Origin of the sequence: Streptomyces geranii (genome assembly GCF_002954775.1) — a bacterium.
Lineage (GTDB): Bacteria > Actinomycetota > Actinomycetes > Streptomycetales > Streptomycetaceae > Streptomyces > Streptomyces geranii.
Genome location: NZ_PJME01000008.1, coordinates 57,672 through 114,907 on the forward strand (window position 1 = coordinate 57,672; position 57,236 = coordinate 114,907).

Here is a 57,236-nt window from a genome sequence, read left to right on the forward strand (position 1 = left end):
CGGTTGACGGCGGTGACGCAGAGGGCGGAGGCGTAGAAGAGCCAGTCGGGGACCTGGCTCAGGATCAGGACGGCCGTCACGCACGCCAGCAGGGCGCGCAGCAGATTGCCGTACAGAAAGACCTGACGGCGCCGCCAGCGGTCGAGCAGGACGCCTGCGAAAGGGCCGACCAGGGAGTACGGCAGGAGCAGGACCGCCATGGCCGAGGCGATGGCGGCCGGTGAGGTCTGCTTCTCCGGTGAGAAGACGACGTACGTGGCGAGCGCGACCTGGTAGACGCCGTCGGCGCCCTGGGAGAGCAGCCGTACGGCGAGCAGGCGCCGGAAGTTCCGCAGGCGCAGGAGTACCCGCAGGTCACGTACGACAGCCATGGGGCACAGCCTCACATACGAGGAGGGTCCCCGGGCGGATGACCCGGGGACCCTCGACGGGCAGGAGCGACAAGCTTGTGGGAGCTGGACCGGCGCTGGACTCCTCTCAGCGCACGACCTCAGCGCTCGACTTCGCCCTTGATGAACTTCTCGACGTTGTCCCGTGCCTCGTCGTCGAAGTACTGGACCGGCGGGGACTTCATGAAGTAGCTCGACGCGGAGAGGATCGGGCCGCCGATGCCGCGGTCCTTGGCGATCTTCGCGGCGCGCACGGCGTCGATGATGACACCGGCGGAGTTCGGGGAGTCCCAGACCTCGAGCTTGTACTCCAGGTTCAGCGGGACGTCGCCGAACGCGCGGCCCTCCAGGCGGACGTAGGCCCACTTGCGGTCGTCGAGCCAGGCCACGTAGTCCGACGGGCCGATGTGGACGTTGTCGGCGCCCAGCTCGCGGTCGCGGATCTGGGAGGTGACGGCCTGCGTCTTGGAGATCTTCTTGGACTCCAGGCGCTCGCGCTCCAGCATGTTCTTGAAGTCCATGTTGCCGCCGACGTTCAGCTGCATCGTGCGGTCCAGGACCACACCCCGGTCCTCGAACAGCTTCGCCATCACCCGGTGCGTGATCGTGGCGCCGACCTGCGACTTGATGTCGTCGCCGACGATCGGGACGCCCGCCTCGGTGAACTTGTCCGCCCACTCCTTGGTGCCGGCGATGAAGACCGGGAGGGCGTTGACGAAGGCGACCTTGGCGTCGATGGCGCACTGGGCGTAGAACTTCGCCGCGGCCTCGGAACCGACGGGCAGGTAGCAGACGAGGACGTCGACCTGCTTCTTCTTGAGGATCTTGACGACGTCGACCGGTTCGGCCTCGGACTCCTCGATGGTCTCGCGGTAGTACTTGCCGAGACCGTCGAGGGTGTGGCCACGCCGGACCTTCACACCGGTGTTCGGCACATCGCAGATCTTGATGGTGTTGTTCTCGGAGGCGCCGATGGCGTCCGCCAGGTCGAGGCCGACCTTCTTGGCGTCCACGTCGAACGCGGCGACGAACTCGATGTCCTTGACGTGGTAGTCCCCGAACTGCACATGCATGAGGCCCGGGACCCTGGACGCCGGATCGGCGTCCTTGTAGTACTCGACTCCCTGTACCAGCGACGCGGCGCAGTTGCCCACGCCGACGACGGCTACGCGAACCGAACCCATTCGGTTGCTCCCTGTGTGTACGAGTGAGGCCCTGGCAGGGGCCTCACGTGGCGGTGTCGTCGGACGGACCGGTCCGGGAGTCGTCCTCCCGGGACCGGGGCAGGCCGCCCGGCGCTCCAGATGTGGTGTCCTGCGAGTCGGATTCGCCGGCCGCGGTCCCCTTGAGGTCCCGTCCGGCCCGCTCGCTCTCGATGAGCTCGTTCAGCCAGCGCACTTCGCGCTCCACGGACTCCATCCCGTGGCGCTGGAGCTCGAGGGTGTAGTCGTCGAGGCGCTCCCGCGTACGCGCCAGGGAGGCGCGCATCTTCTCCAGGCGCTCCTCCAGCCGGCTGCGGCGGCCCTCGAGCACGCGCATGCGTACATCGCGGGACGTCTGCCCGAAGAAGGCGAAGCGAGCGGCGAAGTGCTCGTCCTCGTACGCGTCCGGACCCGTCTGCGAGAGCAGCTCCTCGAAGTGCTCCTTACCTTCCGCCGTCAACCGATAGACGATCTTGGCGCGGCGCCCTGTCAGCGGAGCGGCGAGCGCGTCCTCCGACGCGCCCCCGGACTCCTCGATCAACCAGCCGCTGGCGACCAGCGTCTTGAGGCAGGGATACAGCGTGCCGTAGCTGAAGGCGCGGAAAACACCCAGTGACGTATTGAGTCGTTTGCGCAGCTCATAGCCGTGCATCGGGGACTCGCGGAGCAGGCCCAGGATGGCGAACTCGAGGATCCCGGAACGCCGGCTCATCGTCGCCTCCTGTCTTCCACGGTCCGACCGTGACGTCTCCGGCACTGTTTATGCCGAGCTGATGTATCGACTCGATACATCCAGACGATAGAACGGACCTGTGGATGCGACAAGAGGGGAAGTCGTGAACGGGATCACATCACCGATTCGTAGGAAGCAAGTTGCCTGATTTGGGGTGAACTTCGGAGCTAGACAGGTTTTGACGGTGCGTAGTCTGTGCGGCATGCAGTCCACCGGGAACCGAGTGACGTCTGGGGACGTCGTCGTGCTTGGTGCGGTACGGATGAATGCGAACACGGCCGCATCCGTACTTGGGGGGGACCGGAAACCAGCCGCCGTTTCCAGGCGCGCACGGGTGCGCCTGCCCAAGGAGTAGTCGTTCGATGAGCGAGCACCGTCGCAAACCGCCGCAGCCGCAGGGAGGCGGACGTGCCGCGGCCCGACGCGGCCAGTCCGGTTCGTCCTCCGGCCGCCGTGCGGCACCGCGGGGCGCAACCGAGTCTCCTTCCGATTCCTACGGATCGGGTTCCTACGGGTTGGGTCCCTACGGAGCCGAAGGTGACGAGCCCCAGTTCGGAAGCCGCGCCGAGTCCCGGCGCGCCGCCCAGAGAAGTACTGGCGGACGTCGCAGAGGGGCCGAGGACGGCGGACGCCGCAGCGGCCCGAACGGGCCCGGGCGTGGCAGAGGCCGCGCGGCTGGTCCCCCGCCCGAGAAGCGTTTCATCGACTATCCACGCGCGGGCAAGTACGGCGCGGCGCGCTGGATGCCGTCCTGGCGGCAGGTGACGGGGCTGTTCATCGGTTTCGTCGGCAGCCTGGTGGCGGTGGCCGGCATCGGCTACGCCCTGGTGGGCGTGCCGGATGTCGCCAAGGCCGCCAACGCCCAGAACAACGTCTACTACTGGGCCGACGGCAGCCAGATGGTGGCGACCGGTGGTGAGACGAACCGCCAGATCATCGGCTACGAGAAGATCCCGGCGGCGATGCGGTACGCCGTGATGTCGGCCGAGAACAAGACGTTCGAGACCGACAGCGGCGTCGACCCCATGGGTATCGGCCGCGCCCTTTTCAACATGGCCAAGGGCGGTCAGACGCAGGGTGGTTCGACGATCACCCAGCAGTACGTGAAGAACGCCCGCCTGGACGACCAGTCGCAGACGCTCTCGCGGAAGTTCAAGGAGCTGTTCATCTCCATCAAGGTCGGCACCAATGTCTCCAAGGAGGAGATCATGGCCGGCTATCTGAACACCGCGTACTACGGCCGTGACTCCTACGGCATCCAGGCGGCTGCCCGCTCGTACTTCAACAAGGACGCCGAGGACCTGGACCCCAGCGAGTGCGCCTTCCTGGCCGCTGTGCTGAAGGGCGCCACGTACTACGACCCGGCCGGCAACGTCGCCGTCGACCCCGCCAACGCCACCCCCGAGAAGAACCGCAAGCGGGCCGAGGAACGGTGGAGCTGGATCCTCAGCGAGGAGGTCAAGGACGGGCGCATGACCGCCACCGAGCGCGCCAAGTACACGACCTTCCCGAAGATCCAGAGCCCGCGTTCCAACACCGCGCTGAGTGGTCAGATCGGCTACCTCGTCGACCTGGCGAAGAGTTACCTCATCAGGAACAGCGACAAGACCGGGATCACTGAGAGCCAGCTACGGCAGGGCGGCTACTCGATCAGCACGACCTTCGACAAGAAGAAGGTCCAGGAGCTGGAAAGCGCGGTCACGAAGGTCCAGAAGGCCAACATCAAACCCGACGAGCGCCCGAAGACGGACAAGTACGTTCAGTTCGGCGGAGCCTCCGTCGACCCGGCGACGGGTGCGATCAAGGCCATCTACGGCGGTGAGGACGCCACCAAGCACTTCACCAACAACGCCGACACGACCGGCGCCCAGGTGGGTTCGACGTTCAAGCCGTTCGTGCTCGCCGCCGCGATGAAGTGGGGCGTACGGGATCCTGAACTGGGGGCGACGCAGGCGCAGGACGAGCGGACCCAGGTCTCTCCGGAGAGCATCTACAGCGGCAAGAACAAGCTCAAGATCGAGAACTACGACGACACGATCTGGAAGGACAAGGACGACAAGGAGTGGCTGCAGCGCAACGACGGCGACGAGTCGTACAACGCGCCCACCTTCCGGATCGACCTGCGTGAGGCGATGCGGGTCTCCTCCAACTCCGCTTACGTGCAACTCGGTATGGACGTCGGCCTGGACAAGGTGAGGGAGTCCGCCACCGACGCGGGCATCCTCGACAGCAGCCTGGCCAGTGCTGAGTTCCCGTCGTTCTCGATCGGTACCTCCAGTCCGAGTGCGGTCCGCATGGCCGGCGCTTACGCGACCTTCGCAGCCAGCGGCAAGCAGAACAATCCGTACTCGGTCGAGAAGGTCACCAGCAAGGACGGCACGGTCTTCGATCACGAGAAGATCGCCGACGCCAAGCAGACGTTCACCGCCCAGGTCGCCGACAACGTCACCGACGTCCTCAAGACCGTGGTCGACGACGGTACGGGTACGGCGGCTCAGCTGACCGGCCGGGAGGTGGCCGGCAAGACCGGTACCACTGACGGCAACAAGTCGGCCTGGTTCGTCGGCTACACCCCGCAGCTGTCCACCGCGATCAGCATGTACCGGATGGACGACGACGAGACCAAGAAGAATCGCCCCTTCCTGGAGATGTACGGCACGGGCGGCCAGGAGAAGATCCACGGCGCCTCGTTCCCGGCCGAGATCTGGCACGACTACATGGAACAGGCCCTCAAGGGCCAGCCGGTGGAGAACTTCCCGACCCCCGAGCCCTACGGCGAGGTCGTCGACGAGGACCCGCTGCCGAGCCCGACTCCCTCGGTCACCGAGTCCGAGGAGGAAGTGATCCCGACACCGAGCCCGACGCCCACCGACGAGATCGAGACCACTCCGTCTCCCTCGCCGAGCGAGACCTGCGGCACCTTCGACATCAACTGCGAGGACACCGGAGGGACCGAGACGGGCGGCACCGACGAAGGCAGTACCGACGGCGGAGTGACAACGAGTCCAAGTCCGTCGGAGAGCGACGAAGACACTGACGGCAACTCGAACGGAAACGGCAGCGGAGGGATCTTCGGCTGACCGGACGGAGGGCCGGATCAGCGTCCGGTACCGGTGTTTCACGTGAAACACCGATCCGATTCACGCTGTTTCACGTGAAACATGGGGCCGTCGCACCGACCAGGTGCGGCGGCCCTCGGCGTACTCCTAGGCGCGTACGGCAGGATGTGCCCCATGCCCAGTGCAGAGACGACGCAAGCGAGCGTGCGCGAGCCGGACCCCGTACGGCCGACCAGGGACGACGAGATCGCCGTGGCCGGCAGTGAGCTGATCGGCGGCCCCATCGGGCGGCGTGCCCTGCTGGGGACGTCCTGGTGGACCCCGGTACGGGTGGTCGCGCTCGTGGCGATCGGCATGTTCGCCCTCGGCCTGGTCCAGAAGGCGCCCTGCTACAACGGCGGCTGGTTCTTCGGGGCCAGTACGCAGTACACGCACGCCTGTTACTCGGACATCCCGCACCTCTACCAGGGGCGCGGATTCGCCGACGGGCTCGTGCCGTACTTCGACAAGTTCGACGGCGACATGCAGTACCTCGAATACCCGGTGCTGACCGGTGTGTTCATGGAGGTGGCCGCCTGGCTCACGCCCGCGAGCGGCACCATCCAGCACCAGGAGCAGTGGTACTGGTTCGTCAACGCCGGGATGCTGATGGCGTGCGCGGCGATCATCGCCGTATGCGTGTCCCGTACGCACGCGCGGCGCCCCTGGGACGGTCTGCTGGTCGCTCTGGCGCCCGCCTTCGCGCTCACCGCCACCATCAACTGGGACCTGCTGGCGGTCGCTCTGACGGCCGCGGCGATGCTGATGTGGTCCCGGCAGCGGCCCCTCGCCTTCGGTGTCCTGCTGGGGCTCGCCACGGCCGCCAAGCTCTATCCCTTCCTGCTGCTGGGCCCCCTGTTCGTGCTGTGCTGGCGCGCGGGGAAGTGGAAGCCGTTCGGCAAGGCCGTGGGCGGCGCGGTCGTCGCCTGGCTCGCCGTGAACCTTCCGGTGATGATGTTCGCCTTCGAGGGCTGGTCGAAGTTCTACACGTTCAGCCAGGAACGGGGCGTCGACTTCGGCTCCTTCTGGCTGATCATCTCCCAGCGCTTCGACTATCCGTTCACCACCGAGACCGTCAACACCTTCGCGACGCTGCTGATGCTGGCCTCGGCCGCGGGCATCGCGGCACTCACGCTGACCGCCCCGCGCCGGCCGCGCTTCGCCCAGCTGGCCTTCCTGATCGTCGCGGCCTTCATCCTCACCAACAAGGTCTACTCGCCCCAGTACGTCCTGTGGCTGATCCCCCTCGCGGTGCTGGCCCGCCCGAAGTGGCGGGACTTCCTGATCTGGCAGGCGTGCGAGGTCGCGTACTTCCTCGGGATCTGGATGTACCTCGCGTACACGACCAGCGGCGACGCCCACAAGGGACTGCCCACCGAGGGCTACCAGTTCGTCATCGGCGTCCACCTGGCGGGCACGCTCTACCTGTGCGCCGTGATCGTCCGGGACATCCTCATGCCGGAGCGGGACGTGGTGCGCCGGGCCGGTGACGACGACCCGTCCGGGGGGGTGCTGGACGGCGCCGAGGACGTCTTCGTCCTCGGCTCGGCCGCCCGTCCACCGCGCCACGCCGCGCACTTCGAGGGACCGCAGGTGGAGTGGGGCAGCCGGCCCGAACCGGAGGACGACGTCCGTTCGCTCTGAGCGAACACGCCGTCGAGGGGGCATGCGAAGGGCCGTACACGGACTCCGTGTACGGCCCTTCGCACGACCTCCGAGGCTCTGTGGCTCTGTGGCTGTGCGGTCAGCGGTCGACGATCCGGTCGAACTGCGTGGTGGTGTGCCGCAGATGGGCCACCAGTTCCTCGCCGACCTTCGGCTCCGGGGCGTCCGAGGGCACGAAGAGGATCGACACCTGCATGTGCGGCGGCTCCGCGAACCAGCGCTGCTTTCCGCCCCAGACGAACGGCGCGAGATTCCGGTTGACCGTGGCGAGGCCCGCCCGGGCGACGCCCTTGGCGCGCGGCATGACGCCGTGCAGGGCCTTGGGGGCCTCCAGACCCACGCCGTGCGACGTACCGCCCGCCACGACCACCAGATAGCCGTCCGAGGCCGCCTTCTGCTGCCGGTAGCCGAAACGGTCGCCCTTGGCCACGTGGGTGACGTCCAGGACCGCGCCGCGGTACTCCGTGGCCTCGTGGTCCCCCAGCCACAGCCGCGTGCCGATCCGGGCGCGGAAGCGGGTCTGCGGGAACTGCTGCTGCAGCCGCCCGAGGTCCTCGGCTTTGAGATGGCTGACGAACATGGTGTGCAGGGGCAGCCGGGCCGCGCGCAGCCGGTCCATCCAGCCGATGACCTCCTCCACGGCGTCCGAGCCGTCGGTGCGGTCCAGCGGCAGATGGATCGCGAAGCCTTCGAGGCGTACGTCCTCGATGGCGGCGTGCAGCTGGGGCAGTTCCTGCTCGGTCACGCCGTGGCGCTTCATGGAGGACATGACCTCGATGACGACACGGGCGCCCACGAGGCCGTGCACGCCGTCCACCGACGAGACCGAGCGGATGACGCGGTCGGGCAGCGGCACGGGCTCCTCGCCCCGTCTGAAGGGCGTCAGCACCAGCAGGTCGCCGCTGAACCAGTCCTTGGTCCGCGCGGCCTCGTACGTCGTACCGACGGCCAGGATGTCCGAGCCCAGCCGCGTGGCCTCCTCCGCCAGCCGCTCGTGCCCGAAGCCGTAGCCGTTGCCCTTGCAGACCGGCACGAGCCCCGGGAACTGCTCGGACACGTGCTTGTGGTGCGCACGCCAGCGCGCGGTGTCGACGTAGAGCGTGAGCGCCATGGCCGGGACCTGGGACCTTTCTCGTGGCTGCGATGTGTCAGAGGTACGAAACGGGAGTTCCGGAACGTCAGCGGCGCGACATGTAGATGTCGAGCGCCTTGTGGAGCAGCTTGTTGAGCGGGAAGTCCCACTCGCCGAGATACTCGGCAGCCTGCCCACCGGTGCCCACCTTGAACTGGATGAGCCCGAAGAGGTGGTCCGTCTCGTCCAGCGAGTCGGAGATGCCCCGAAGGTCGTAGACGGTGGCGCCCAGCGCGTAGGCGTCCCGCAGCATCCGCCACTGCATCGCGTTCGAGGGACGGAACTCACGCCCGATGTTGTCCGAGGCGCCGTAGGAGTACCAGACGTGCCCGCCGACGATCAGCATCGTCGCCGCCGACAGGTTCACACCGTTGTGGCGCGCGAAGTACAGCCGCATCCGGTTGGGGTCCTCGGTGTTGAGGGCCGTCCACATGCGCTGGAAGTACGACAGCGGGCGGGGCCGGAAGTGGTCGCGCACCGCGGTGATCTCGTACAGCCGCTGCCACTCCTCCAGGTCCTGGTAGCCGCCCTGGACGACCTCGACACCGGACTTCTCGGCCTTCTTGATGTTGCGGCGCCACAGCTGGTTGAAGTTCTGGTGGACCTCTTCCAGCGAGCGGTTGGCGAGCGGCACCTGGTAGACGTAGCGGGGCTGTACGTCGCCGAAGCCGGCCCCGCCGTCCTCGCCCTGCTGCCAGCCCATGCGGCGCAGCTTGTCGGCGACCTCGAAGGCGCGCGGCTCGATGAAGTCGGCCTCGGTGTCGCGCAGCCGCTTCACGTCCGGGCTCTGGATGCCCGCCTTGATCGACGTGGCCTCCCAGCGCCGGATGATCACCGGCGGGCCCATCTTCACGGAGAAGGCGCCCTGCTGCTTGAGGTGGGCCAGCATCGGCTGGATCCAGTCGTCCAGATTCGGCGCGAACCAGTTGATGACCGGTCCCTCGGGCAGATACGCGAGATACCGCTTGATCTTGGGCAGCTGGCGGTACAGCACAAGACCCGCGCCGACGATCTCGCCCGTCCGGTCGTCGAACCACCCGAGATTCTCCGAACGCCACTCGGCCTTGACGTCTGCCCAGGCCGGAACCTGCATGTGGCTCGCCGACGGCAGGCTCTGGATGTACGCCAGATGCTGCTCGCGGCTGATCGTCCTCAGGGTCAGGCTCATTCCGGGCGCTCCTCGGGCTGGTGTGTCCCCATGGGTACAGGGGCTCCGGCTCTCGCGCCGAAGCCTACTGCGCCCTGCGAGCGCCTCGACTGGCCGTACGGCACCTGCGCCCCGGCCCAGTGCCGGCCGGGGCGTCGGTGGACGGCTCGGGTCAGCCGATCACGCCGCCGAAGAGGCCGCCGTGCGCCATGCCGAGGAAGAAGCCGACCGCTGCGGCGCCGAGGCCCAGGATCAGTCCGAAGCGTTCACGGGTCGTCTCCGAGACGAACTGTCCGTACGCGCCGGTGAGGATCCCCACCAGGCCGGTCCAGGAACTGAGCAGATGCAGACTGTGGAACATCGCCGTGACGAAGGCCGTCACCCCGAGCACCAGGGTCACAGCCAGCAGGCTGTCCTGGAGGGGATGGGGTTTGCCGTCGGTGGCGAACAGGGATCCGGCGGTGTTGGGTCGCAATGCCTGTGCCATGTGGCACCTCCTGCGGAAGGCGGCGCATCGTAGCGCCGTACACACCCGATGTGTACAGATTGACGCCCAGCGGGGCCTGATTTCAACCGCAAGCCGCTGTGCGGGTACTCTGTACCGTCTGCACCGGTGTCTGCCCGGGCCGTGACGAGGAATCCCTTCCGGGAACCCCCGTTGTCAGTGGCCGCGGATACCGTTGCGTACGCATCAACAACCCTCCTGCCACGGAACGACCGTGGCCGCTGAGTCCAAAGGAGGTGGGTTCCACATGCGTCACTACGAAGTGATGGTCATCCTCGACCCCGAGCTGGAGGAGCGCGCTGTCGCCCCTCTGATCGAGAACTTCCTCTCCGTCGTCCGTGAGGGCAACGGAAAGGTCGAGAAGGTCGACACCTGGGGCCGTCGTCGTCTCTCGTACGAGATCAAGAAGAAGCCCGAGGGCATCTACTCGGTCATCGATCTGCAGGCTGAGCCCGCGATCGTCAAGGAGCTCGACCGCCAGATGAACCTGAACGAGTCGGTCCTCCGGACCAAGGTCCTCCGCCCCGAGACCCACTGAGCCTCCCGCTCAGCCGGTCCCGGGATTTCGAGTAGCAGCACCAAAAGCAGCCAGCAGCAAACCCGCCGAGAGGTTCCCCTATGGCAGGCGAGACCGTCATCACGGTCGTCGGCAATCTTGTCGACGACCCCGAGCTGCGCTTCACCCCCTCCGGTGCGGCGGTCGCGAAGTTCCGTGTCGCGTCCACCCCCCGCACCTTCGACCGCCAGACGAACGAGTGGAAGGACGGCGAGAGCCTGTTCCTGACCTGCTCGGTCTGGCGTCAGGCGGCGGAGAACGTCGCCGAGTCGCTCCAGCGAGGCATGCGCGTCATCGTGCAGGGCCGGCTGAAGCAGCGGTCCTACGAGACCACGCAGGGCGAGAAGCGCACGGTCTACGAGCTGGACGTCGACGAGGTCGGCGCCAGCCTGCGTAGCGCCACGGCCAAGGTCACCAAGACCGCCGGCGGTGCCGGACGCGGTGGCCAGGGCGGTTACGGCGGCGGTGGCGGCCAGCAGGGCGGCGGCTGGGGTGGAAACTCCGGCGGCGCTCCGCAGGGCGGCGGCGCTCCGGCCGACGACCCCTGGGCGACCGGCGCTCCCGCCGGTGGCAACCAGGGCGGCGGCGGTGGCGGTGGCGGCTGGGGTGGAAACTCCGGCGGCGGTGCCGGCGGTGGCGGCGGCTACTCGGACGAGCCCCCCTTCTAGGCCCTCGGGCCGAAGGTGGGTCGTACCCACACTTCTTGATCACACAGGAGAAACACCATGGCGAAGCCGCCTGTGCGCAAGCCTAAGAAGAAGGTCTGCGCGTTCTGCAAGGACAAGGTCCAGTACGTGGACTACAAGGACACGAACATGCTGCGGAAGTTCATTTCCGACCGCGGCAAGATCCGTGCCCGCCGCGTGACCGGCAACTGCACGCAGCACCAGCGTGACGTCGCCACGGCCGTCAAGAACAGCCGTGAGATGGCGCTGCTGCCCTACACGTCCACCGCGCGATAAGGGAAGGGTGACCGACCAATGAAGATCATCCTGACCCACGAGGTCTCCGGCCTCGGTACCGCGGGCGACGTCGTCGACGTCAAGGACGGCTACGCTCGCAACTACCTGATCCCGCGGAACTTCGCGATCCGTTGGACCAAGGGTGGCGAGAAGGACGTCGAGCAGATTCGTCGCGCTCGCAAGATCCACGAGATCCAGACCATCGAGCAGGCCAACGACATCAAGGCCCGCCTCGAAGGCGTCAAGGTCCGTCTGGCCGTCCGCTCCGGCGACGCCGGTCGTCTCTTCGGCTCCGTCACCCCGGCCGACATCGCCACGGCGATCAAGGCTTCCGGTGGCCCCGAGGTCGACAAGCGCCGCATCGAGCTGGGTGCCCCGATCAAGACGCTCGGCGCCCACGAGACGTCCGTGCGTCTGCACGCCGATGTGGCCGCCAAGGTCAACATCGAGGTCGTCGCCGCCTAAAGGCCGCGCTCGTCAAGCAGTTGTGGGGCCGCATCCTCCGGGGTGCGGCCCTTCTGCATGAGCTGAGCCCGCCCGATGTTTCACGTGAAACAGCGGCAATCCGGTCGATGTTTCACGTGAAACAAGGGAGGCGGGCGGACGTCGGTTCGGCGCCTCCACCGGACTCGACGCGCTCGGCGCTCTCCGTCCTTTCAGCGGGTGGCGCCCGTGACAACCCACCGGCCCGAACGGGCTCGCAGCCACAGGGTCAGCATGCGCACGGCCATCATGAGCGTCATCGCTCCCCAGAGCGCGGTGAGTCCGCCGCCGAGAGCCGGTACCAGCAGGGCCACCGGCGTGAAGACTGCGAGCGTGACCAGCATCGCCCGGGCCAGATACGGGCCGTCGCCCGCGCCCATCAGTACGCCGTCGAGGACGTAGACGATCCCGCAGACCGGCTGGGCCAGCGCGACCACGAGCAGCGCGGGCAACGCGGCGTCCTTGACCACGGAGTCACCGGTGAAGAGGGACAGGAACAGCGGCCTGCTGGCGATCACCAGCAGGCCGAGCACGACTCCGGTGGCGATGCCCCACTCGACCATACGGCGGCAGGCGTCGCGGGCACCCCGGGTGTCGTTCGCGCCCAGGTAGCGCCCGATGATGGCCTGCCCCGCGATGGCGATGGCGTCGAGGGCGAAGGAGAGCAGGCTCCACAGGGACAGAATGATCTGGTGTGCGGCGACGTCCGCGTCCCCGAGCCGTGCGGCGACGGCCGTGGCGATCATCAGGATCGCCCGCAGGGAGAGCGTACGGACGAGGAGCGGCGCACCCGCCTGGGCGGAGGCGCGTATCCCGGCGGCGTCGGGGCGCAGCGAGGCGCCGTGCCGGTGGGCGCCGCGGACGACGACGGTGAGGTAGGCCGCCGCCATGCCCCACTGCGCGATGACGGTGCCCCAGGCGGAACCTGCGATGCCGAGATCGGCGCCGTACACGAGGCCTGCGTTCAGGGCGGCGTTGGCGACGAAGCCCGCGATGGCCACGTACAACGGGGTTCGGGTGTCCTGCAGCCCGCGCAGAACGCCGGTGGAGGCGAGGACGACGAGCATCGCCGGGATGCCGAGTGCCGAGATCCGCAGATAGGTGATCGCGTACGGGGCCGCGGTGTCCGAGGCGCCGAAGAGGTTCACGAGTGCGGGTGCCGAGGGCAGGACGACGGCGATGACGGCGGCGCCGAGCAGGAGGGCGAGCCAGATGCCGTCCATGCCTTGGCGGATGGCGGCCTGGAGATCGCCCGCGCCGACCCGTCGGGCGACGGCGGCCGTGGTGGCGTAGGCGAGGAAGACGAAGACGCTGACGGCTGTGGTGAGGAGGACGGAGGCGATGCCGAGTCCGGCCAGCTGGGCCGTGCCGAGGTGGCCGATGATCGCGCTGTCCGCCATGACGAAGAGCGGCTCGGCGACCAGCGCGCCGAAGGCGGGGACGGCGAGTGCGACGATCTCTCGGTCGTGCCGGCGCCGGGTCGCCCTGGGTCCAGCGGGAGCCTGTGTCATGACCACCAATCTAATCTTCCACAGGTAAGAGATGCAATGTAGTTGTGACCATTACCTCTCCTCTTGGAGGGCGCGCTTCCGCGTGCCGCTGGCGGAGATCTTGGCCCGATGTGGAAACTTTTTCTCCTGCACAGCCGGTGGATGGGAAACATGCAGGTCAAAGGGGGTCGTTCGGAAGTCGCGAAAGCTTGTTCACAGGGCTGTCCACCGACTCGTGCACAGGTTTTGCGGAGTTCTCCACAGCATCCGGGCCGTCGTCCACATGGCCTGTGGATAACCAGATTGGCTGACGGTGCCCACGGGCCTACGGTGGTGCGGCGCCCACTCCGTCCCCCGGCCTCGGAAACGTCACAAAACCGACGCGCCGCAAGCGGAGTTGGGCCTCTTATTTGTCAGTGCCGTGCCGTAGAAAAGAGGGGCACGGCGAGGTCCGCTCGTCGGACGGGAGGAGGTGGCTCGGTGAGTATTTCCGAGCCCTTGGACGATCCGTGGGCCGACAGCGGTCCCAGTGATCGTCTGCCGTCCTCCCGGCAGCGCCGCGAAGGAGGCCGGAGCCGCGACGAACAGCACGACCGCGGCCGGGAGGGCGGCGCGTGGGAGAGCGAGGGCACGTCCTTCGAGCGGGTACCGCCACAGGATCTCGACGCCGAACAGTCCGTCCTCGGCGGCATGCTCCTGTCCAAGGACGCCATCGCGGATGTCGTCGAGGTCCTCAAGGGCCACGACTTCTACCGCCCCGCGCACGAGATCGTCTACGGGGCGATCCTCGACCTCTACGCGAAGGGCGAGCCGGCCGACCCCATCACGGTCGCGGCCGAGCTGACCAGACGGGGCGAGATCACCAAGGTGGGCGGCGCCCCCTATCTGCACGCGCTGGTGCAGACGGTGCCGACGGCGGCGAACGCCGAGTACTACGCGGAGATCGTGCACGAGCGCGCGGTCCTGCGGCGCCTGGTCGAGGCCGGCACCCGCATCACACAGATGGGGTACGCGGCCGACGGCGACGTGGACGAGATCGTCAACAGCGCCCAGGCCGAGATCTACGCGGTCACCGAGCAGCGCACCACCGAGGACTATCTGCCGCTCGGCGACATCATGGAGGGCGCGCTCGACGAGATCGAGGCGATCGGCTCGCGTTCGGGGGAGATGACCGGTGTGCCGACCGGGTTCACCGACCTCGACCAGCTCACCAACGGTCTCCACCCCGGTCAGATGATCATCATCGCGGCCCGTCCCGCCATGGGTAAGTCGACGCTGGCCCTGGACTTCGCCCGGGCCTGTTCGATCAAGCACAACATGCCGAGCGTGATCTTCTCCCTCGAAATGGGCCGCAACGAGATCGCCATGCGTCTGCTGTCCGCCGAGGCCCGGGTGGCCCTGCACCACATGCGTTCCGGCACGCTGACCGACGACGACTGGACCCGCCTCGCCCGCCGGATGCCGGACGTGTCGGCCGCGCCGCTGTACATCGACGACTCCCCGAACCTGTCGATGATGGAGATCCGCGCCAAGTGCCGCCGCCTCAAGCAGCGCGCTGACCTGAAACTCGTCGTGATCGACTACCTCCAGCTGATGCAGTCCGGCGGCAAGCGCTCCGAGAGCCGCCAGCAGGAGGTCTCCGACATGTCGCGAAACCTGAAGCTCCTGGCCAAGGAGCTGGAGCTGCCGGTGATCGCGCTGTCGCAGCTGAACCGTGGCCCCGAGCAGCGCACGGACAAGAAGCCGATGGTCTCCGACCTGCGTGAGTCCGGCTCGATCGAGCAGGACGCCGACATGGTGATCCTGCTGCACCGCGAGGACGCGTACGAGAAGGAGTCACCGCGCGCGGGCGAGGCCGACATCATCGTCGGCAAGCACCGAAACGGCCCGACGGCGACGATCACGGTCGCCTTCCAGGGCCACTACTCGCGCTTCGTGGACATGGCCCAGACGTAGGGCCGACCCCGCGACGAGGCCAAATGCGCTCGACGGAACGTGGCCCGGCCGGTGAACTGGCCCCATGACAACACCTCAGGACGAACTTCTCCCCGGTACCCGTCGGGCGCTGCTGCACCGGATCGCCGTCGCCCAGAGCGAGGGGCGGGCGCCGTCGTTGGTCGCGGCGGTGGTCCGGGGCGGGGAGACGGTGTGGACGGGGGCGCGCAGCTCGGTGGCCGGGCACGCGCCCGACGCCGATGTGCAGTACCGGATCGGTTCGATCACCAAGACCTTCACCGCCGTACTGGTGATGCGGCTGCGCGACGAGGGGCTCCTCGATCTCGTCGACCCGCTGGAGAAGCATCTGCCGGGCACCGGCGCGGGGGAGGCCACCATCGCCGAACTGCTCGCGCACACCGGCGGGCTGGCGGCCGAGTCGCCCGCGCCCTGGTGGGAGCGGACCCCCGGGTCGCTGCGCCCGGAGCTGGCCGACGTACTCGGGGAGCGGCCGTTGGCGCATCCCGTGGGCCGGCGCCACCACTACTCGAACCCCGGCTACACCGTCCTCGGCGCGCTGGTCGAGGAGTTGCGCGGTGCGCCGTGGGAGGACGTGCTGCGGCGTGAGGTGCTCGAACCTCTCGGGCTGCGGCGGACCGGCGGGCAGCCGCGGGCACCGCACGCGGGCGGGTGGGCGGTGCACCCCTGGGCCGATGTGCTGCTGCCCGAGCCGGTCGAGGACCTCGGCCTGATGGCGCCGGCCGGTCAGCTCTGGTCCACCGCGGGGGACCTGGCCCGCTTCGCCGTCTTCCTCGCGAAGGGCGACGACCGGGTGCTGAGCGCCGCGTCCGTCGCGGAGATGCGTACGCCGGCCGCGCCGCCCGAGCCGGCGGACGTGGCCGCGGGTTCGGCGTACGGCCTCGGTATGCAGATCCAGTACCGGGACGGCCGGCTGCTGGTCGGGCACGGCGGATCGCTGCCCGGCTTCCTGGCGAGCCTGACCATCGGGGTGGAGGACGACCTCGCGGCGGTCGTCCTGGCCAACTGCACCTCGGGTCCGCCGGTGGCCGCGGTCGCCGCCGACCTCGTACGCCTCGTCGCGGAGGCCGAGCCGCGGATTCCCGCGCCGTGGCGCCCGCTGCCCGAAGTCGACCGGTCGGTGCTGGAGTTGACGGGCCAGTGGTACTGGGGGACCGCCCCCTATGTCCTGCGGCTGTCGGCCGACGGGGGCGTCACGCTCGGGCCCCTGTCCGGCACCGGCCGCCGCTCGCGCTTCCGGGCGAACGGGGACGGCACCTGGACCGGCCTCGACGGCTACTTCGCCGGAGAGCCCCTGCGGGCCGTACGGCGGCCGAACGGAAGCGTGGACCACCTGGACCTCGGGTCGTTCGTCTTCGTGCGTCAGCCGTACGAGGAAGGGGCTTCCGTGCCGGGTGGGGTGGACCCGCAGGGATGGCGCGGGATCGGATAGGCGCCGTCAGAGCTGGAGCTTGAAGCCCACGTGCGAGGGCGCGAAACCGAGCCGTTCGTAGAAGCGGTGGGCTTCCGTACGGGTGACGTCCGAGGTCAGCTGGACCAGCCGGCAGTTCTCGCGGCGTGACATGTCGATGGCCCACTCGATGAGCCGCGTGCCCAGGCCGCTGCCGCGTTCGGCGGCGTGGACACGCACCCCTTCGACGATCGACCGGGTCGCGCCCTTACGGGACAGCCCGGGAACGATCGTCAACTGCAGCGTGCCGACGACCCGGCCCTCGCGGACCGCGACGACCAGATGCTGGTTCGGGTCCGCGGCCAGACGGTCCAGTGCGGTCAGATACGGGGTCAGGTCGTCCGGTGACTCGCGCCGCGCGCCCAGCGGGTCGTCGGCGAGCATGCCGACGATCGCGGGCACGTCCTCCGTCGTCGCGGGTCGTATCTCCAGCTCTCCCATGGCCGCAGCCTATGCGGGCGGGCGCCCTGCGGCGCTCGCCGTCTGCCGCGCCGAGGGCCTTCAGCCCGCGGCGACCGTCAGGGGCGCGAAACGGCGCGTCCAGTCACCCGGCAGCTCCGGGATCCCGTACGTCATCACCGAGTTGAAGCCCGTTGACGCCAGCCCGCGCTCCTTCGCCCACGCCAGCAGTTCCTCGTGCCGTACGTCGATGTCCGTACGCAGCGGGCGGTCGGTGCGGGCGGCCAGCGAGCCGAGGAGTGCCTTCGCCGTCTCGGTGTCGCGGGCGATCAGCGGACCGACGACATGGGCGCCCATGTTGGGCCAGACACCCGCGTAGCCGATGATCCGGCCGTTCTCCTCGGCGACGCGCAACTGGTCGGCGAAGGCGGGCAGCCGGGTGACGATGTGCGTGCGGTCGGTGCCGAACACCTCCTCGTCCAGCCGGACGATCGTGGCGAGATCCTCGGCCGTGGCCGCGCGCGTGCCCACCTCCGGCTCCCGCCCCTGCGGTGTGAAGCGCCCGCGGACCGTCTCGGCCCTGCCGGTGACCTTGAAGCCGAGTTCCTCGTAGAGCGGGCGGCCGTACGGGGTCGCGTGCAGCGTCAGCGGTGTGGTGCCCATCGCGGTGACCACATGCCGCATCAGCCGCCGTCCGACGCCCTGACGGGCATGCCGCTCGGCGACCAGCACCATGCCGATGGCGCCCAAGTCGGGGTCTCCGTAAGGCCCGTACTCGGTGACGACGCATGCGGTGACCAGTCCGCCGCCGGGGTCGTCGATGCCGTAGCCCTTCCCGGCCGTGAGGAGGAACCCCCACTTGTGCTCCTCGCGGGGCCAGCCCCGGTCCTCGGACAGGTCGGCGCAGGCGGCGAGATCACGGTGCGTCAGACGGCGGATGGGCAGATCAGCGAGGGAAGGAGTCGGCACGCAGGTCAGGCTGTCCGACCGGCGACCCTGACGTCCACCTGTTTGGGTACGGACGCACGCTCTTTTGGCCATGTCGTGCCGGTCCGTGCAGTGCGTGGACAGATGTTTCACGTGAAACGTCGGGCATCGGTCATCGGGTGACAGGCCCGGGCCTCGACTGAATTGGTGTGCGGCGCCCGGAAATTGAGGGAATTCATGGTTCGCCCGTTGCTCGTTCATGGTGAAGAAGGGCGGGAACTTGTGCGCGCGGCGACGGCCGGTATGGTCGACTCCGGTTCTCGTCCGCATCGGGGTGCGTATCTCTCGCGCGCGGCTGGAGCAGGGCAATGCAGCCTAACGGGACGGAGAGATCGAAGACTCGCATTTCCGGTTACACGGTGGAGGTGTTCGTCCACAGTGGGACGCTGCGGTGAGAGCGCTGCGGCGATTGTCACACTCTGGCGTTATTTGTCCGTACGGGGCGGTAATCCGGATTGAATATGGCCGCGTTGGACAGGGGCCCAACGGGGAAAAGCAAGCCGTCAGCGGGGGCACGCGGGCACATTCCGACCGAGGAAGTGCGCAGACCGACCGAAAGATGTTCGAGGCGAGGCAGACCATGGACGCTCCGACCACCACGTCCGCCGACAACGGCACTTCCGGCGGCAGCGGCGGGAGCGGCTGGTTCAAGCCGCGCAAACAGCCCGAGACGCCTCAGGGCGGCGAGCAGGAGCCGGCGGAAGGCAGCCGACTGGCCGCGCTGCGCCCCGTGGGCAGGCCCGGTACGGGCGGCCCCCCGAGCCCCTCGCTGAACGACAGTGCCCGCCCGGCAGGACCCCCGCCGGAGCAGGAACGAATACCCGCGCCATCGGCCCCCGAGCCCCCGGCGATGCCTCCGCCGCCCGCGCCCTTGCCTCCGCTGCCCCTGTCACCCGCCTCCCCGCTTCCGGCACCTTTCGCTCCTGCGCCGCCGACCACGGACGTCCCGGTGCCCGCGCCCTTCGCCCCAGGGCCACTGGCTCCCGTACCCCCGGCTCCCGCACCCGAGTCCGCTCCCCCCGCGGCGCCTGCGGCCCCTGCCCTCGCCCGTCCGGAGCCGGTCCCCGTGGCGGCCACCCCGGAGCCCCTCCAGGAGGCGTCCTCGGACGCGGTGCTCATCCGGCGGACCATGGCCGTGGTCGGCCCGGTCGCCGACAAGACCACCTCCTACTTCTACGCGCTGCTCTTCGTACGCCACCCCGAACTGCGCTCCCTGTTCCCGGCCGCGATGGACACCCAGCGGGACCGGCTGCTCAAGGCGCTGCTCACCGCCGCCGAGCACATCGACAACACCGAGGTCCTCGTCGCCTATCTGCAGAACCTCGGCCGGGGCCACCGCAAGTACGGCACCCGGCCCGAGCACTACCCGGCCGTCGGGGAGTGCCTCATAGGCTCACTGAGCCGGTACGCCGCCGAGATCTGGAACCCGGAGACCGAGGCCGCCTGGGTCCGGGCGTACACGACGATGTCGCAGGTGATGATCGACGCGGCGGCCGTCGACGAACTGCGCGCCCCGGCCTGGTGGTACGGCGAGGTCGTCTCGCACGATCTGCGGACCCCGGACATTGCCGTCCTCACCGTCCGGCCCGACCAGCCCTACCCGTTTCTCGCCGGGCAGTACGCGAGCCTGGAGACGCCGTGGTGGCCCCGGATCTGGCGGCACTACTCCTTCGCCTCGGCGCCCCGCTCCGACGGCCTGTTGACGTTCCATGTGAAGGCGGTGCCCGCGGGCTGGGTCTCCAGCGCGCTGGTGCACCGCGCCCGGCCCGGCGACATCGTCCGGCTCGGCCCGCCCGCCGGCACGATGACCGTCGACCACACCACCGACAGCGGCCTGCTCTGCCTCGGCGGGGGCACCGGCATCGCGCCCATCAAGGCACTGGTCGAGGACGTCGCCGAACACGGTGACCGGCGGCGGGTCGAGGTGTTCTACGGCGCCCGTACGGACGTCGACCTGTACGACATCGACACCCTGCTGCGCCTCCAGCAGAGCCATTCCTGGCTCGCCGTGCGCGCGGTCATCGACCAGCAGGCGCATCTCCAGCTGCCTGACGCCGTCCGGGAGTACGGGCCCTGGTACGGGTACGACGCCTATCTGTCGGGCCCGCCCGGAATGATCCGCAGTGGTGTGGACGCGCTGCGGCGAGCCGGATTCCCCGCGGACCGCATCCGCCACGACTCGGTGGAGGAACTGGTCGTCACCGGGGACTGACCCGACCGCGCACGGTCAGCCCAGGTCGGGCGCGTGCATCGCCCGTACGCCCTCGATGTTCCCGTCCAGGTAGTGGCGCAGGGACAGCGGTACGAGGTGGACGGAGGCGATGCCGACCCGGGTGAAGGGGATGCGGACGATCTCGTACTCGCCGCAGGGCTCGTCGATCTCGGGGCCGTGGCGCAGCGAGGGGTTCATGGACTCCAGGTGGCAGACGAAGAAGTGCTGCACCTTCACGCCCGTGGCGCCGCCGTCCGCGCCGATGTGCTCGACGGTGTCCACGAAGCAGGGGACCACGTCGGTGATCTTGGCGCCCAGCTCTTCGTGCACTTCACGGTGGAGGGCGTCGACGACGGTCGTGTCGTCCGGTTCGACCCCGCCGCCCGGAGTGAGCCAGTAGGGATCGATCCCCGGCTTGGTCCGCTTGATGAGGATCAGGTCGTCGCCATCGAGCAGGATGGCGCGTGCGGTGCGCTTGACCACGGGTCGGACGGTCATGGGAGGAATGTGGCCCGGCTGGTTCCACGTGAAACATGCCGGGTCCCCACGAAGCGCTCTTGGCCGGGTAAAAGGCTGGACCCATACGAACGAAATGCGATGTTTCACGTGAAACATCACAGAGGCCGGCAGAAGGATCACGGCGATCCGGGCCGGGCTCAGTCCCAGTCGACGGCCGCGCGCTGGAGCCATTCGTGCGCCCGCGCGATATGGGGCATCGCCAGCGTGCCCGTGCGGACCACCAGGAAGTACGTCCGCAAGGGGGGCACCGGCGGATCGAGCAGGGCGACCACCTCGCCGCGCTCCAGCGCGGGCGCGCACAGATAGCGGGGCAGTACCGCGAGTCCCGCGCCCGCCGTGGCGCAGGCGAGCACCGCGCGCAGGTCGGGCACGATGACGGTGCCGGAGGCCGCCGGGCGGGAGTCGAAGACGGAGGCCCAGTAGCGGGCGATGAAGGGCAGCGACTCGTGGACCTCCACCACGGGGAGGTTCTCCAGGACGGACGCGCCCTTGCGGCGCAGCTTGCCGGGTCCGAAGTGGCCCGCCCAGCGCGGGGCGGCGACCAGGACGTGCTCCTCGTCGCAGAGCGCAGTCGCCGTGAGCAGGGAGCCGCGCGGACGGGCCGTACTGATGGCCAGATCGTGGTGTCCGGCGGACAGCCCCTCCAAGGTCTCCTCGGCGTTGCCGAAGGAGGCGCGCAGCGCGAAGCTCTGGCCGTCGTCCCCGGTCAGTTCGGTGAGGGCGGGCAGTGCCCGCTCCGCGGTGAACTCGGGTGGCCCGGCCAGGTGCAGTGTGCGGACGGAGGAGTCCTCCTCCAGCCCGGTCTCGGTGATCTCCACGAGCGCGTCGAGATGCGGCGCGGCCTTGTGCGCGAGTTCGTCGCCGATGGTCGTGGGGGTCACGCCACGGGCCTGACGCAGGAACAGCGGGCGTCCCAGCTGCCGTTCCAGGGTCCGGATCTGCGAGGTGACGGCAGGCTGTGAGAGGCCGAGCAGGGTGGCGGCACGGGTGAAGGACCCGGCGCGGTGGACGGTCACGAAGGTGCGCAGCAGGGCCAGATCCATGGCGCGCTTCCCTTCTCTGCCCTTCTCCCGGCCGTCCGGCCGGGCCCAACTATAAATAAGTCGATAGGTCTCTGTCGCTACAGTGATTGGACACTGACACAGAGTCAACTAGCCTTGCTTGCGCGGTTCTTCGCGCGCGGAACCGCGGCGGTCCGAGCCACGAGGGGGGAGGCTCGGACCGCCGTCGCCCCGGCGGGAGCACCTCTTCGCCCCGCGCCCGGCGGTCACTCCGCCGACTCCTCAAGCGCCCGCAGCACATCCGCCACCAGGTCGCCCTCGTCCTCGGCGCCGACCGAGAGGCGGACGAAGCCCTCGGGCACGGCGTCCCCGCCCCACCTGCCGCGCCGCTCCGCCGTGGACCGCACTCCGCCGAAGCTCGTCGCGTCGTCCACGAGCCGCAGCGCGTCGAGAAAACGGTCGGCACGCGCGCGCGTGGGCAGCACGAAGGAAACCACGCACCCATAGCGCCGCATCTGCCGTGACGCGATCTTGTACGAGGGGTCCTCCGGCAGTCCCGGATAGCGCAGCCCGGTCACCCCGGGCCGGCCGCGCAGGGCCTCGGCGAGAGCCAGCGCGGTGGTGTCCTGCCGGTCGACCCGCAAGGGGAGCGTGGCGATCGACCGGTGCGCGAGCCAGGCCTCCATGGGCCCGGGAATCGCCCCGACGATCTTGCGCCACCGCCGTACGGTGGCCATCGCGGCGGCGTCCGCGCCGGTGACGTAACCCAGCAGTACGTCGCCGTGCCCGGTGAGCTGCTTGGTCCCGCTGGCCACGGAGAAGTCGGCGCCCAGCTCCAGCGGGCGCTGGCCGAGCGGTGTCGCCAGGGTGTTGTCGACGGCCACGAGACAGCCACGCGCGTGTGCCGCCCCGGCGAGCCGCCGTACGTCGCACACGTCGAGCCCCGGGTTCGACGGGGTCTCGATCCACAGCAGCCGCGCGCCGTCGAGGACGTCCAACTGGGCGTCGCCGCGGGTCGGGGCCGTGCGCACCTCGATGCCGTACGCCTCCAGTTGGGCCCGCACCAGCGGCAGCGCCTGGTAGCCGTCGCCGGGCAGGACGACGGTGTCCCCGGTGCGCAGCTGGGAGAAGAGCACCGACGAGACGGCGGCCATCCCGGAGGCGAAGACGAGCGTCTCCACGCCGTCCCGCCCCGGAGCCTCCAGCTCGCCGATGGCGCGCTCCAGCAGGGTCCAGGTGGGGTTCTCGTCGCGGCCGTAGGTGTACGGGCCGCTGGGGGCGCCTGGGAGGTGGTAGTGGGCCGCGAACACCGGGCCGGGGAGGGCCGGTTCGTGCTTGACCGGCTCGGGCAGCCCCGCCCGTACCGCGCGCGTGCCGTCACCCACACCCGGGTTCGCACGCACGCCCGAATCCTCGTCCGCAGCCGCCTCGCTCATGCCGCCCGTCCCTCCACTTCCGTCCGTACCGCGGCGAGCAGGCCCTCGCTCGCCGCCTCCACCATCTCAAGGCACTCCTCGAAGCCGTCGACACCCCCGTAGTACGGGTCCGGGACGTCGAGGTCGCCGCCCGCGGCCGGATCGTAGGAACGCAGCAGCCGCACCTTCTCGGCGTCCTCAGGAGTGGGCGCGAGGCGGCGCAGTGCCTTCAGGTGGCCCGCGTCAAGGGCTATCACCAGGTCCAGACGGGCGAACCACGCGGCCTGGAACCGCCGGGCCGCGTGGTCGCCCTCGTAACCGGCCGCCGTCAGCACGGAGACCGTGCGCGGGTCCGCGCCGTCGCCCTCGTGCCAGCCGCCCGTGCCGGCACTGTCGACCTCGACCAGGCCGGCCAGCCCGGCCTCCGCCACCCGCGCGCGGAAGACGGACTCGGCCATCGGGGAGCGGCAGATGTTGCCGGTGCAGACGAAACAGACGCGATAGGGCATCGGGCGTCCTCAGTCCTCGTCGGGCAGGACGATGTGCAGCGCCCAGGAGACGATCGAGATGATCAGACCGCCCAGGACGGCCGTCCAGAAGCCCTCGACATGGAAGCTCAGGTCGAACTTGTCGGCCAGCCATGAAGTGAGCAGCAGCATCAGGGCGTTGACCAGCAGGGTGATCAGGCCGAGCGTGAGAATGAACAGCGGGAAGGTGAGCACCTTCACGATCGGCTTGACCAGGAAGTTCACCAGGCCGAACAGGAGCGCGACGACAACCAGCGTCCCGATCTTCTTGCCCGTGCTGTCACCGGTCAGGGTGATCTTGTCCAGCACCCACACGGCCACGCCGAGGGCGCCCGCGTTGGCGATCGTCTTGACTACGAAATTCTTCATGTGTCTGATCGTGGCAGACGAGATCGGTTACGAGTGTGGGCGAGGGCGATGAAGGCATTCCGGTTGGATGAACTGGAGGCGGAACGTGCCGCCAACGACGGCGCCTACCTGCAGTTCCTGCGCGAACGGAACATGTCGGTCGGCCTGTACGCCCTGGACGCGGGCGAGCACGACCCGCAGCAGCCCCACAGCCAGGACGAGGTGTACTTCGTGGTGAGCGGACGGGCCGCGATCACCGTCGGCATGGAGACGACCCAGGTGGCGCGCGGCAGCGTCGTGTACGTACCGGCCGGGGTGGCCCACAAGTTCCACCACATCAGCGAGGATCTCCGGGTCATGGTGGTCTTCTCTCCGCCCGAGAGCTGACCCGCCGCCTCAGGGTTCCCTAGGGGATCGATCAGGGGAGGACAAGGGATGCGAGGCCCCCGCCGGGCCGCCCTCCGGCCCTAGCATCGAAAGCGGAACATCGAATGTCCCGGCACGAGCGATGGGCACAGGCCCCGGCGGATGCGACGGGCCGAGCAGTGAGGAAAAGGGCGATGCGAGAGATCTTCGCGGGAATGCCGTGGTGGGTTAAGTGGGTCGCGGTGCCGGTCATCGCCCTCGTCGTGTTCGGCGGGCTGATAGCGACCGTCGTCGGCTTCGTCGTCGGCCTGCTCTTCAAGGCACTGGTCTTCGTCGCCCTGGTCGGCGGACTCATCTACGTCGTACGGAAGTTCACGTCGAGTTCGTCCTCGCGCAGCGACTGGTGACGGCCGAGGGGCGATCGGCGTACGCGGGACGGTGAGCGGGACGACGAGGGTGCCGGTAACAGGTTTCGCCGGTTCCCTCGGGCGGGGGAAGTTTCCCGTACGGGCCGTCTGCGCGCGGTGACAGGCCGTTAGAGTCCGGAATTCGACGCGGGGACGGCCCCCGCGGACGGCGTATCCCCTCCTACCGTGTCTCTCCGCACGGGCAGCCCCCTCGCCTTCGAGAGTGACCCCCCGCCATGGTCGACACCGCAGCCGCGGAACCACAGGCTCCACCCGTACAGCGCCGGCCCGAGCAGCGGGCCGCGCCCTCCCAGGGGACTCGCGTCCGGCCCACCGAGAGACCCGCGCCGGCACCCGCGCCCGCCCGGGCATCCGCTCCCGTGCTCGAAGCGCCCACCGAGACGCACCCCACGGCCACCCTCATCGGCTCCGTGCAGCGGGCGATGCGACTGCTGGAGTCCGTCGCCACGCACGAGCACGGCGCCCCCGCCAAACAGCTCGCCCGCGAGACCGGCCTCGCCCTCCCGACCGCCTACCACCTGCTGCGGACCCTCGTCTTCGAGGGCTATCTGCGGCGCGACAAGGGGCTGTTCTTCCTCGGCGAGGCGGCCGAGCGGCTGGGCAGCAGCGGAGCACGGCAGAAGCGCCGCAGCACGGTCGTGGACGCACTCGCGCACTGGCGGGACACGATCGGCGTACCCGTGTACTACGCGGTGTACCGCGACGGCGAGATCGAGGTCATGTGCATCTCCGACACCCCCGCCAACCCGGCGGTCCAGGAGTGGGCGGACTTCCGCGAGACCGGCCACGCGCACGCCGTAGGGCAGTGCCTGCTCTCGCAGCTGGACGAGCAGGACCGCCGGGACCACCTCGAACGCCATCCCGTGCAGGCGGTCACCCCCTACACGGTGCGTGACAGTCACGCACTGCTGCGCCGCCTCGACCGGATGCGGCGGATGGAACTGGTCGTGGAGCGCCAGGAGTACGCACTGGGGACGGTCTGCGCGGCCGTTCCGATCACCATCGGTGCCACCGCCGCCACATTGGCCATTTCTCTACCTTCCAACCAGGCTGATCGACTGCTAATCGCGGCTCAGCAGTTGCAGGCAGAGGTAGGAAGACTACTGGGGTCACTCGCGATCTCTATCAGTATCTGAAAACTCACTCCTTGTGATTCACCGTGTACTTTCAGCAAGATGCGAGCAGTATCAGAGCGATGATTACAGGCCAGTCCACGGCAAGTGACGGGGTAGGCGATGCGCGAGTCGGTGCAGGCAGAAGTCATGATGAGCTTTCTGGTCTCGGAGGAGCTCTCCTTCCGCATTCCGGTGGAGCTGCGCTACGAGACCTGTGATCCCTATGCCGTCCGGTTGACCTTCCACCTGCCTGGCGACGCCCCGGTGACCTGGGCCTTCGGGCGCGAGCTGCTGATCGACGGCGTGGGCCGGCCGTGCGGGGACGGAGATGTGCGGATCTCGCCCGCCGACAACGACGTGCTGGGCGAGGTGCTGATCCGGCTTCAGGTCGGCGGCGACCAGGCGCTGTTCCGCTCGGGAGCGGCACCGCTGGTGGCGTTCCTCGACCGTACGGACAAGCTGGTGCCGCTGGGGCAGGAGCGTTCCCTCGCGGACTTCGACGCCCATCTCGACGAGGCGCTGGTCCGGATCCTCGCGGAGGAACAGAGCGCCGGTTGAGCGGATCGGCGGCGGGCCTCCCGACGGTGGCGTAACGCTTCTCCTGCACGGCGGGAGGAGAAGCGTTACGCCTGGCCCTGGCTCGGTGCCTGCGACCTCAGTGCTTGCGGCGACGGCCCTTCCCGGCCCGTGCCGGGGCCGACTGGGCCGCCGCCCCTGCCGCGGCAGCCGCACCCGCTCCGGCGCCCGCCTTCGCTCCCGCCGCGGCTCCTGCTCCGGGCCCGGCTGCAGCGGGCGTACCCGCGACCGACGGCGCCTTGCCCTGGCGGTCGGCCGAGACCATCAGGGCCGCCAGCAGCGTCGTCACCGGCACCGAGGCGACCAGACCGATCGAGCCCACCAGGGTCCGGACGATCTCCTCCGCGACGAGTTCGCTGTTGGCGACCGTCCCGACGCTGCTCTGCGCGATCGAGAAGAGCAGCAGCAGCGGCAGCGCGGCGCCCGCGTAGGCGAGGACGAGGGTGTTGACGACCGACGCGATGTGGTCGCGGCCGATGCGGATACCTGCGCGGTACAGCCCGCGCCAGCCCATCGTCGGATTGGCCTCGTGCAGCTCCCAGACCGCCGATGTCTGGGTCACCGTCACATCGTCGAGGACACCGAGCGAACCGATGATGACGCCCGCGAGCAGCAGGCCGCTCATGTCGATGGACGGATACAGGCCATGGATGAGGCCCGTGTTGTCGTCGGTGTTGCCGGTCAGCGCGGCCCAGCCGATGAACAGCGAGCCGAGGACGCCGATCAGCACCAGCGAGATCAGGGTGCCGAGCACCGCCACCGACGTACGGGCCGAGAGGCCGTGGCACATGTAGAGCGCGATCAGCATGATGGCGCTGGCGCCGATGACCGCCACGACCAGCGGGTTCGAGCCCTGGAGGATGGCCGGCAGGATGAAGAAGGTCAGCACCATGAAGCTGACGGCCAGGGCGACCAGCGCCATCACACCGCGCAGCCGGCCCACGACCACGACGGCGAGCGCGAAGATGCCGGCCAGCAGGGCCATGGGCAGCCTGCGGTTGACGTCGGTGACCGAGTACTGCAGGTCCCTCGGCGCGGAGGGCTCGTAGGCGACGACGACCTTCTCGTCCTCGTGCAACTGCCGTGACTGGTCCGGCTGGACGATCTCCGTGAACGTACGGCCCTTGTCGTCACCGGTGTCGACGCGGATCGTCGCCCTCTTGCAGTCGCCGGTCGCCTGCTGCTGGGCCGAGGAGCCCTCGGCGGTGGACGTGTCGCCGGTCGGGGTGTCCCCCGAGGCGTTGACGGACTTGCAGTCCACCGCGACGACCTTGGTGACCGTCGCCTCATGGGTCTGCCGGTCGAAGCCGACGCCGGTGCGTTCGTGCGAGGGGGCGCCGCCGGGCCACAGCACCACGAGCCCGACCACGACCGCCGCGGCGAAGGGGATCAGGATCGCCCCGATGATCTTCCGCAGGTGGATGGAGACGGGGGCGGCCGGTCCGTGGCTGTGACTGTGGCCGTGCGACGAGTGACCGTGGTTGTCGTCGGGTCCGTGGGAGTCACCGGGTCCGTGCCCGTGTCCGCCGCCCTGCCCACCGCCCGGTCCGTGCCCTTGCCCACCACCGGCACCACCGCCGTGACTGCCACCAGGCCCGCCACCGTGACCGTCAGCCGGTCCGTGTCCATGCTCATGGTGTCCGTGACCGGCGCCTTGATCCGGGCCGAATCCGTGATCGTGCCCGCCGCCTGCCCCGGAGCCAGGACCTGAGCCGGGGCCAGGCCCTCGCCCGCCCCCGGACGCGGGAATCTGGCCGAACTGCCCGGTCCCGGGCCCCTCGGCACCGCCGAACCCGGAGTCCTGGCCGCCCGGGCCCGTGCGCCCGCCCTGACCCGCTGCCGACCCCGCTCCAGGCCCGTAGCCGTGCTCGACCCTCCGCCCGGGCCCGTATCCGGGACCAGGCCTGTCACTCGGTCCGGGCGCCCCGCCCGCACCGCCCGTTCCGGCTCCGTTTCCGGGCGCACCGCCGGGGCCGCCGGGGCCGTCGCCCAGCCGGAACCTGCGCTGCGGGCCGGTGCTCTCGCTGCTTCCGCTGCCCGGCCCGGAAGCGCGCCCGGCACCGGTTCCGCGCGGTGGCTCGGAGGGCGGGTACGGGGGTCCTTGCGTCGTGGTCACCGCCCGATCATCGCAAGAACGACCGGGGCCCTCTGTTCACCTCGCCCAAATTGACGCTAGCGTTGAGGCACCTTTGCACACGCGGGAGCTCGGAGCACCGGGCTGAGAGGGCGCTGACCTCCGTCTTAGCGATGTTTCACGTGGAACATGTGGAACGAGTGATGTTTCACATGAAACATCGGCAGACGGAATCCGCTGCGTCGACCGCTGAACCTGTTACCGGGTAATGCCGGCGTAGGGAGTAGGTCTCATGACCATCAAGGACGCACGCACGCCTGCCTCCAGCCAGGACGAACAGCCCCTCCAGGGCGAACCGTCCGGGCAGTCCAAGGAGGCCGGGAAGTCCATCGGCTGGCACAAGGGGTATGTCGGCGGCTCACGCCCCGATCTGCGGGTGCCGGTCCGTCAGGTGCACCTCACCAACGGCAAGTCGGTCACGCTGTACGACACCTCGGGCCCGTACACCGACGCGCTGGTCGACACCGACGTCCGCAGGGGACTGGCCCCGCTGCGCGACCACTGGATCATCGCCCGTGGCGACACCGAGGAGTACGCGGGCCGTCCCGTCCGACCCGAGGACGACGGGATCAAGCACACCTCGCCTCGCGGCGGGCTCAGGAACCTCGACGCGGTGTTCCCGGGCCGGCCCCGGCAGCCGCGCCGGAGCCGGACCGGACAGGCGGTGACGCAGCTCGCGTACGCCCGTCGCGGGGAGATCACGCCCGAGATGGAGTTCGTGGCCGTCCGGGAGAACGTCGACCCCGAGGTGGTCCGTGAGGAGATCGCCGCCGGGCGGGCGGTGCTGCCCGCCAACGTCAACCACCCGGAGATCGAGCCGATGATCATCGGCAAGCGGTTCCTGGTGAAGGTCAACGCCAACATCGGCAACTCCGCGGTCACCTCCTCCATCGAGGAGGAGGTCGAGAAGATGACCTGGGCGACGCGCTGGGGCGCCGACACGGTCATGGACCTGTCCACCGGCCGCAACATCCACACCACCCGCGAGTGGGTGCTGCGCAACTCCCCCGTCCCCATCGGCACGGTGCCGCTCTACCAGGCGTTGGAGAAGGTGGACGGCCGCGCCGAGGAGCTGACCTGGGAGATCTACAAGGACACGGTCGTCGAGCAGGCCGAGCAGGGCGTCGACTACATGACCGTGCACGCGGGCGTCCGCCTGGCGTACGTACCGCTCACCGCGAACCGCAAGACCGGCATCGTCTCGCGCGGTGGCTCGATCATGGCGGCGTGGTGCCTGGCGCACCACAAGGAGTCGTTCCTGTACGAGAATTTCGAAGAACTGTGCGAGATCCTCGGCGCGTACGACGTCACCTACTCGCTCGGCGACGGGCTGCGGCCCGGCTCGATCGCGGACGCCAACGACGAGGCACAATTCGCGGAATTGCGGACACTCGGGGAACTCAACACGATCGCGAAGCGTTTTCACGTACAGACCATGATCGAAGGCCCGGGACACGTCCCGATGCACAAGATCAAGGAGAACATCGACCTGCAGCAGGAGATCTGTGATGAAGCTCCGTTCTATACGCTCGGTCCGCTGACGACGGACGTCGCGCCGGCGTACGACCACATCACTTCCGGCATCGGTGCCGCGATGATCGCCTGGTGGGGCACGGCCATGCTCTGCTATGTCACGCCCAAGGAGCACTTGGGCCTGCCCAATCGTGACGACGTCAAGACCGGCGTCATCACCTACAAGATCGCCGCCCACGCAGCCGACCTCGCCAAGGGGCACCCAGGTGCGCAGGAATGGGATGACGCGCTCTCCGACGCCCGCTTCGAGTTCCGGTGGGAGGACCAGTTCAACCTGGCTCTCGACCCGGACACGGCACGGGAGTTCCACGACGAGACCCTGCCGGCCGAGCCCGCCAAGACGGCCCACTTCTGCTCGATGTGCGGGCCGAAGTTCTGCAGCATGAAAATCTCCCAGGACATCCGCCGCGAACACGGCAGTACCCCGGTGGAGATCGAGCAGGGCATGGCGCGGAAGTCGGAGGAGTTCGCGGCAGCGGGCAACCGGGTCTATCTGCCGATCGCGGACTGACACCGGCCCCGGTGGCGGGCCGGGACGGCGGTCCAGGTGGTCGGGCGGCTTCGACAGCCGCCCGCTCCACCTGTGCCCTGAGCCCTCAGCCCTGCGTTCCGCAAGGACGCAGGGCCCCGCGTCGGGCGCCCGCCGGTCACTCCGGCGGGTGGTCCGGGCCCCCGAAGTCCGGGCTGGTGAAGTCCGGGCTCGAAAAGCTGGGGCGGTGGCTCGTGGTGTGACCGCCCTCGGGGCTGGTGAAACCGGGCCGGTTGTAGCCGAGGTTCGGCATACGGCCGGTGGTGGGTTGCGGGGCGGGCTTGCGGTTCATGGCAGCCGTACCGGGATCGGCGAGGGCGTCGCGGAGGAACGGCAGGATGCCCCGCTCCAGCAGGGCTTCGCGCCAGGCCTCCCTGGCCAGCGCCACCTCCCCGGTCAGTTCGCCGTACGCCCCGGCCTCCTCCGGATCCGGGCTGTTGCGCAGGGCGGTGAGCAGCAGGCCGACCGCGGCGACGAGGATCGCCGCCGCGGTCACCGCACCGAACACCCATCCGGTGGTGAGCATGGTCGTGGCGAAGGCCGGCTCGGGGTCGAGCATCTTGAGGATGTAGCCCACGAGCAGGAAGATCGCCGCGGCCGTGCCCGCGAGGACGGGAGCCAGCACCGCGACGACGGCGACGGCGCCCGCCCCGGCGGTCTCGGCGGCGACCTCGCCCATGTTGGTGGCGAACCCCATCGCGCTCGTACCCGGCTCGGTCGAGCCGGACTCGCGGACGGACGTCGGGGTGGACGGCGCCGGGTGGCGCAGTTCGTCGCGGACCTTCACGTAGTGCTGGTATTCGGCCGCCGCGGCGACCGTGATGAGCGCGGTGGCGTTGAGTGCCATGGTGCGCAGTTGTTCGGGGTTCAGGCGCTGACCGACGGCGGCCAGTTCCGGGCGTTGTGGGGCGGAGCGCAGCGCCTCGTCGAGGATCCGCTCGTATTCCTGGCGGTCCTCGTTCAGCAGGTGCTGCGGAACGCTGTTCATGTGCATCCCCCGATGCTCCGTAGGGCTTGGGGCTCGGCATGCTGACGAGCCGTCGGGCAGAAACGGAGGGGAGCCTGCTACGGATAAGCCGATGGTAGAGCGGCGACGGCGCGCGGTGACAGGGGGTTTGAAGAATTTGCCGAGTGTCTCTCCCCCGGCAGACCCCTCCGCGACCCCCGTCCGGCGCGGTCGGCGGTCGGGGGACACCTGCCCCGGGAAGGCCCGGACAGCCGTCAGAGCTCCAGCGGAAGTTCCTGGACCAGCAGTTTTCCGGCCATGGTCACACCGCCGTCCATCGCGATGGCGAGTCCGTCGGCGTAGACATGCGGATGTTCGATGTTCGGGCCGGAGTTGTCCTCGCCGTCGTCCTCGGTGCCGACTTCGCCCACCAGATAGGGGATGGGGCTGTGGCCGTGAACGATGCGGGTGCCGCCGTACGTATCGAGAAGGGAGCGTACGGCCTCGGCACCGCCCTCGTCGCGGAAGGAGAAGCGCTTGGTGAACTTGCGGAACAGGTCCCAGACCTCGTCCGCGTCGTTGCGCGTGATCGTCTCGCGGACGGTGTCGTTGACCGCCTCGATCGAGTCGCCGTAGTCGAGGTAGGCGGTGGTGTCCGAGTGCACGAGCAGGTGGCCGTCGACCGCCTCGATCGCGTCGAGGCGGGCCATCCACTGGAGGTGGTGGTCCTGCAGCCGGTCCATGTCGGTCTTCTGGCCGCCGTTCAGCAGCCAGGCCGCCTGGAAGGTGGCCGTGCCCGCGCCGGAGTTGACGGGGGTGTCGCCGAACCGCTTGGCGCCCAGGAGCAGCAGCTCGTGGTTGCCCATGAGGGCCTTGCAGTAGCCGCCGGCCGCCGCCGCCTCGGCGGACAGCCGCATGACGAGGTCGATGACGCCGATGCCGTCCGGGCCCCGGTCGGTGAAGTCGCCGAGGAACCAGAGCCGGGCGGTGCCCGCGGACCAGTTGCACTCGCTGTCGATCAGGCCCTGCTCCTGGAGGGCGTCCACCAGTTCGTCGATGTAGCCGTGGACGTCCCCGACGACGAACAGGGGTCCGGGGCCGTCGGCGGCCAGGTCGGCCGGGTCGACGGCGGCCTGAAGCGTGTCACCGCGGTTGATGACGGGCAGGTCGCGCTGGGTCGGGGTGTACCCGTCCGGGTACTCCTCCGGATCCGCCGGGCCCTGCGCGCCCTCCGCGGTCTCCTGGACCTCGGTGTCGGCCGTCCCGGCGGGAATGTCACCGGGGGCCGTACCGTCGGCGTACGGACCGGTCTCATGGACGTACGCGGGCACCCGGAAGTCGCGCAACGTCGCCGTCCGCGTCACCTCGGGTCCCTGACCGGCCCCCTGAGTCATCGACCCCTCCACCATCGCGCCGCATCTGCACCACATTGGACTGCCTGGTCGCAGCGGCCCGCGGTGTCGTGGGCCCATCATAGGAATGCGGATCGCGCCATGTGATGACCCAGGGGTGGTGAATCGGCGAAGGAGCCCAGTTCACCGCGGCTTTCGCCCCGATTCGGAGGGGCTTTCCCGTACGGGACCGCCCCGGACTCCCCTGCTTCGTTCCTTGCTCCGCCCCTCGGACATCGACGCTTCGTACGATCATGACACCGGCGTGCGGGAATCGTCCCGACGCCGGTGTCCGCATTCCCGGACGAGCCGGGCTCCCGCTTCCCCTACGGGGCCGACCCCTCGTACGGCCCCGCTCCCCGGGAGCCCGCCCCGCACAGGCCCACGTTCCCCGTCCCGTCAGAGCCCCCGGGTCACCCTTCCTCGGGCGACCGCGGCGGACTGACGGTCGTACGCGGCGGACGGCGCTGCGAGGACGTCCGCACGATCAGTTCGGTCGGTATCACCTGCTCGACCGGCAGGTCCGAATCGATGTTCTCGATGGCGTCGATCAGCAGCTGGACCACCGCCGTGCCGATACGGCGCGGCTTCAGGGAGAGCGTGGTGATCGGCGGCTCGGTCGTCGCGTACACCGTGGACTCGCTGCAGCAGACCAGCAGCAGGTCCTCCGGGACGCGCAGGCCGTAGCGGCGGGCCGCGGCGAGCAGGTCGGTGCCGTTCGGGTCGAAGAGGCCGTAGACCGCGTCCGGGCGGTCCGGGCGGGCCAGCAGCCGGTCGGCGGCGATGGCGCCCGCGCACGGGTCGTGCGCCGGGTAGGCCTCGTACACCGGGTCCTGGCCGACCCGCTCGCACCAGTGCAGGTACGCCGTGGTGGAGAGGTGGGTGTAGGTGTCGGTGGAGGTGCCCGTCAGGAGGCCGATGCGGCGGGCGCCGGCGGCGGCCAGATGGTCGAGGATGCCCAGGACCGCCGCCTCGTGGTCGTTGTCGACCCACGCGGTGACCGGCAGCGAGCCCGCCGGACGGCCGTCGGAGACGACCGGCAGTCCCTGCCGGACGAGTTCGGTGACCACCGGGTCCTGGTCGGAGGGGTCGATGACGACCGTGCCGTCCAGGGCGACGTTCGACCACACGTCGTGGCGTGAGGTCGCGGGCAGGATGACCAGGGCGTAGCCCCGGGCGAGCGCTGCCGAGGTGGCGGCTCTGGCCATCTCGGCGAAGTAGGCGAACTCGGTGAAGGTGAAAGGTTCATCCCCGTACGTCGTCACGGTCAGGCCGATCAAGCCCGACTTGCCGGTACGGAGGGTTCGGGCCGCGGCCGACGGGCGGTAGCCCAGCCGGTCGGCGACCTCACGGACATGGCGTCGGGTGGCGTCCGGGAGCCGGCCCTTTCCGTTGAGGGCGTCGGAGACGGTCGTGATCGAGACCCCTGCGGCGGCGGCCACGTCTCTGATGCCTGCCCGGCCCGGCCGGCTGGCTCGTCGGGTTGTCTCCGCGCGGCTCACCTGGTGCTTCCCTGCTGCTGTCATGGCGAGCCGATAGTAGGGCTCATGCGGTGGGGTAGTGCGGACGCATATGCAGCCGTTGACAGGCACGTTTCTGCATGGTCAATAGATATCAACTGCCTTGGAAAGAAAGTCAGTTGAACGATATTACTGCCCTACGTGACTTGTCCGCGCGCATAGGCCTGCCAAGTGACCGATGTTTCGAAGAGGTCTCAACTCACCTCTTCGAGGGATGCGCGCCACGGCGTGAGCCACCGGCGCGTGCCCTGAGGTGCGATGCGCCCCCTGTTTCGTACAACTTTGTACGGTGATACCCCTGATGCCTGTGTGACAGGTGGGGTTGGGTTCCGGACCCGACCGGCCCGTACCCGGTGGCGCCGAATCCTCATAAGGTGAGGAGCATTGGTAACCGGTGGTGGTCACGAGGAGGACTGCGGTGAGCGAGACGAGCCCCAAGCTGCGAGCCGAGCTGGAGGGTATCCCCACCTACAAGCCGGGCCGGCCGGCCGCGGCCGACGGTCCGGTGGCCTACAAGCTGTCCTCGAACGAGAACCCGTATCCGCCGCTGCCCGGCGTGCTGGAGACCGTCACGGCCGCGGCCGGGTCCTTCAACCGCTACCCGGACATGGCCTGCACAGGGCTCATGAACGAGCTGGCCGAACGTTTCGCCGTGCCGGTGTCCCACATCGCCACCGGCACCGGCTCGGTCGGGGTGGCGCAGCAGCTGGTCCAGTCGACGAGCGGGCCCGGCGACGAGGTCATCTACGCCTGGCGGTCCTTCGAGGCCTATCCGATCATCACGCAGATCAGCGGCGCCACGTCGGTCAAGGTCCCGCTGACGCCCGGGGACGTGCACGACCTCGACGCGATGGCGGACGCGATCACCGACCGGACCCGGCTGATCTTCGTCTGCAACCCCAACAACCCGACGGGGACGGCCGTACGGCAGGCCGAGCTGGAGCGGTTCCTGGACCGGGTGCCCGCCGATGTGCTGGTCGTACTGGACGAGGCCTACAAGGAGTTCGTCCGGGACATCGAGGTGCCGGACGGGGTCGTGCTCTACCGCGACCGGCCGAACGTCTGTGTGCTGCGGACCTTCTCCAAGGCGTACGGTCTCGCCGGGCTGCGGGTCGGGTTCGCGATCGCGCACGAGCCGGTGGCGGCGGCGCTGCGCAAGACGGCGGTGCCGTTCGGGGTGAGCCAGCTCGCCCAGGACGCGGCGGTGGCCTCGCTGCGGGCCGAGGACGCGCTGCTCGGCCGGGTCGGCTCACTGGTCTCCGAGCGCACCCGGGTGGTCGACGCGCTGCGCGGCCAGGGCTGGACGGTGCCCGACACCCAGGCGAACTTCGTGTGGCTGCGGCTGGGGGAGCGCACGGTCGACTTCGCGGCGGTGTGCGAGCGGGCCGGGGTGGTCGTACGGCCGTTCCCGGGCGAGGGCGTTCGGGTGACGGTCGGCGAGACCGAGGCGAACGACATCTTCCTGACGGTGGCGGAGGGCTTCCGCAAGGAGATCTAGGGCACATTCGGATGCTGTTTCAGCTGGTCAGAGCTGGTGAGGGGGGTCGCTGCCGAGCGGGCGGGGACCCCCCTTCATCTACTGGCGAAACGGTGCTGCATAATTGCTTGTGAATGTGAACGCTTTCACAAGCGTAGGTAAGGAGCGGCACCGTGGACCTGGCTCTGGCGCCGGAGACCCTGGCGCGATGGCAGTTCGGCATCACCACCGTCTACCACTTCCTCTTCGTCCCGCTGACGATCTCGCTCGCCGCTCTCACGGCCGGACTGCAGACCGCCTGGGTGCGCACGGAGAAGGAGAAGTACCTCAAGGCCACCAAGTTCTGGGGCAAGCTCTTCCTGATCAACATCGCGATGGGTGTCGTCACCGGCATCGTGCAGGAGTTCCAGTTCGGTATGAACTGGTCCGACTACTCGCGCTTCGTCGGCGACGTCTTCGGCGCCCCGCTCGCCTTCGAGGCGCTGATCGCCTTCTTCTTCGAGTCCACCTTCATCGGGCTGTGGATCTTCGGCTGGGACAAGCTGCCGAAGCGGATCCATCTGGCCTGCATCTGGATGGTCTCGATCGGCACGATCCTGTCGGCGTACTTCATCCTCGCGGCCAACTCCTGGATGCAGCACCCCGTCGGCTACCGGATCAACGAGGCGAAGGGCCGTGCCGAACTCACGGACTTCTGGCTGGTCCTGACCCAGAACACGGCCCTCACCCAGGTCTTCCACACCCTCTCCGCGGCCTTCCTCACGGGTGGCGCCTTCATGGTCGGCATCGCCGCCTTCCACCTGACGCGCAAGAAGCACATCCCGGTGATGCGGACCTCGCTGCGGCTCGGCCTGGTCACCGTCGTCATCGGCGGTCTGCTCACCGCGATCAGCGGCGACACCCTCGGCAAGGTCATGTTCAAGCAGCAGCCCATGAAGATGGCCGCCGCCGAGGCCCTGTGGGACGGCGAGGCACCCGCGCCCTTCTCCGTCTTCGCCTACGGGGACGTGGACAAGGGCCACAACAAGGTCGCCATCGAGATCCCGGGCCTGCTGTCCTTCCTCGCCAACGACGACTTCAGCTCGTACGTCCCCGGCATCAACGACGTCAACAAGGCCGAGCAGGAGAAGTTCGGGCCCGGCGACTACCGGCCCAACATCCCGGTCGCCTACTGGGGCTTCCGCTGGATGATCGGCTTCGGCATGACGTCCTTCACGATCGGCCTGGCCGGACTCTGGCTGACCCGCAAGAAGTTCATGCTGCCGCAGCACCTGCGCACCGGCGAGGACGAGGTGCCGAACCTCTCGCTGCTCCCCGGCAAGGTGCTCGGCCCGACGCTCACCAAGTGGTACTGGCGGATCGCCATCCTCACGTTGGGCTTCCCGCTGATCGCCAGTTCCTGGGGCTGGATCTTCACCGAGATGGGCCGTCAGCCCTGGGTCGTCTACGGCATCTTCCAGACCCGGGACGCGGTCTCCCCCGGCGTCTCGCAGTGGGAGATTCTCACCTCGATGATCGTCTTCACCTCGCTCTACGCGATTCTCGCCGTCATCGAGGTCAAGCTCCTCGTGAAGTACGTCAAGGCCGGACCGCCCGAACTGACCGAGGCCGACCTCAACCCGCCCACGAAGATCGGCGGCGACCCACAGGACGCCGACAAGCCGATGGCCTTCTCCTACTAGGCCCAGGGAGCTGGAACCGCCATGCAACTTCACGACGTCTGGTTCGTCCTCATCGCCGTCCTGTGGATCGGCTACTTCTTCCTGGAGGGCTTCGACTTCGGGGTCGGCGTCCTCACCAAGCTGCTCGCCCGCGACCGGGCCGAGAAGCGGGTCCTGATCAACACCATCGGACCCGTCTGGGACGGCAACGAGGTCTGGCTGCTCTCGGCGGGCGGCGCGACCTTCGCCGCCTTCCCCGAGTGGTACGCCACCCTCTTCTCCGGCTTCTACCTGCCGCTGCTGCTAATCCTGGTCTGTCTGATCCTGCGGGGCGTCGCCTTCGAGTACCGGGTGAAGCGGCCCGAGGAGAACTGGCAGCGCAACTGGGAGACAGTGATCTTCTGGACCTCGCTGCTGCCCGCGTTCATGTGGGGCGTGGCCTTCGCCAACATCGTGCGCGGGGTCAAGATCGACGCGGACTTCAACTACGCCGGCAATCTCGCCGATCTGCTCAACCCGTACGCCCTGCTCGGCGGCCTGGTCACCCTGTCGCTGTTCACCTTCCACGGCACGGTGTTCGTCGGCCTCAAGACCGTCGGGGACATCCGGGAACGGGCGCGGAAACTGGCGGTTCGCGTTGGACTCGTGACCGCCGTGGTCGCGCTCGCGTTCCTGAGCTGGACACAGGCCGACAAGGGCGACGGCGGCTCCCTGGCAGCGGCGATCGTGGCCGTGCTCGCGCTCGTCGCCGCGCTGGGGGCGGCGCAGAAGGGGCGTGAGGGCTGGGCGTTCGCGTTCTCCGGGGTCACCATCGTGGCCGCCGTCGCGATGCTGTTCCTGACGCTCTTCCCGAACGTCATGCCGTCCTCGCTCAACCCGGACTGGAACCTCACGGTCACCAACGCCTCGTCGAGCCCGTACACGCTGAGGATCATGACGTGGTGTGCGGGGATCGCCACCCCGCTGGTCCTGCTCTACCAGGGCTGGACGTACTGGGTGTTCCGCAAGCGGATCGGCACGCACCACATCGCCGAAGCCGCGCACTGAGTTGCAGTAGCAGTCTGCGGGAGGTGGTTTCGCGATGTTTCACGTGAAACCGATGTTTCACGTGAAACATCGCGAAACCGGCCCCCTGGACCGAAGGGCATGTTTCACGTGAAACCAATCGATCCGCGGCTCTTCCGGTACGCCGGTGCCACCCGCCGTTTCCTGCTCGCGGTCGTCGGCCTGGGTGCCGTCGGCGCCGGGCTGGTCATCGCGCAGGCCATGCTCATCGCCGAGGTGGTGGTCGGCGCCTTCCAGCACGGACTGTCGGTCACCGAACTCCGTACGCCGCTGCTGCTGTTGGTGGCCGTCGCCACCGGCCGTGCGATCGTCTCCTGGCTCACCGAGCTGGCCGCCCACCGGACGAGCGCGGCCGTGAAGTCGGAGCTGCGCGGGCGGTTGCTGGAGCGGGCCGTCGCGCTCGGTCCCGGGTGGCTGAGCGGGCAGCGGACCGGGTCGCTGGTCGCCGTCGCGACTCGGGGGGTCGACGCGCTCGACGACTACTTCTCGCGCTATCTGCCGCAGTTGGGGCTCGCGATCGTGGTGCCCGTGGCCGTGCTGGCGCGGATCGTCACCGAGGACTGGGTGTCGGCGGCGATCATCGTCGGCACCCTGCCGCTCATCCCGGTCTTCATGGTGCTGATCGGCTGGGCCACGCAGTCCCACATGGACCGTCAGTGGCGGCTGCTGTCCCGGCTGTCGGGGCACTTCCTCGATGTCGTGGCCGGGCTGCCGACGCTGAAGGTGTTCGGCCGGGCCAAGGCGCAGGCCGAGTCGATCAAGCGGATCACCGGCGAGTACCGGCAGGCGACGATGCGGACCCTGCGGATCGCCTTCATCTCGTCGTTCGCGCTGGAACTGCTGGCGACGCTGTCCGTGGCACTGGTCGCGGTGACCATCGGTATGCGGCTCGTGCACGGCGAGATGGACCTGTACATCGGGCTCGTCATCCTCATCCTCGCGCCCGAGGCGTATCTGCCGCTCAGGCAGGTGGGCGCCCAGTTCCACGCGGCGGCGGAGGGACTGGCGGCGGCCGAGGAGATCTTCGCCGTACTGGAGACGCCGGTGCCGGAATCCGGGACCGGGGCGGTTCCGGCGGGCGGGATCGCCTTCGAGGGCGTGACCGTCCGCTATCCCGGTCGGTCGGTCGACGCGGTGGCCGACGTGTCCTTCGCCGTGGCGGCCGGGGAGACCGTCGCGCTCGTCGGACCAAGCGGCGCGGGCAAGTCGACGCTGTTGCACGCGCTGCTCGGGTTCGTACGGCCGGCGGAGGGGCGGGTGTGCGTCGGGAGAGCCGATCTCGCCGGGCTCGACCTGGAGCAGTGGCGTGCGCGGGTGGCCTGGGTGCCGCAGCGCCCGCACCTGTTCGCCGGGTCGATCGCCGAGAACGTACGGCTGGCCCGCCCCGACGCCGATGACACCGCCGTACGGCGGGCGCTGGCCGACGCCGGTGCGCTGGAGTTCGTGGACGCGTTGCCCGAGGGCGTCGACGCGCTGCTCGGTGAGGAGGGGGCCGGGCTCTCCGCCGGGCAGCGGCAACGGCTCGCGCTGGCCCGGGCGTTCCTCGCGGACCGGCCCGTGCTGCTGCTCGACGAGCCGACGGCCGCGCTGGATGGGGAGACGGAGGCCGAGGTCGTGGCCGCCGTGCGACGGCTCGCGGTCGGGCGGACGGTACTGCTGGTCGTGCACCGGCCCGCGCTGCTGGAGGTGGTGGACCGGGTGGTGCGGGTGACGGAAGCCGCCGTACCTGCCCAGCTGCCCGCTTCCGAGCAGGCTCCCGGTTCCCCGGATGGGCTCCTCGCGGGTGCTCCGCAGGTGCCCCTGGTCGACGAGGAGGAGTTCGTATCAGGGGCTGCCGCAGGGCGAGTCGGCGTGCTCGCGCGGGTGCGGGCCATGTCAGGGGCCCGGCGCGGGCGGCTCGGGCTCGCGCTGCTGCTCGGGAGTCTGGCCCTCGGCAGTGCCGTCGGGCTCATGGCGACCTCCGGATGGCTCATCTCGCGGGCCTCGCAGCAGCCGCCCGTGCTGTATCTGATGGTCGCTGTGACGGCCACGCGGGCCTTCGGGATCGGTCGGGCCGTCTTCCGGTACGCCGAGCGGCTGGTGTCGCACGACGCCGTGCTGCGGATGCTGGCCGACACGCGGGTCGCCGTCTACCGGCGGCTGGAGCGGCTCGCGCCCGCCGGACTGCGCACGACCCGGCGCGGCGACCTGCTGTCGCGGCTCGTCGCCGATGTGGACGCCCTCCAGGACTACTGGCTGCGCTGGTTGCTGCCCGCCGGTGCCGCCCTCGTCGTCTCCGCCGCCTCCGTCGGGTTCACGGCGTGGCTGCTGCCCGAGGCCGGCGCGGTGCTCGCCGCCGGGCTGCTCGCGGCCGGTGTCGGCGTCCCCCTCGTCACCAGCGCCGTGGCCCGGCGCGCGGAACGCCGGCTCGCCCCGGCCCGAGGGGCACTCGCCACGCACGTGGCCGACCTGCTCACCGGCACAGCCGAGTCGACGGTCGCGGGCGCCCTGAACGCACGTACCGAGGAAGTCCGGCGGGCCGACTCCGAGCTCACCCGGATCGCCTCGCGCGCCGCCACCGCCACCGCCCTCGGCGACGGACTCACCGCGCTGCTCTCCGGACTCACAGTCGCCGCCACCGCCCTCGTTGCAGCCCAGGCGGTCGTCGACGGACGGCTCGCCGGTGTCGTGACGGCCGTCGTCGTCCTCACTCCCCTGGCCGCCTTCGAGGCCGTCCTCGGCCTGCCGCTCGCCGTGCGGTACCGGCAGCGGGTGCGCAGGAGCGCGGAGCGCGTGTACGAGGTCCTGGACGCGCCCGAGCCCGTACGCGAACCCGAACAGCCGCGCCCCGCGCCCCTGTCGCCGTTCCCGGTCGTCGTCAAGGAGCTGGTCGCCCGTCATGCCGGGCAGGACCGGGACGCGCTCGCCCGGCTCGACCTCACCCTCGACGAAGGGTGCCGGATCGCGGTCGTAGGCCCGTCCGGGTCCGGCAAGACGACCCTCGCGCAGGTCCTCCTGCGGTTCCTGGACGCGGACGCCGGCTCCTACACGCTGGGCGGCGTGGACGCGTACGCGCTCGACGGCGACGACGTACGGCGGCTGGTCGGGCTCTGCGCCCAGGACGCGCACCTCTTCGACAGCTCCGTGCGCGAGAACCTGCTGCTCGCGAAGAAGGACGCCACCGAGGACGACCTGCGCGGCGCCCTCGCGCGGGCGCGGCTGCTGGACTGGGCGCAGGCGCTGCCCGACGGGCTCGACACGCTGGTCGGCGAGCACGGGGCGCGCCTTTCCGGCGGGCAGCGGCAGCGGCTGGCGCTCGCCCGGGCGCTGCTCGCGGACTTCCCGGTGCTGGTGCTCGACGAGCCCGCCGAACACCTCGACCTGCCGACCGCCGACGCGCTCACCGCCGATCTGCTGGCCGCCACCAAGGGCCGTACGACGCTGCTGATCACCCACCGGCTGGCCGGACTCGACGCCGTGGACGAGGTGATCGTGCTGGACGGCGGACGGGTCGCGCAGCGGGGAACGTACGCGGAACTGGTCGCCGTGGACGGGCCGCTGCGGGGGATGGCGGAGCGGGAGGCGGAGTCCGAGCGGCTGGCCCTGGCTGCGGCGGGGAGCTAGCCGCTTGCTCCCCGGCTCGCTGGGCGCTCGACTTTCGGTGACAAACGGGACTAATTAGGCTCGGGGGATGGCCGATCCCCCGTTTCGTCCCCAGCCGTGCGTGCCGCAGTTGCTGGAGGCCATGCGGGCCGTGGGGAGCGGGCTCGGGCCGCGTGCCACGCTGGAGCGGATCTGTGCGACGGCGATCGCGTTGGTGGACGCCGAGCGTGTGGCCATCGGGGTGCTCGCCGAGGACGGTGACGGCTTCGCCGACACGGTCCACCACGGTGTCGACGAGGAGACCGCCCGCTGGACCGAGCCGATCCGGGTGCGCGGCGAGGTCTTCGGGAAGCTGTATCTGGGGGACAAGCGCGGCGGCGGGCCGTTCACCGAGCACGATCTGACCCTGGTCCGCGTGCTGGCCACCGAGGCGGGCATCGCCATCGGCAACGCCCGGCTCTACGAGGCCGCCCGGCAGCGCGAGCGCTGGATCGACGGGTCCGTGGCCGTGACCACCGCGCTGCTCTCGGGCGGTGACATCGGCGACTCGCTCCGGATCGTCGCCGAACAGGCCCGTCGGCTCTCCGGGGCCGCCGCCGGGATCGTGCTGCTGCCCGCCGCAGAGGGCGGCCTGGAGATCGTCGCCGTGGACGCGGACAGCCCCTCCGCCGCGCTCGGCGTGGTCCTCCCGGCGGAGAACGAGGTCGTAGCCGAACTGCTCGACGGCGAGCCGGTGTTCGTCGAGGACGCGGCCACCGACCCCCGTTTCGCCGACGGCACAGGACTCGCCAGCGACTACGGGCCCACGGTGCTGCTGCCTCTGCAGAGCGACGGCCGGGTCGTCGGCAGCCTCGCCATGCCCCGCGCGCGGGGAGAGCGTGCGTTCACCGAGACCGAGCGCGCGCTCGCCGTGCAGTTCGCCGCGCAGGCCGCACTCGCGCTGATGATGGCCGAGGCCCAGCGCGACCGGGAACGGCTCGCGGTGTACGAGGACCGGGACCGCATCGCCCGTGACCTGCACGATCTCGTCATCCAGCGGCTGTTCGCCACCGGGATGATGCTGGAGAGCGCCCAGCGGGGGACGGTCGCGCCCGGCGTACGGGACGGCGTCGGCAGGGCCGTCGACGAGCTCGACGTCACCATCCAGGAGATCCGTACCGCGATCTTCGCGCTCCAGGACGACCCGGGCGAGGTGCCGTCGGAGCTGTCCACGAGGGCCGAGCGGGAGATCCACATGGCCTCCGTGGCACTCGGCTTCAAACCCTCGCTCCGGGTGGCCGGCCCGGTCGACACCGCCGTCGGCGAGCTGACCGGCAAGAACCTCGTCGCCGCCCTCCGCGAGGGCCTGTCCAACGCCTTCCGCCATGCCGGGGCGTCCCGCATCGACGTCGTCGTCGACGCGAACGTGACCCTGCCGGACGGCCGCCCCGGCGTACGGCTGACCGTCACCGACGACGGCGTCGGCATCCCCGAGGGCGGTCGGCGCAGCGGCCTCAGGAACCTGCGGCGGCGTGCCGAGTCGCTGGGCGGCGACAGCACGCACGGGCCCGGCAGCGGCCCGGACGGCGGCGGTACGACGGTGGTGTGGCAGGCGCCGTACTGAGGGTGCCGTACCGCGCGTTGCTGGGCCGTTCGTGGCAACGGGTCCCCCAGGCGTACGACTTGAACAGGCGGCCGGTCCGGTTTGCGGTACACGATCGCTGACATGGGCTCACGTCGCCGTCATCCGCTGGTCGTTCCGGTTCTCCTGTGCGCGTTCGTGGTCCTGGTCGCCCGGCCCACGACCGCCTCGGGCGAAGGCGCCGACCCCGACTCCGTCACCGACTCGGGCCTCAGCACCGAGGTGACCCGGCTGTACGCGGACGCCGCCGTGGTGACGCGGCAGTACGAGGCCGGACGGCGCGAGGCCGAGGCGGAGGGGGCCAAGGCCCGGCGGTACGAGGAACTCCTCACCCGCGAACGGCGGGACATCGCCGTCCTGCACGAGGACCTGGGCCGGATCGCGCGCGGCCAGTACCGCAGCGGCGGCGATCTGCCGTTCACCGCGCAGATCCTGCTCGCGGACGATCCCGAGGAGCTGATGCGGGGTCAGCGGGCCGTGTGGCAGGCCGATCTGGCCCTGAACAACGCGATCGACAAGAGCCGGCGCGCGGAGGCCCGGCTCGCCGCCGACGAGGCGAAGGCGGCGGCGCACTGGCGGAAGCTGGAGCGGCGCAACGCCGAGATCGCCAAGCTGAAGCGGATGATCGAGGAGAAACTCGAAGAGGCCCGCTGGACACTGCAGGGCCGCGCCGACGACTCGGTCGCGGCGGGCTCCTGCCGGGGCGCCGTCCGGCTCGACCAGCCGGACCCCGGGACCATGCCGGAGTACGTCACGCCCGTGGAGACGTACGAACTGTCCGCGAGCTTCGGCAGCGGCGGTGACCGCTGGGCCAACGGGCACACCGGGCAGGACTTCGCGGTGCCGATCGGCACTCCGGTGCGGGCGGTCGGCGCGGGCAAGGTGGTGTCGGTGTCGTGCGGGGGCGCCTTCGGCATCGAGATCGTGATCGAGCACGCCGGGGGCTACTACTCGCAGTACGCGCACCTCGCCACCGTCACCGTCGACCAGGGGCAGCGGGTCACCCCGGGCCAGTGGATCGGCCAGACCGGCACGACCGGCAACTCGACCGGCCCCCACCTGCACTTCGAGGTGCGCGTCACCCCGGAACTGGGCTCCGGGGTCGACCCGGCGGCCTGGCTCTCGGCGCGCGGGGTGCAGCTGTAGGAGGGGTGGGCGGGGTGCAGGTAAGGGGCGTGCGCCAGGACGGACGCCCCTACCGGCGGCGCCCGTACATCCGCCTCTCAGGCGCGTTCCGCGAGCAGCCGCTCGATCACGACCGCCACCCCGTCCTCGTTGTTCGGCGCTGTGTGTCCCGAGGCCGCCGCGAGGACGTCCGGGTGTGCGTTGCCCATCGCGTACGAGCGGCCCGCCCAGGTGAGCATCTCGACGTCGTTCGGCATGTCCCCGAAGGCCACGACCTCCTCGGCCGAGATGCCCCGCTCCGCACAGCACAGGGCCAGCGTGCTCGCCTTGGAGACACCGGGACCGCTGATCTCCAGCAGCGCGCTGGGGCTGGACCGGGTGACGGTCGCCCGGTCGCCGATCGCCAGCCGGGCGGTGGTGAGGAACGCGTCGGGGTCCATCGTGTGGTGGAAGGCGAGGATCTTCAGCACCGGCTCACCGTCGCTCGGCCCGCCCGGCGCCAGCAGCTTCTCGGCGGGCGCCAGATTGTCCGGCACCTCCATGTGCAGCTTCGGGTACTCCGGCTCCTGGTGGAAGCCGTACGTCTGCTCCACCGCGTACACCGTCCCCGGCGCCGCGTCGCGCAGCAGGCGTACGGCGTCCAGCGCGTTGTCCCTGGCCAGCTCCCGCACCTTCACGAAGCGGTGGGCGCCGGGGCCGCCGTGCAGGTCGACCACGGCGGCGCCGTTGCCGCAGATCGCCAGCCCGTGACCATGGACGTGCTGGCCCACGACGTCCATCCAGCGCGCCGGGCGGCCCGTGACGAAGAAGACCTCGACACCCGCGGCCTCGGCGGCGGCCAGGGCGGCGACCGTGCGCGGGGACACCGACTTGTCGTCGCGCAGCAGAGTGCCGTCGAGGTCGGTGGCGATCAGCCGGATCGGGACGGTGCCGGCGGGGGTCTCGGGCTCTCGGGTCGCTGAGGTCACCCGGCCATTCTCGCGTATGGGCGCGCACGCCCGTGCGGGAGCCCGCACAGGTGAGTGGCCGCGCGGGCGGGGGCCGGGTCAGCCCAGCTGTCCCGACGCCTCCGTGGCGATGCGCTCGAAGACCTGCTCGTCGGCCGCGAAGTCGGAGTCCGGGATGGGCCAGTGGATCACGATCTCGGTGAAGCCCAGCTCCCGGTGCCGCCCCGCGAAGTCGACGAACGCGTCCACCGACTCCAGCGGGCGCCCCCGGTCCGGGGTGAACCCGGTGAGCAGGATCCGGTCGAGACCGCTCACGTCCCGGCCGATCGCGGCACACGCGTCGGCCAGCCTCTCGTTCTGCGTGCGCAGGGCGTGGAGCGACTGCTCGGGCGTGCCGTTCTCGAACAGTCGGGGATCGCCGGTGGTCACCCACGCCTGCCCGTGCCGCGCGGTGAGGTTCAGCCCGCGCGGACCGGTCGCGGCCACCGCGAAGGGCAGCCGGGGCCGCTGCACACAGCCCGGGATGTTGCGCACCTCGTGCGCCGAGTAGTAGTCGCCCTGGTACGAGACGCCGTCCTTGCCGTCCTCGGTCAGCAGCTTGTCGAGCAGCGCGACGAACTCACCGAACCGGTCGGCCCGCTCCCGGGGCGTCCACGGCTCCTGGCCGAGCGCGGTGGCGTCGAAGCCGGTGCCGCCCGCGCCGATACCGAGGGTGATCCGCCCGTTCGACACGTCGTCGAGGGAGATCAGGTCCTTGGCCAGCGTCACCGGGTGCCGGAAGTTCGGCGAGGTCACCAGCGTGCCCAGCCGCAGCCGGTCGGTCACCGCGGCGGCTGCCGTGAGTGTGGGTACGGCGCCGAACCACGGGCCGTCCCGGAAGGTGCGCCAGGAGAGGTGGTCGTAGGTGTAGGCGGTGTGGAAACCGAGCTGCTCCGCGCGCTGCCAGGCCGCACGGCCGCCCTCGTGCCAGCGGCGGTACGGCAGGATCACGGTGCTCAGACGCAGACTCTCGCTCATGGATCAGAGCCTAGGCGCCGTTCATGTTTCACGTGAAACAGTGACCGAGCACCAGCGAGCGGTCATCGGGTGCGGCTGCCGAGCCATGGGCTGAGGCCGAGCAGCGGGATGTACTCCTTGTACGTGCGGTCGCCGGGTAGCGGCACCACCAGGTGGTGGGTGGGCGGGAAGCGGCGGGCCGTGACGAACGCCAGGCCGTCGTAGACCGAGCGGAGGAACGCGGGGACGTCGTCGCGCGGGATGTCGGGGCACTCGACGCCCTCGACCGTGATCAGCGCGTCGTCGTCGGGGAAGAGGCGGACGGTCACCCGGGGGACTCCGCCGAACTCGGCGTAGGCCTCGTGCGGGAGCGAGCCGTCCGGGTCCGTGGTGACGCCGACGCCTGCGGCCGTGCGCCGGGAGGTCTGGTCGGCGCCGATGTCGTGGCTGACCTCGATCTCACGGGCGTACTCGGCGGCGAGGGCGCGCAGGGCGGTGACGGCGGCCTCGGTGGTGGGCAGGTGGTTCATGCCCTCGATCATGCCGCTGCTCGTCCCCTATGGGTCAGCGCGGCTCGGAGAACCGCAGATAGCGCGGCGGTACCGCCTCCGTGAGCCACACCCCGTTCGCGCTGACGTGGAAGACATGGCCGTCGCGGTCCATGGCGGCCGAGTCCACCGGGAGGACGACGGGCCGGCCTCGGCGGGCGCCGACCCGGGTCGCGGTCTCGCGGTCGGCCGAGAGGTGCACGGCGTGCCGGTTCATGGGTCGCAGGCCCTCGGCGCGGATCGCGTCCAGGAAGCGGTCCACCGTGCCGTGGAAGAGGTACGGCGGCGGGGTCGCCTGGGGCAGCCCGAGGTCGACCTCGACGCTGTGGCCCTGGCTGGCGCGGATCCGGGTGCCGTCGACCGCGAAGCGCTTCTTGTCGTTGGCGGCGACGACATGGTCCAGTTCCTCGCGCGTGAACCGGAAGTTGTGGGCCGCGGCAGCCGCGATCAGCGTGTCGATCTCGACCCAGCCGGCCTCGTCGAGCGCGAGCCCGATCCGCTCCGGCTGGTGCCGCAGATGCTTGGACAGGTACTTCGACACCTTTATGGTGCGTCTTTCATCCATCTCACAAGGGTGCCGGGTGAGACCGTCGTCACGCATTTGATTTTGGTCCGGAGGTTTGATCCACAGCCAAGTCCAGTTATCCACAGGGGAATTGGCGAATCTGTGGACAACGGACCGGCCGTCACAGCGGTGGGTTCACCCGTGCCAGTGCCCGCAACGCCCCGGGGACGAAGCGGGACATGAGATGCGCGCCCCGGGCCTCCGCCGTCACCGGCGCGACCGCCTCGTTGCGGACCACCGCCCGCAGGATCGCCGAAGCGACCTTCTCCGGCGGGTAGTTGCGCAGCCCGTACAGCCGTGCGGACCGCTTCTGCCGCCGCGCCTGCTCCTCGGCGTCGACCCCGGCGAAGCGCGCGGTCGAGGTGATGTTCGTGTTGACGAGCCCGGGGCAGATCGCCGAGACGCCGATGTCCTTGGCCGCCAGCTCGGCGCGCAGGCACTCGCTGAGCATCAGGACCGCGGCCTTCGAGGTGCTGTACGCGGGCAGCGCCTTGGAGGGCAGATAGGCGGCGGCCGACGCGATGTTCACGATGTGGCCGCCCTGTCCGCGCTCGGCCATCTGCTTCCCGAAGAGCCGGCAGCCGTGGATGACACCCCACAGGTTGACGTCCAGGACCTTCTTCCAGTCCTCCGGGGTGGTGTCGAGGAAGGACCCGGAGAGCCCGATCCCCGCGTTGTTCACCAGCACGTCCACGACGCCGTACTCGGTGGCGACCTTCGCGGCGAGCTTCTCCATCGCCTGCTCGTCCGTGACGTCGACGGTCTCCGCCCAGGCCTCGGGGGCGCCGACCAGCAGGGCCAGCTCGGCCGTGCGGGCCGCGCTCTCGGCGTCCCGGTCGACGGCCACCACCCGGGCGCCCGACTCGGCGAACGCGAACGCCGTCGCCCGCCCGATGCCGCTGCCCGCCCCGGTGACCAGCACCAGCCGGCCGCCGAAACGCTGCGCGTACCTGCCGGTCGCCGCCGCCGGGAGCCGTCCGCCCTCGTTGGCGGTCACGAACTCGTCGATCCAGGCGGCCAGCTGGTCGGGCCGGGTACGCGGGATCCAGTGCTTGGCGTCGAGCGTGCGGCGCACCAGCCCGGGCGCCCACCGCTCAAGACCGTCGGTCAGCCACTCGGAGAGGAACGCGTCCCCCAGGGGCGTGATGAGCTGCACGGGCGCGTGCGCGTACGCGTCCGTGCGCGGCCTGCGCAGCCGGGCCCGGATGTTGTCCCGGTACAGCCAGGTGCCGTTGGCCGCGTCCGAGGGCAGGGTGGCCGTCGGATAGCCGTCGTCGGCGGAGATCTTCTCGACGCGGGCCAGCAGCTTCGGCCAGCGCTTGCCGAGGGGGCCGCGCCAGGCGAGTTCGGGCAGCACGGGCGTGTGCAGCGCGTACACGTACCAGGACTTGCGGCCCTGGACCAGGAGCCGGGCGACCGCGCGCGGGGTGGGCCGTCTCAGGCGCTCCTTCGTCCAGTGGCCGAGGTGGTCCAGGGACGGCCCGGACATCGACGTGAAGGACGCGATCCGGCCCTCGGTACGGGTGACGGTGACGAACTCCCAGGACTGCACCGAGCCCCAGTCGTGCCCCACCAGATGCACCGGCCGGTCCGGGCTCACCGCGTCCGCGACCGCCAGGAAGTCGTCGGTGAGCTTCTCCAGGGTGAAGCCGCCGCGCAGCGGACGCGGCGCCGTCGAGGCGCCGTGGCCCCGCACGTCGTACAGGACGACATGGAAGCGGTCGGCGAGGCGTGCGGCGACCTCGGACCACACCTCCTTGGTGTCCGGGTAGCCGTGCACGAGGATCACCGTGGGGTCGGCCGGGTCGCCCAGTTCGGCGACGCACAGCTCGATCCCGCCCGTCCGTATCCGGCGCTCACGCGCCCCTTCGAGAGTCACTCGTCCTCCGTCTCAAGGAACACGACCGTCGGCCCAAGGTCCACGACCGTCACTTCGCCTCCGCCCAGCGCCGCACGTGCGGCAGATCGTCGTCCAGCCAGAACGCGCTCTCGCGCGGGTCCACGGAGTCCGTGACGACCAGGATCTCCTCGAACTTCGCGCCCGTGCCCCGGAATCCGAGATGCGGCTCGACCGCCCACAGCCCCGGCTGCGGCGGGTGGTCGGAGAAGCGGTACGGCGACCACAGGGGCGACCAGCCCTCGCGGTGGCCGCGCAGCGCGTCCCCGGCGAGCCCCTTCAGGGACTGCGTGCCGAACCCGAACAGCCGGGGCGACCAGGGCCGTTCCCGCACCCGGTCGACCTTGTGGGCGATCACCCCGAAGGGATACGCGCGATGCCGGTTGGCGTAGCCCTGGCGGACCATGAGGCGGTCCACGTCCTCGTAGATCTCGCGCAGCGGGCGCCGCTCGCGCACCTCGCGCAGGATCAGCTCGCGGTGCGCCTCCAGGTCGGCCATCAGCCGCTCCTGCACCGGGTTGGCGCCGAGCGAACCCGAGTAGCCGATGTCCGCCGCGAATCCCTTGTGCACCGGCGCCATGTCCAGGATGAACGGCATCCCGGGCTCCAGCCGGCGGCCGGTCGGGAAGAACTGCAGCGGGACACGGAAGTTCACGAACGCCGTGCGGTCCCCGAACCAGGCGAACGGCAGATGGAACCAGTCCCGCACGCCTCGCTCGCGCAGCCACTCCCGCTGCATCCGGGCCGCCTCGCGCTCGGTGATCCCCGGCTCAAGACGCGCCGCGACCGCCTCCGCGCACTCGTACGCCAGCCGCTGCACCCGCCTGAACCCGGCCAGTTCTCCAGCCAGTTCACCGACCAGCTCCCCGGCCGGTTTCGCGGTGAGCCCGCCCGCCTTCGCCGTCGTCATCGCCCGCCGCCCACCGTCCCCATCGACCGCGCTACGCACCCGTAACTTGACCTTGCGAATCTGGCACTTGTTAGAGCCCGCGTCAACAGTCGAACGTCTGTCTGTGGACAACCGGGGCCGACAACCCGATGATCTCTCCGGCGATCTCCCCGGAGATGTGGAAACTCAGGGACCGGTTGTTCGACTTCAGGGGGACCCCTACGGGCCCGTACGACTGCAGGTGGATGCCGAGACAGCTCTACGGGTTGACGACCGGTGTGGTGTACGCCACTACCGTCGACGACGTGACTGTGATCGCGACCGAAAGCCTGAGCAAGCGGTTCCCCCGGGTGACCGCGCTCGACCGGCTCTCCATGGACATCGGACCCGGTGTGACCGGACTCGTCGGCGCCAATGGCGCCGGCAAGTCCACCCTGATCAAGATCCTGCTGGGTCTGTCTCCCGCCACGGAGGGCCGGGCCACCGTGCTCGGCCTCGACGTCGCCACCGAAGGCGGCGCCATCCGTGAGCGCGTCGGCTACATGCCCGAGCACGACTGCCTGCCGCCCGACGTCTCGGCCACCGAGTTCGTCGTGCACATGGCGCGCATGTCCGGGCTCCCGCCGGCCGCCGCCCGGGAGCGCACCGCGGACACCCTGCGCCATGTCGGCCTGTACGAGGAGCGCTACCGACCCATCGGCGGCTACTCCACCGGCATGAAACAGCGCGTGAAGCTCGCGCAGGCCCTCGTCCACGACCCGCAGCTGGTCTTCCTGGACGAGCCGACCAACGGCCTCGACCCGGTCGGCCGCGACGAGATGCTCGGCCTCATCCGCCGGATCCACACGGACTTCGGCATCTCGGTCCTGGTCACCTCCCACCTCCTCGGCGAGCTGGAGCGGACCTGCGACCACGTGGTGGTCGTCGACGGCGGCAAGCTCCTGCGCTCCAGCTCCACCACCGACTTCACCCAGAACACGGCCGTCCTCGCCATCGAGGTGACCGACACCGACGACCACCCGGACGGCACCCGCGCGGTCCGCGAGGCGCTCCACGCGCGCGGGGTGGACACCCACGACGGCAGCGGACTGCCCGGCGCCGGCCACATCCTGCTCCTCACCGCCCAGGGCGAGGAGACCTACGACCTCGTCCGCGACACCGTCGCCGACCTCGGCCTCGGCCTGGTGCGCATGGAACAGCGCAGACACCACATCTCCGAGGTCTTCACCGACAGCGACGGACAGAGCGGTGACATGCCGCAGAACCTGGGCAAGGAGGCGGTCGGCCATGGCGGTTGAGCAGACCCCGGCACAGATCCCGGCACCCGCGGGCGCCCAGTCCCGCATCCACAACATCGGCTACCGCTCGTACGACGGCCCCCGCCTCGGCCGCGCCTACGCCCGCCGCTCCCTCTACTCGCAGTCCCTGCGCGGCGCCTACGGCCTCGGCCGCTCGGTCAAGTCCAAGGTGCTGCCTATGGTGCTCTTCGCCGTGATGTGCGCCCCAGCGGCCATCATGGTGGCGGTCACGGTCGCCACCACGGCCAAGAAACTGCCCGTCGAGTACACCAACTACGCGATCGTCATGCAGGCGGTCATCGGCCTGTACGTCGCCTCGCAGGCACCCCAGGCCGTCTCCCGGGACCTGCGCTTCAAGACCGTACCGCTGTACTTCTCGCGCCCGATCGAGACCGCCGACTACGTCCGCGCCAAGTTCGCGGCACTCGCCTCGGCCCTGTTCCTCATCACCGCGGTACCGCTGGTCGTGCTCTACGTGGGCGCCCTGCTGGCCAAGCTCGACTTCACCGACCAGACCAAGGGATTCCTCCAGGGGCTCGTCTCCGTGGCACTGCTCTCGCTGCTCTTCGCCGGTATCGGCCTCGTCATCTCGGCGGTCACCCCGCGCCGCGGCTTCGGCATCGCGGCCGTCATCGCCGTACTGACCATCTCCTACGGCGCTGTCTCCACCCTCCAGGCCATCGCCGACGCCCAGGGCAGCGGCAGTGCCGTCCCCTGGATCGGCCTCTTCTCGCCCATCACCCTCATCGACGGGGTGCAGACCGCCTTCCTCGGCGGAACGTCCGCCTACCCCGGAGGGGTAGGCCCCAGCACCGGCGAAGGCGTCGTCTTCCTCCTCGCCGCCCTGGGAGTCATCGCCGGCTGCTACGGCCTGCTGATGCGCCGCTACCGAAAGGTCGGACTGTGACCACGCTCAACATCGACCACGTCTCGCGCTGGTTCGGCAACGTGGTGGCGGTCAACGACATCACCATGACGATCGGCCCCGGCGTCACCGGCCTCCTCGGCCCCAACGGCGCCGGAAAGTCCACCCTCATCAACATGATGGGCGGCTTCCTGGCCCCCTCCACCGGCACCGTCACCCTCGACGGACAGGCCGTGTGGCGCAACGAGCAGATCTACAAGCACATCGGCATCGTCCCCGAGCGCGAGGCGATGTACGACTTCCTCACCGGCCGCGAGTTCGTCGTCGCCAACGCCGAACTGCACGGCCTCGGCGCCAAGGCGGCCCAAAGGGCGCTCGCCACGGTCGAGATGGAGTACGCGCAGGACCGCAAGATCTCCACGTACTCCAAGGGCATGCGCCAGCGCGTCAAGATGGCCAGCGCGCTCGTCCACGACCCCTCGCTCCTGCTCCTCGACGAGCCCTTCAACGGCATGGACCCGCGCCAGCGCATGCAGCTCATGGACCTGCTGCGCCGCATGGGCGCCGAGGGCCGCACGGTCCTGTTCTCCTCGCACATCCTCGAAGAGGTCGAACAACTGGCCGCCCACATCGAGGTCGTCGTCGCCGGACGGCACGCGGCCAGCGGCGACTTCCGCCGCATCCGCCGTCTGATGACCGACCGCCCGCACCGCTACCTCGTCCGCTCCAGCGACGACCGCGCCCTGGCCGCCGCCCTGATCGCCGACCCGTCCACCTCCGGCATCGAGGTCGACCTCGCCGAGGGCGCCCTGCGCATCCAGGCCGTCGACTTCGGCCGCTTCACCGCCCTGCTGCCCCGCGTCGCCCGGGACCACGGCATCCGGCTGCTCACGGTCTCGCCGTCCGACGAGTCCCTCGAATCCGTGTTCTCGTATCTCGTCGCCGCGTAGGAGGCCGACTCATGTACGACCCCACAGTCGCCCGGCTCACCTACCGGGCGTTGCTCGGCCGCCGCCGGGCCCTCATCCTGGGCGCGCTGCCCCTGCTGCTCATCGTGATCGCCGTCGCCGTACGCGGTCTCGTCGGCGCCGACGACCAGACTGCGGCGGACGTCCTGGGCGGGCTCGCGCTCGCCACCATGGTGCCGATCATCGGCGTCATCGCGGGCACCGGCGCGATCGGCCCGGAGATCGACGACGGCTCCGTCATCTATCTGCTCGCCAAGCCGCTCAAGCGGCCGACGATCATCTTCACCAAGCTGATCGTCGCGATCGGCGTCACCATGGCGTTCTCGGCGGTGCCGACGTTCATCGCGGGCCTGATCCTCAACGGCAACGGCCAGCAGGTCGCCGTCGCCTACACGGTCGCTGCGCTCGTCGCCTCCATCGCCTACGCCGCGCTCTTCCTGCTCCTCGGCACGGTGTCACGGCACGCGGTGGTCTTCGGGCTCGTCTACGCCCTGGTCTGGGAGGCCCTGTTCGGCTCCCTGGTGGCCGGGGCACGCACCCTGAGCGTCCAGCAGTGGGCCCTGGCCGTAGGCCACAAGGTCACCGACGGCGACCTGGTCACCTCGGACGTCAGCCTGCCCACGGCGACGGTCCTGCTGATCGTGGTCACCGTCCTCGCCACCTGGTTCGCGGGCCAGAAGCTGCGCACGCTGACACCGACCGGCGACGAGTAGGACGTACGCCGGAGGCCCGGCCGTTCTTGACAGGGACTTCACGCGTGTCCGGGCACACTGGACAAACGGGGACGCGGGGCGACGGGGAAGCAGGGCGAGGAGGACGGGGATGGCAGGGAAGACAGCACGCGGTGACGGACTGGCGGGGCCCGGGGACGACTGGGACGAGCTGGTTCTCGACGAGGACTTCATACGTTCCGCCGACACCGCCGAACCGTCCGCCCGCGCCCGCATGCTCGCGGCGCGCTGGCGGAAGGAGGCGCCCGAGCCGCAGCCCTGGCGGTCGGACGAACCCCCGGCGGGCTGGTTCTTCAGCAAGTCGCGGCGCCGCCGCTGGCGCCGGAAATAGCTCACCAGTTTTATTCGGTGGCGTTCGACTCGGCGTACGGGCACAGTAGTTCTGTCCAGTACGCCTGATCTGTCCGATGTCGAAGATCCGGTGGCTGGAGACGGGTACTGGGAGCGGAGCCGCGCGACGCCGATGCACGGCTGTCCGCGCGGCTTCCTTCAGGGCAGCCCGCGGCGGGCTCCGGAGCAGTCACTACCTCCGGCGGGCCGCTCAGCTGGGGGCGCTGCCCGGGGCGGCCACTTCGAGCGCGCGAGTCACTTCGCGCGGGCCGCCCTCCCAGGCCCCCTCGCAAGCACTCCCGGCCCCCTGACACTCACCTGAGTGTGCAACCGCAGCTACGCGAGCAACCGCTCCAGCACCACCGCGATGCCGTCCTCGTCGTTCGACGACGTCACCTCGTCCGCCACCGCCCGCAGTTCGGCGTGCGCGTTGGCCATCGCCACCCCGCGCGCCGCCCAGGCGAACATCGGGATGTCGTTCGGCATGTCACCGAATGCGATCGTGTCCGCGGACCGCAGGCCCAGCCGACGGGCCGCCAGGGACAGCCCCTTCGCCTTGGACAGGCCCAGCGGAAGGAGTTCCACTATGCCCTCGCCCGCCATGGTCACTGTCACGAAGCCGCCCGCGGTCCGCGCGGCGACCTCGGTCAACCGGTCGGCGGACAGCGTCGGATGCTGGATGTAGATCTTGCTCAGCGGCTCGGCCCACAGCTCCGAGGGGTCCGTCAGCGGTACGAAGGGCAGTGAGCCCACGCCCGAGTAGCCCGCCCCGACCAGCACCTCGCCGTCCAGGCCCGCCCGGCTCGCCGCCAGGAACAGCGGCCCGGTCTCCGCCTCGATCTTCGCCAGCGCGAGCGAGGCCAGCTGCCGGTCCAGGGTGATCGACGTCAGCAGCCGGTGCGCCCCGGCGTCGTACACCTGTGCGCCCTGGCCGCAGACCGCGAGTCCCTCGTAGCCGAGTTCGTCGAGGATGTGCCGGGTCCAGGGCACCGCACGGCCGGTGACGACGATGTGCGCGGCGCCCCGCGCGGTGGCCGCGGCGAGGGCCTCGCGGGTGCGCGCCGAGACCGAGTCGTCGGAGCGCAGCAGCGTGCCGTCGAGGTCGGTCGCGACGAGCCGGTACGGGAACGACCCGGAGCCGTCGGTCACTTGGCGACCGGCTCCAGCAGCTCCCGCCCGCCCAGATACGGGCGCAGCACCTCGGGCACCCGCACCGAACCGTCGGCCAGCTGGTGGTTCTCCAGGATGGCCACGATCGTGCGCGGTACGGCGCACAGCGTGCCGTTCAGCGTCGCGAGCGGCTGCACCTTGTTCTTGCCGTCGCTGGTGTCACGCATCCGGACCGACAGACGCCGGGCCTGGAAGCCGTCGCAGTTGGAGGCCGAGGTCAGCTCGCGGTACTTGCCCTGGGTCGGGATCCACGCCTCGCAGTCGAACTTGCGGGACGCCGACGCGCCGAGGTCGCCCGAGGCCACGTCGATGACCTGGTAGGGCAGTTCGAGGCCGTCGAGCCACTGCTTCTCCCAGTCCAGGAGGCGCTGGTGCTCGTTCTCCGCGTCCGCCGGGTCGACGTACGAGAACATCTCGACCTTGTCGAACTGGTGCACGCGGAAGATGCCTCGCGTGTCCTTGCCGTAGGTGCCGGCCTCGCGGCGGAAGCACGGCGAGAAGCCGGCGTAGCGCAGCGGCAGCTTGTCGGCGTCGAGGATCTCGTCCATGTGGTAGGCGGCGAGGGGGACCTCGGAGGTGCCGACCAGGTAGAAGTCGTCCTTCTCCAGGTGGTACACGTTCTCCGCGGCCTGGCCGAGGAAGCCGGTGCCCTCCATCGCGCGCGGGCGGACCAGCGCCGGGGTCAGCATCGGGACGAAGCCGGCCTCCGTGGCCTGCGCGATCGCCGCGTTGACGAGGGCGAGTTCGAGGAGCGCGCCGACGCCGGTGA

51 protein-coding genes (2 of these 51 cut by a window edge) are annotated in these 57,236 nt (G+C 70.0%); 25 read left to right on the forward strand and 26 right to left on the reverse strand.

The annotated features are described in order from the left end of the window. The 3 genes from CW359_RS14010 to CW359_RS14020 all read right to left on the reverse strand — a co-directional run. A protein-coding gene (locus CW359_RS14010; protein ID WP_105970253.1) for an MFS transporter crosses the window boundary here: on the reverse strand, positions 1–371 show its 5' end (the start). It extends 892 nt beyond the left edge of the window; 371 of the gene's 1,263 nt are visible here — the first part of the coding sequence; it begins with the start codon at positions 369–371; the stop codon falls past the left edge of the window. Positions 372–490: 119 nt separating this feature from the next. Continuing rightward, positions 491–1,573, reverse strand: coding sequence for an inositol-3-phosphate synthase (locus CW359_RS14015; protein WP_105970254.1), 1,083 nt, complete (start codon positions 1,571–1,573; stop codon positions 491–493). A gap of 43 nt (positions 1,574–1,616) precedes the next feature. Further along, a complete protein-coding gene (locus tag CW359_RS14020) occupies positions 1,617–2,303 on the reverse strand; it encodes a PadR family transcriptional regulator (RefSeq protein ID WP_105970255.1) in 687 nt (228 codons plus the stop codon). A 383-nt stretch (positions 2,304–2,686) separates the two neighbouring features. On the opposite strand from CW359_RS14020, the gene CW359_RS14025 reads away from it, so the two are divergent. After that, complete coding sequence (locus CW359_RS14025) at positions 2,687–5,404, forward strand: transglycosylase domain-containing protein (protein ID WP_105970256.1); 2,718 nt, start codon at positions 2,687–2,689, stop codon at positions 5,402–5,404. Between the two features lie 153 nt (positions 5,405–5,557). Beyond that, positions 5,558–7,066, forward strand: a complete 1,509-nt coding sequence (locus CW359_RS14030; protein WP_198655211.1) for a glycosyltransferase family 87 protein — start codon at positions 5,558–5,560, stop codon at positions 7,064–7,066. A gap of 100 nt (positions 7,067–7,166) precedes the next feature. On the opposite strand, the gene CW359_RS14035 is transcribed toward CW359_RS14030, so the two are convergent. The 3 genes from CW359_RS14035 to CW359_RS14045 all read right to left on the reverse strand — a co-directional run bounded on the left by CW359_RS14035 (position 7,167) and on the right by CW359_RS14045 (position 9,853). Continuing rightward, positions 7,167–8,198, reverse strand: coding sequence for an alanine racemase (locus CW359_RS14035; protein WP_105970258.1), 1,032 nt, complete (start codon positions 8,196–8,198; stop codon positions 7,167–7,169). A gap of 67 nt (positions 8,199–8,265) precedes the next feature. Next, a complete protein-coding gene (femX, locus tag CW359_RS14040; RefSeq protein ID WP_105970259.1) occupies positions 8,266–9,387 on the reverse strand; it encodes a peptidoglycan bridge formation glycyltransferase FemX in 1,122 nt (373 codons plus the stop codon). A gap of 151 nt (positions 9,388–9,538) precedes the next feature. Then, positions 9,539–9,853: a hypothetical protein gene (locus CW359_RS14045; protein ID WP_105970260.1), complete on the reverse strand. Its 315-nt coding sequence runs from the start codon at positions 9,851–9,853 to the stop codon at positions 9,539–9,541. 265 nt (positions 9,854–10,118) lie between these two features. Between CW359_RS14045 and rpsF the strand changes: the two genes are divergently transcribed. From rpsF to rplI, 4 genes are all read left to right on the forward strand, one after another. Beyond that, a complete protein-coding gene (gene rpsF / locus CW359_RS14050) occupies positions 10,119–10,409 on the forward strand; it encodes a 30S ribosomal protein S6 (RefSeq protein WP_006381649.1) in 291 nt (96 codons plus the stop codon). Positions 10,410–10,489: 80 nt separating this feature from the next. Beyond that, a complete protein-coding gene (locus tag CW359_RS14055; RefSeq protein WP_105970261.1) occupies positions 10,490–11,095 on the forward strand; it encodes a single-stranded DNA-binding protein in 606 nt (201 codons plus the stop codon). Between the two features lie 57 nt (positions 11,096–11,152). Beyond that, on the forward strand, positions 11,153–11,389 hold the full coding sequence (rpsR, locus tag CW359_RS14060; protein ID WP_006381652.1) for a 30S ribosomal protein S18: 237 nt from the start codon (positions 11,153–11,155) through the stop codon (positions 11,387–11,389). Between the two features lie 18 nt (positions 11,390–11,407). Further along, positions 11,408–11,854 carry a 50S ribosomal protein L9 gene (gene rplI, locus CW359_RS14065; protein WP_105970262.1) on the forward strand — a complete coding sequence of 149 codons (447 nt, stop codon included), beginning with the start codon at positions 11,408–11,410 and terminating at the stop codon, positions 11,852–11,854. 191 nt (positions 11,855–12,045) lie between these two features. Here rplI and CW359_RS14070 read toward each other — a convergent pair whose 3' ends face one another. Further along, on the reverse strand, positions 12,046–13,389 hold the full coding sequence (locus tag CW359_RS14070) for an MATE family efflux transporter (protein WP_198655212.1): 1,344 nt from the start codon (positions 13,387–13,389) through the stop codon (positions 12,046–12,048). 453 nt (positions 13,390–13,842) lie between these two features. On the opposite strand from CW359_RS14070, the gene dnaB reads away from it, so the two are divergent. Then, positions 13,843–15,318, forward strand: a complete 1,476-nt coding sequence (gene dnaB / locus CW359_RS14075; RefSeq protein WP_105970264.1) for a replicative DNA helicase — start codon at positions 13,843–13,845, stop codon at positions 15,316–15,318. A gap of 64 nt (positions 15,319–15,382) precedes the next feature. Continuing rightward, positions 15,383–16,768, forward strand: coding sequence for a serine hydrolase domain-containing protein (locus CW359_RS14080; protein ID WP_105970265.1), 1,386 nt, complete (start codon positions 15,383–15,385; stop codon positions 16,766–16,768). Between the two features lie 6 nt (positions 16,769–16,774). Here CW359_RS14080 and CW359_RS14085 read toward each other — a convergent pair whose 3' ends face one another. Beyond that, positions 16,775–17,227: a GNAT family N-acetyltransferase gene (locus tag CW359_RS14085; RefSeq protein ID WP_105970266.1), complete on the reverse strand. Its 453-nt coding sequence runs from the start codon at positions 17,225–17,227 to the stop codon at positions 16,775–16,777. A gap of 60 nt (positions 17,228–17,287) precedes the next feature. Further along, positions 17,288–18,154, reverse strand: coding sequence for a GNAT family N-acetyltransferase (locus tag CW359_RS14090; protein WP_105970267.1), 867 nt, complete (start codon positions 18,152–18,154; stop codon positions 17,288–17,290). Between the two features lie 598 nt (positions 18,155–18,752). Here CW359_RS14090 and CW359_RS14095 point away from each other — a divergent pair. After that, positions 18,753–20,384: a globin domain-containing protein gene (locus CW359_RS14095; RefSeq protein ID WP_198655213.1), complete on the forward strand. Its 1,632-nt coding sequence runs from the start codon at positions 18,753–18,755 to the stop codon at positions 20,382–20,384. A 15-nt stretch (positions 20,385–20,399) separates the two neighbouring features. On the opposite strand, the gene CW359_RS14100 is transcribed toward CW359_RS14095, so the two are convergent. The 5 genes from CW359_RS14100 to CW359_RS14120 all read right to left on the reverse strand — a co-directional run bounded on the left by CW359_RS14100 (position 20,400) and on the right by CW359_RS14120 (position 24,215). After that, positions 20,400–20,882: an NUDIX domain-containing protein gene (locus CW359_RS14100; protein ID WP_105970269.1), complete on the reverse strand. Its 483-nt coding sequence runs from the start codon at positions 20,880–20,882 to the stop codon at positions 20,400–20,402. 158 nt (positions 20,883–21,040) lie between these two features. Next, positions 21,041–21,946 (reverse strand): LysR family transcriptional regulator, encoded by a 906-nt coding sequence (locus tag CW359_RS14105; RefSeq protein ID WP_105970270.1) that lies wholly within the window; start codon positions 21,944–21,946, stop codon positions 21,041–21,043. Between the two features lie 224 nt (positions 21,947–22,170). Then, positions 22,171–23,340, reverse strand: coding sequence for a cystathionine gamma-lyase (locus CW359_RS14110; protein ID WP_105970271.1), 1,170 nt, complete (start codon positions 23,338–23,340; stop codon positions 22,171–22,173). Next, the gene (locus CW359_RS14115) at positions 23,337–23,828 is read right to left on the reverse strand and encodes a low molecular weight protein-tyrosine-phosphatase (protein ID WP_105970272.1); all 492 of its coding nucleotides are present in this window, start codon (positions 23,826–23,828) and stop codon (positions 23,337–23,339) included. The genes CW359_RS14110 and CW359_RS14115 overlap by 4 nt, the downstream gene beginning before the upstream one ends. Positions 23,829–23,837: 9 nt before the next feature. Then, the gene (locus CW359_RS14120) at positions 23,838–24,215 is read right to left on the reverse strand and encodes a phage holin family protein (RefSeq protein WP_105970273.1); all 378 of its coding nucleotides are present in this window, start codon (positions 24,213–24,215) and stop codon (positions 23,838–23,840) included. A gap of 48 nt (positions 24,216–24,263) precedes the next feature. Between CW359_RS14120 and CW359_RS14125 the strand changes: the two genes are divergently transcribed. The 4 genes from CW359_RS14125 (at position 24,264) to CW359_RS14140 (ending at position 26,661) form a co-directional block, all read left to right on the forward strand. Continuing rightward, positions 24,264–24,581 (forward strand): cupin domain-containing protein, encoded by a 318-nt coding sequence (locus CW359_RS14125; protein ID WP_105970274.1) that lies wholly within the window; start codon positions 24,264–24,266, stop codon positions 24,579–24,581. Positions 24,582–24,754: 173 nt separating this feature from the next. Beyond that, on the forward strand, positions 24,755–24,967 hold the full coding sequence (locus CW359_RS14130; protein WP_105970275.1) for a DUF5326 family protein: 213 nt from the start codon (positions 24,755–24,757) through the stop codon (positions 24,965–24,967). 236 nt (positions 24,968–25,203) lie between these two features. Next, entirely contained in the window at positions 25,204–26,124 is a 921-nt protein-coding gene (locus tag CW359_RS14135) for an IclR family transcriptional regulator (RefSeq protein ID WP_408647479.1), read from the forward strand. 99 nt (positions 26,125–26,223) lie between these two features. Then, positions 26,224–26,661: an SsgA family sporulation/cell division regulator gene (locus CW359_RS14140; RefSeq protein ID WP_105970276.1), complete on the forward strand. Its 438-nt coding sequence runs from the start codon at positions 26,224–26,226 to the stop codon at positions 26,659–26,661. 97 nt (positions 26,662–26,758) lie between these two features. Here the strand turns inward: CW359_RS14140 and CW359_RS14145 are convergent, their stop codons facing one another. Next, on the reverse strand, positions 26,759–28,429 hold the full coding sequence (locus CW359_RS14145; RefSeq protein WP_105970454.1) for a YibE/F family protein: 1,671 nt from the start codon (positions 28,427–28,429) through the stop codon (positions 26,759–26,761). 616 nt (positions 28,430–29,045) lie between these two features. Between CW359_RS14145 and thiC the strand changes: the two genes are divergently transcribed. Further along, a complete protein-coding gene (thiC, locus tag CW359_RS14150; RefSeq protein WP_105970277.1) occupies positions 29,046–30,857 on the forward strand; it encodes a phosphomethylpyrimidine synthase ThiC in 1,812 nt (603 codons plus the stop codon). A 136-nt stretch (positions 30,858–30,993) separates the two neighbouring features. Here thiC and CW359_RS14155 read toward each other — a convergent pair whose 3' ends face one another. From CW359_RS14155 to CW359_RS14165, 3 genes are all read right to left on the reverse strand, one after another. Then, positions 30,994–31,869 (reverse strand): hypothetical protein, encoded by an 876-nt coding sequence (locus CW359_RS14155; RefSeq protein ID WP_105970278.1) that lies wholly within the window; start codon positions 31,867–31,869, stop codon positions 30,994–30,996. Positions 31,870–32,096: 227 nt separating this feature from the next. Then, a complete protein-coding gene (locus CW359_RS14160) occupies positions 32,097–33,230 on the reverse strand; it encodes a metallophosphoesterase (RefSeq protein WP_408647480.1) in 1,134 nt (377 codons plus the stop codon). A 395-nt stretch (positions 33,231–33,625) separates the two neighbouring features. Next, entirely contained in the window at positions 33,626–34,738 is a 1,113-nt protein-coding gene (locus CW359_RS14165) for a LacI family DNA-binding transcriptional regulator (RefSeq protein WP_105970280.1), read from the reverse strand. 412 nt (positions 34,739–35,150) lie between these two features. Between CW359_RS14165 and hisC the strand changes: the two genes are divergently transcribed. The 6 genes from hisC (at position 35,151) to CW359_RS14195 (ending at position 45,284) form a co-directional block, all read left to right on the forward strand. Further along, positions 35,151–36,230 carry a histidinol-phosphate transaminase gene (gene hisC, locus CW359_RS14170; protein WP_105970281.1) on the forward strand — a complete coding sequence of 360 codons (1,080 nt, stop codon included), beginning with the start codon at positions 35,151–35,153 and terminating at the stop codon, positions 36,228–36,230. A 152-nt stretch (positions 36,231–36,382) separates the two neighbouring features. Further along, a complete protein-coding gene (locus CW359_RS14175) occupies positions 36,383–37,891 on the forward strand; it encodes a cytochrome ubiquinol oxidase subunit I (protein WP_105970282.1) in 1,509 nt (502 codons plus the stop codon). 21 nt (positions 37,892–37,912) lie between these two features. Further along, positions 37,913–38,917, forward strand: a complete 1,005-nt coding sequence (gene cydB, locus CW359_RS14180) for a cytochrome d ubiquinol oxidase subunit II (protein ID WP_105970283.1) — start codon at positions 37,913–37,915, stop codon at positions 38,915–38,917. A 99-nt stretch (positions 38,918–39,016) separates the two neighbouring features. Then, the gene (cydD, locus tag CW359_RS14185) at positions 39,017–42,538 is read left to right on the forward strand and encodes a thiol reductant ABC exporter subunit CydD (protein ID WP_105970284.1); all 3,522 of its coding nucleotides are present in this window, start codon (positions 39,017–39,019) and stop codon (positions 42,536–42,538) included. Positions 42,539–42,605: 67 nt separating this feature from the next. After that, positions 42,606–44,120: a GAF domain-containing protein gene (locus CW359_RS14190; protein WP_105970285.1), complete on the forward strand. Its 1,515-nt coding sequence runs from the start codon at positions 42,606–42,608 to the stop codon at positions 44,118–44,120. 102 nt (positions 44,121–44,222) lie between these two features. Then, complete coding sequence (locus CW359_RS14195) at positions 44,223–45,284, forward strand: M23 family metallopeptidase (protein WP_105970286.1); 1,062 nt, start codon at positions 44,223–44,225, stop codon at positions 45,282–45,284. A 77-nt stretch (positions 45,285–45,361) separates the two neighbouring features. On the opposite strand, the gene CW359_RS14200 is transcribed toward CW359_RS14195, so the two are convergent. The 6 genes from CW359_RS14200 to CW359_RS14225 all read right to left on the reverse strand — a co-directional run bounded on the left by CW359_RS14200 (position 45,362) and on the right by CW359_RS14225 (position 51,126). Beyond that, positions 45,362–46,231, reverse strand: coding sequence for a Cof-type HAD-IIB family hydrolase (locus tag CW359_RS14200; protein ID WP_105970287.1), 870 nt, complete (start codon positions 46,229–46,231; stop codon positions 45,362–45,364). A gap of 78 nt (positions 46,232–46,309) precedes the next feature. Continuing rightward, on the reverse strand, positions 46,310–47,227 hold the full coding sequence (locus CW359_RS14205) for an LLM class flavin-dependent oxidoreductase (RefSeq protein WP_105970288.1): 918 nt from the start codon (positions 47,225–47,227) through the stop codon (positions 46,310–46,312). A 62-nt stretch (positions 47,228–47,289) separates the two neighbouring features. Continuing rightward, positions 47,290–47,748, reverse strand: a complete 459-nt coding sequence (locus CW359_RS14210) for a hypothetical protein (RefSeq protein ID WP_105970289.1) — start codon at positions 47,746–47,748, stop codon at positions 47,290–47,292. A gap of 22 nt (positions 47,749–47,770) precedes the next feature. After that, entirely contained in the window at positions 47,771–48,319 is a 549-nt protein-coding gene (locus CW359_RS14215; protein WP_105970455.1) for an RNA 2'-phosphotransferase, read from the reverse strand. Between the two features lie 121 nt (positions 48,320–48,440). Then, a complete protein-coding gene (locus CW359_RS14220) occupies positions 48,441–50,198 on the reverse strand; it encodes an SDR family oxidoreductase (protein ID WP_105970290.1) in 1,758 nt (585 codons plus the stop codon). A gap of 49 nt (positions 50,199–50,247) precedes the next feature. After that, complete coding sequence (locus CW359_RS14225; RefSeq protein WP_232838391.1) at positions 50,248–51,126, reverse strand: M24 family metallopeptidase; 879 nt, start codon at positions 51,124–51,126, stop codon at positions 50,248–50,250. Between the two features lie 224 nt (positions 51,127–51,350). Here CW359_RS14225 and CW359_RS14230 point away from each other — a divergent pair, with 224 nt between their 5' ends. The 5 genes from CW359_RS14230 (at position 51,351) to CW359_RS14250 (ending at position 55,298) form a co-directional block, all read left to right on the forward strand. Next, positions 51,351–52,403, forward strand: a complete 1,053-nt coding sequence (locus CW359_RS14230; protein ID WP_198655214.1) for an ABC transporter ATP-binding protein — start codon at positions 51,351–51,353, stop codon at positions 52,401–52,403. Then, positions 52,393–53,310: an ABC transporter permease gene (locus CW359_RS14235; protein WP_105970291.1), complete on the forward strand. Its 918-nt coding sequence runs from the start codon at positions 52,393–52,395 to the stop codon at positions 53,308–53,310. The genes CW359_RS14230 and CW359_RS14235 overlap by 11 nt, the downstream gene beginning before the upstream one ends. Beyond that, complete coding sequence (locus tag CW359_RS14240) at positions 53,307–54,218, forward strand: ABC transporter ATP-binding protein (protein ID WP_105970292.1); 912 nt, start codon at positions 53,307–53,309, stop codon at positions 54,216–54,218. The genes CW359_RS14235 and CW359_RS14240 overlap by 4 nt, the downstream gene beginning before the upstream one ends. Before the next feature lie 11 nt (positions 54,219–54,229). Then, a complete protein-coding gene (locus tag CW359_RS14245) occupies positions 54,230–54,949 on the forward strand; it encodes an ABC transporter permease subunit (RefSeq protein ID WP_105970293.1) in 720 nt (239 codons plus the stop codon). Positions 54,950–55,058: 109 nt separating this feature from the next. After that, on the forward strand, positions 55,059–55,298 hold the full coding sequence (locus CW359_RS14250) for an SGM_3592 family protein (RefSeq protein ID WP_105970294.1): 240 nt from the start codon (positions 55,059–55,061) through the stop codon (positions 55,296–55,298). A 335-nt stretch (positions 55,299–55,633) separates the two neighbouring features. Here the strand turns inward: CW359_RS14250 and CW359_RS14255 are convergent, their stop codons facing one another. Together CW359_RS14255 and serS are read right to left on the reverse strand one after the other, a co-directional pair. Beyond that, the gene (locus tag CW359_RS14255) at positions 55,634–56,446 is read right to left on the reverse strand and encodes an HAD family hydrolase (RefSeq protein ID WP_105970295.1); all 813 of its coding nucleotides are present in this window, start codon (positions 56,444–56,446) and stop codon (positions 55,634–55,636) included. Then, on the reverse strand, positions 56,443–57,236 hold the 3' portion of the coding sequence (gene serS, locus CW359_RS14260; protein ID WP_105970296.1) for a serine--tRNA ligase. It continues 496 nt past the right edge of the window; 794 of the gene's 1,290 nt are visible here — the last part of the coding sequence; its start codon lies beyond the right edge, outside the window — the gene reads right to left on this strand; its stop codon occupies positions 56,443–56,445. Before serS ends, CW359_RS14255 begins: the two co-directional genes overlap by 4 nt.

Excerpts from the sequence above, each read along its gene's own strand:
- CW359_RS14015 (WP_105970254.1), bottom strand. The coding sequence starts at position 1,573 with ATGGGTTCGGTTCGCGTAGCCGTCGTCGGCGTGGGCAACTGCGCCGCG.
- CW359_RS14020 (WP_105970255.1), bottom strand. The coding sequence starts at position 2,303 with ATGAGCCGGCGTTCCGGGATCCTCGAGTTCGCCATCCTGGGCCTGCTC.
- CW359_RS14025 (WP_105970256.1), top strand. The coding sequence starts at position 2,687 with ATGAGCGAGCACCGTCGCAAACCGCCGCAGCCGCAGGGAGGCGGACGT.
- CW359_RS14030 (WP_198655211.1), top strand. The coding sequence starts at position 5,558 with ATGCCCAGTGCAGAGACGACGCAAGCGAGCGTGCGCGAGCCGGACCCC.
- CW359_RS14035 (WP_105970258.1), bottom strand. The coding sequence starts at position 8,198 with ATGGCGCTCACGCTCTACGTCGACACCGCGCGCTGGCGTGCGCACCAC.
- femX (WP_105970259.1), bottom strand. The coding sequence starts at position 9,387 with ATGAGCCTGACCCTGAGGACGATCAGCCGCGAGCAGCATCTGGCGTAC.
- CW359_RS14045 (WP_105970260.1), bottom strand. The coding sequence starts at position 9,853 with ATGGCACAGGCATTGCGACCCAACACCGCCGGATCCCTGTTCGCCACC.
- rpsF (WP_006381649.1), top strand. The coding sequence starts at position 10,119 with ATGCGTCACTACGAAGTGATGGTCATCCTCGACCCCGAGCTGGAGGAG.
- CW359_RS14055 (WP_105970261.1), top strand. The coding sequence starts at position 10,490 with ATGGCAGGCGAGACCGTCATCACGGTCGTCGGCAATCTTGTCGACGAC.
- rpsR (WP_006381652.1), top strand. The coding sequence starts at position 11,153 with ATGGCGAAGCCGCCTGTGCGCAAGCCTAAGAAGAAGGTCTGCGCGTTC.
- rplI (WP_105970262.1), top strand. The coding sequence starts at position 11,408 with ATGAAGATCATCCTGACCCACGAGGTCTCCGGCCTCGGTACCGCGGGC.
- CW359_RS14080 (WP_105970265.1), top strand. The coding sequence starts at position 15,383 with ATGACAACACCTCAGGACGAACTTCTCCCCGGTACCCGTCGGGCGCTG.
- CW359_RS14085 (WP_105970266.1), bottom strand. The coding sequence starts at position 17,227 with ATGGGAGAGCTGGAGATACGACCCGCGACGACGGAGGACGTGCCCGCG.
- CW359_RS14095 (WP_198655213.1), top strand. The coding sequence starts at position 18,753 with ATGGACGCTCCGACCACCACGTCCGCCGACAACGGCACTTCCGGCGGC.
- CW359_RS14100 (WP_105970269.1), bottom strand. The coding sequence starts at position 20,882 with ATGACCGTCCGACCCGTGGTCAAGCGCACCGCACGCGCCATCCTGCTC.
- CW359_RS14105 (WP_105970270.1), bottom strand. The coding sequence starts at position 21,946 with ATGGATCTGGCCCTGCTGCGCACCTTCGTGACCGTCCACCGCGCCGGG.
- CW359_RS14110 (WP_105970271.1), bottom strand. The coding sequence starts at position 23,340 with ATGAGCGAGGCGGCTGCGGACGAGGATTCGGGCGTGCGTGCGAACCCG.
- CW359_RS14115 (WP_105970272.1), bottom strand. The coding sequence starts at position 23,828 with ATGCCCTATCGCGTCTGTTTCGTCTGCACCGGCAACATCTGCCGCTCC.
- CW359_RS14120 (WP_105970273.1), bottom strand. The coding sequence starts at position 24,215 with ATGAAGAATTTCGTAGTCAAGACGATCGCCAACGCGGGCGCCCTCGGC.
- CW359_RS14125 (WP_105970274.1), top strand. The coding sequence starts at position 24,264 with ATGAAGGCATTCCGGTTGGATGAACTGGAGGCGGAACGTGCCGCCAAC.
- CW359_RS14130 (WP_105970275.1), top strand. The coding sequence starts at position 24,755 with ATGCGAGAGATCTTCGCGGGAATGCCGTGGTGGGTTAAGTGGGTCGCG.
- CW359_RS14135 (WP_408647479.1), top strand. The coding sequence starts at position 25,204 with ATGGTCGACACCGCAGCCGCGGAACCACAGGCTCCACCCGTACAGCGC.
- CW359_RS14140 (WP_105970276.1), top strand. The coding sequence starts at position 26,224 with ATGCGCGAGTCGGTGCAGGCAGAAGTCATGATGAGCTTTCTGGTCTCG.
- thiC (WP_105970277.1), top strand. The coding sequence starts at position 29,046 with ATGACCATCAAGGACGCACGCACGCCTGCCTCCAGCCAGGACGAACAG.
- CW359_RS14155 (WP_105970278.1), bottom strand. The coding sequence starts at position 31,869 with ATGCACATGAACAGCGTTCCGCAGCACCTGCTGAACGAGGACCGCCAG.
- CW359_RS14160 (WP_408647480.1), bottom strand. The coding sequence starts at position 33,230 with ATGGTGGAGGGGTCGATGACTCAGGGGGCCGGTCAGGGACCCGAGGTG.
- CW359_RS14165 (WP_105970280.1), bottom strand. The coding sequence starts at position 34,738 with ATGACAGCAGCAGGGAAGCACCAGGTGAGCCGCGCGGAGACAACCCGA.
- cydB (WP_105970283.1), top strand. The coding sequence starts at position 37,913 with ATGCAACTTCACGACGTCTGGTTCGTCCTCATCGCCGTCCTGTGGATC.
- cydD (WP_105970284.1), top strand. The coding sequence starts at position 39,017 with ATGTTTCACGTGAAACCAATCGATCCGCGGCTCTTCCGGTACGCCGGT.
- CW359_RS14190 (WP_105970285.1), top strand. The coding sequence starts at position 42,606 with ATGGCCGATCCCCCGTTTCGTCCCCAGCCGTGCGTGCCGCAGTTGCTG.
- CW359_RS14195 (WP_105970286.1), top strand. The coding sequence starts at position 44,223 with ATGGGCTCACGTCGCCGTCATCCGCTGGTCGTTCCGGTTCTCCTGTGC.
- CW359_RS14205 (WP_105970288.1), bottom strand. The coding sequence starts at position 47,227 with ATGAGCGAGAGTCTGCGTCTGAGCACCGTGATCCTGCCGTACCGCCGC.
- CW359_RS14210 (WP_105970289.1), bottom strand. The coding sequence starts at position 47,748 with ATGATCGAGGGCATGAACCACCTGCCCACCACCGAGGCCGCCGTCACC.
- CW359_RS14215 (WP_105970455.1), bottom strand. The coding sequence starts at position 48,319 with ATGGATGAAAGACGCACCATAAAGGTGTCGAAGTACCTGTCCAAGCAT.
- CW359_RS14225 (WP_232838391.1), bottom strand. The coding sequence starts at position 51,126 with ATGACGACGGCGAAGGCGGGCGGGCTCACCGCGAAACCGGCCGGGGAG.
- CW359_RS14230 (WP_198655214.1), top strand. The coding sequence starts at position 51,351 with ATGCCGAGACAGCTCTACGGGTTGACGACCGGTGTGGTGTACGCCACT.
- CW359_RS14235 (WP_105970291.1), top strand. The coding sequence starts at position 52,393 with ATGGCGGTTGAGCAGACCCCGGCACAGATCCCGGCACCCGCGGGCGCC.
- CW359_RS14245 (WP_105970293.1), top strand. The coding sequence starts at position 54,230 with ATGTACGACCCCACAGTCGCCCGGCTCACCTACCGGGCGTTGCTCGGC.
- CW359_RS14250 (WP_105970294.1), top strand. The coding sequence starts at position 55,059 with ATGGCAGGGAAGACAGCACGCGGTGACGGACTGGCGGGGCCCGGGGAC.